Origin of the sequence: Mycobacterium alsense (genome assembly GCF_002086635.1) — a bacterium.
GTDB classification, from domain to species: domain Bacteria; phylum Actinomycetota; class Actinomycetes; order Mycobacteriales; family Mycobacteriaceae; genus Mycobacterium; species Mycobacterium alsense.
The window spans coordinates 1-44,206 of record NZ_MVHD01000048.1; the positions used below are offsets into that span (position 1 = coordinate 1).

Genomic DNA, 44,206 nt, shown 5'->3' on the forward strand with positions numbered 1-44,206 from the left:
CGAACCACTGATGGACGCGCCCAACCCGTTCAGGGCCGCCGACAGCTCCACGCCCAGCGCACCCAGGTTAGGAATCGTGATCGCCGGCAGGCCCGGCAGCGACGCGAGGAAGGTGGCCGCCAGCGTCTCACCCGTCTGGATCGCCCCGTTGAGGCCCGCCTGCAGCCCGCCGGCCAGGTTGCCCAGGTTCGCGGCGAAGTTGCCGGCCAGCTGCTCACCGGCCTGGATCAGGCCGTTGAGGTTGGCCCCCAGGTTCAGGCTGCCATTCAGCGCCGCATTGAGCGAACCACTGATGGACGCGCCCAACCCATTGAGCGCGGCCGACAGCTCCACGCCCAGTGCACCCAGGTTCGGGATCGTGATCGCCGGCAGGCCCGGCAGCGACGCCAAGAAAGTGGCCGCGAGGTTGGCCCCGGTCTGGATCGCGCCATTGAGGCCGGCCTGGAACGCGCCGGCCAGGTTGCCCAGGTTCGCCGCGAAGCTCGCCGCCAGGGTCTCACCGGTCTGGATCAGCCCGGCCAGGTTGGCGCCCAGATTGAGGCTGCCGTTCAGCGCCGCGTTCAGCGACGCACTCAACGAGGCACCCAACCCATTGAGCGCCGCGGAGAGCTCCACACCCAACGCGCCCAGGTTAGGAATCGTGATCGCCGGCAGGCCCGGCAGCGACGCCAAGAAATTGGCCGCCAGCGTGGCACCGGTCTGCAACGCCCCATTCAACCCCGCCTGGAAGCCACCCGCCAAATTACCAAGGGTCGCAGCGAAATTCGCCGCCAACGCCTCACCCGTCTGGATCAGACCATTGAGGTTGGCACCAAGGTTCAAGCTGCCATTCAGCGCCGCGTTCAGCGACGCACTCAACGAGGCACCCAACCCATTGAGCGCCGCGGAGAGCTCCACGCCCAGCGCGCCCAGGTTCGGGATCGCGATCGCCGGCAGACCCGGCAGCGACGCCAAGAAATTGGCCGCCAGCGTGGCACCGGTCTGCAACGCCCCATTCAACCCCGCCTGGAAGCCACCCGCCAAATTACCCAGGGTCGCAGCGAAATTCGCCGCCAGGGTCTCGCCCGTCTGGATCAGACCATTGAGGTTGGCACCAAGGTTCAAGCTGCCATTCAGCGCCGCGTTCAGCGACGCACTCAACGAGGCACCCAACCCATTGAGCGCCGCGGAGAGCTCCACGCCCAGCGCGCCCAGGTTCGGGATCGCGATCGCCGGCAGACCCGGCAGCGACGCCAAGAAGTTGCCCGCCAGCGTGGCACCGGTCTGCAACGCCCCGTTCAGGCCGGCCCCGATGCTGCCGGCCAAGCCACCAAGGTTGGCCAAGCCGGCCGCCAATCCGTTGAGGCTGCCGTTGAGGCTGGCCGACAGTGCGGCGCCGAGGTTGACGGCGAAGTTAGCGTTCAGCAGTGCGTTGAGGGCGCCGTTGGCCTGGGCCAGCAACTGGGCGCCCGTCGCGGAGAAGGCGGCACCGGCATTTTCCAGAGCCAGCCCGGCCTGAACGATCGCGTTGCCCGTCTGGACCATCCCGCTGCCTATGCCGGACAGGATGAAACCACCGGTCTGGTAGGCGAGCCCGCCGAGCCCGGCGCCGAGGAGCGTCTCCAAGGTCCCGCCGAGCCCCGCGCCGAGACTGCTGCTCAAGCCGCCGGACAGGGATCCGCCGATCGCGGCACCCAACCCGGAGATCGCGCCACCGAGGTCGGCCGCAAGGTTCCCCCCGCCGGAGAGTAGCGCGGCGCCATTGGCGATTTCGGCGCCGGCGTAGGCGGCCGCGCCGCCGCTCATTGCGCTGACAAAGGCGTTGTGGAACGCCGCGACTTCCGCGTTGAGCGCTTGATATTGCTGGCCGAAGGAGCCGAAGAGCGCTGCGATGGCGCCCGATACCTCGTCCGCCGCGGCCGGCGCCAGGCTGGTCGTCGGTGCGACGATCGCCCGGGTGACCTCGTCCAGCGCGGAGCGAATACCTGCAAGATCTTGGGCTGCAACCTCCACGAGGTCGGGTACAGCGACCACAAAAGACATGTTCATCTCCCCACGCAAATGAACTACATATGCAAATGTCAGCCCGAATCATCGAGGCAAGGTGAGCGTAATGGCGTGTCACGCAAGCACATTCGAAAACGATGATTTTCAGCCGGGTTGGGCGCGTCTGCGCAACCATTCGGACGGCCGAGCGGCTCGTCGAGGGGTAGGGCCGTGAGCGCTCAGCATACCGGGAAGACGGGGAACACGATACCAAAAGTACAAAGCAGTTGCTATTGAACAATTTTCAGTTCGCTGCAACGCGGTAGGGCGCCGCCTCGGGCGCGGTCCGTCGGGCCCACGCGTCAGCCGGTTTCGACCGCCGGCGATGCGAAACGACAGCCAACAACCGAAACCCCGCGTAAGCCAGGCGTTTCCGAGACAACCGTCCAGGATTTTGGCTGGTGACGATTCGGTGACGTCGCCGCTCCGATCGAGCGCCGCCATTCCGCACGACCCAGACGAAACGACGGCCAACGGTCGAAACCCCGCGTAAGCCAGGCATTTCCGAGACAAGCGTCCAGGAATGGCGGGCAGGTGCGGGAGCCACGCTGCCGCTTCCGGTGAATTGCGTTTCCCCGTCGGACTGGCCGACCCCGGCATCCCCGCGACACGAAACGACGGTCGCCAATCGAAACGCCGTGTAAGGCAGTGGTTTCCGAGACAACCGTCCAGGATTAGAAGGTGAAGAGCGGGAGCGAGACCACCGGCGGCGGTGACGCGGCCGCGCCGATCGCCTGCGCCAGCTGTTGGGGCGCGTAGTTCACCAGGAGGGGCAGCAGACCGCTGAAGGGGGTGCTGCCCGCTCCCAGGCTCACGCCGATCGGGGGCAGGACGGTGTTGTCCAGCAGCGTGATCGTTGCCGTCACCGGGTAGTAGCCGGGCGGATGCAACAGCCCGTCCAACGGGAAGTTGCCGACCACGGTGACGTTCGCGACGCTCCCCGCCGCGGGGCCCGTCAGGCTCGACAGGTTCAGCGCGTACGGGAAGGTCGCCTGGCCGTTGAGGAAGCCGTCGGCGATGACGGCAGGCGCATCGATGAGGGCTGCGAACGCCGCGGAGCCGTTGCCGGCCTGGACGGCCGAGGCGAACGCCGCCGCGCTGGAGCCGGCCGCCTCGAGCGCGGCCGCCGGTGGGCCCATCAGGGCGGCGCCGAAGAGCAGCGGCAGCCCGACGGCATTGTCCAGCGTCAGATCGGGGGTGGGCGTCAATTCCTGCACAACCAACGATGAGGTGACGCCGGTATTGGTCAGCGTGCCAACAACATTGGCCAGATTGTGCGAGATGGCGCCCGGTATGGCCGTCACCGGCTGGAAGTTCCCGGTCTGCAGGGCCGTCGCGATGATCTGGCCATGGCCGATCTGGTTGGCGACAAACTGCCGCACGAACGGGAACGGGTCGGCCAGCCAGCCGCCGGTGAGGCTGTTCAGGTTGTTCCACGTGTTGTAGACGAGTGCCTGATACGGGCCGGCGATGCCGGTGAAGAAGGTGCCGGCGCCGGTTTGTACGTTGACCAGCCCGGGCAGCAGCGAATTCACCACGCCGCCGAGCGGACCCAGACCGCCCACGCCGGTGACACCGGTCAGCCCGTCGAGAAGACCGGCGGCACTGACGCTCTGGCCGGCGGCCGCTCCTGCCCCGGGTGCCGCCAACGCGGAGCCCAGCATGGCCTCGGCGTTGGCGGACTCGGCGCCGAGGTAGGCGCTCGCGCCGGCGTTCATCGCGGCGACAAACTCGGCATGGAACGCCTGGGCCTGGGTGCTGAGCGATTGGAACTCTTCCCCGAAGGTGCCGAACATCGCCGAGATCGCGGCCGATACCTGGTCGGCGGCGGCCGGCACGATCGCTGTCGTGGGGCCAGCGGCGCCGGCCGCCGACTCGGCCAGCAGCGACCGGATGCCCGCCAGCTGTCGGGCCGCCGCCTGCACCTGCTCCGCCGCGGTGACTACATACGACATCGCCCGACCCGTCGAATCATCGACGGGAACTACCCGGAAAAACTCAACCTAAACGCGCCCGCGCCGGGCGAGAACCATTGCGTGCGCACGCGCCGGAAAACGCGACCACTGGCCGGGGTCGGCTAGCTCCCGAACGCCGCGGCGAGCAGTCGCGGCGTGTAGTCGAACACTGCGGAGACGAACCCGCCCACCGGAGGCCCGGTGACGGTGACCGTTTGGAACATCGGGTTACCGGGCAGCGTCGTCGTCGTCGAAAAGGGTTGCAGCGGAACAAGAAGCCCGCTGAAGGGAACGTTGGCCGTCAGTCCCGGCACCGGCAGCGGCACGGGCAAGGTCTGCTGGCCGTTGAGGAAGGCGTCGGCGATGTTGGCCGGAGCGTCGACGAACGCCGTCATCATGCCCACCGGGTCTCCGGTTCGCACGGCCCCCAGAATCGCTGCCCCACTCGACGAAGCCGCCAGGGCGGCGTTGACCGGCGCCCCCAGTGCGTCGAAGGCGAGCAGCTCCGGCAGCCCCACCCCGATGGCGATCGATGCGTTCGGCGGGTTCAGCGAGGTGATGGTTACCGAGACCGGGACGGTCAGGTTCTGGACCAGGTTGGCGTATCCCTGCAGGAGCTGTACGGGCGAGGTCAGCGGGTTGGCGTGGGTGGTGATCGCTCCCAGCAGCGCGGGTGCCGTGACGTCGGTCCAGGTGGCGCCCAGGGTTTGCAGGTTGGCGGCGGTGTTGGTCAGAAGCCTTTCGTAGGGGCCGACGATCGAGCTCCCGGCGGCTGCCGCGCCCAGCGCCTGCGCCGCGTTGGCGGTGTCGGTGGCGAGGTAGGCGCCCGCGCCCGCGTTGAGCAGGTTGACGAACTCGCCGTGAAACGCCTGCGCCTGGGCGTTGAGGACCTGGTACTCCTCGCCGAAGGCCCCGAACAGCGCCGCGACGCTGGTCGACACCTGATCCTCGGCCGCGGCGACCACCGCGGTCGTGGGTCCGGCCGCGGCCGCGGTCGCGTCGCCAAGCGTCGAACGGATTCCCGCGAGGTTCTGGGCCGCCGCCTGAACGAGTTCCGGCTCCGCGACGACAAACGACATTCGTCCACCTCCCATCGATCCATGGGATCGGTCACCGCGCGGTGACCGTGATGGCCCTGAGGTTAGTGGGAGGCGTTCGTGACCAGCGGAAATTGCGGGTTTTCACGCGCCCGCGTGTCGGGCCGCGCGCTACCCGGCGGGCGTGATCGCCAGCGCGAGTTGTTGGGGCAGGTAGGACAGCAGGCCGGGCAGCAGGCCGCTGATCGGCGCGCCCCCGACGGGCACGGTGATCGCTCCGATAAAGGGAACGCCGGCGACGGTCGCGGTGTACGCGGTTTGCGGAAAGAGCAGCCCGTTCATGGGGAAGTTCACGACAGCCGGCATGCCGCTGATGTCGAAACCTATTGGCAGCGTGGACTGTCCGTTGAGGAAGGCGTCGGTGACGACCGCCGGTGCGTCGGCGAGCGTGCCGAGCGCCCCGCCGAGGTTCCCGGTTTGCACCTGGCCGACGAACGTTGCGGCGCTGGGCGCGATGGCGCTCGCGGCGTCGTAAGGCGCCCCCAGCGCCTCGATGGTCCGCGCCACCGGCAGGCCGGCCGCGAGGCTCACCGAGAGGTCGGCGATGGGAGGAGGTGGAGGAGGGGTGACGGTCGGCAAGGCGTGCCCCGTGAGCGACGTGTCGAACACGGTGTCGATCACGTTGGTGATGTTCTGGGACACCTGTGCCGGGATCGAACCGGGCGGCAGCAGGTTGGTGAAGTTCTGAGCCATCATCCCCGGAATGGTGAGGATCGGCAGCAGGTCCCCCGTGCCCGCCGGGGTGATAGTGGCGGTGATCCCGGACGTGATCGTCCCGGTGTCCGAGACGCCCACCCCGGTGACGAACAGGTGCACGAACCCCCGGGCGACGTCGGTGACCGCGCCGGTGATGTCGCCCATCTGCAGGGCCTGCACGGCGGATTGGAAGGCCGACGGCAACGCCTGCAACGCGGCGCCAAAGTCGTTGGCCGCGTTCTGCAACGACGTGACGACGATCTGGGCGTAGGCCAGCTGATGGGCGATGAACTCCTGCACGTACGGCACCGGATTGAACGCCAGCAGGGCCTGGACGAACGCCCGGACGTTCGCCGGCAGGCCGGCCACCACGGCAGGGAAGTTCTGGATGATGTACTGCGCCCCCGCCGCGATCGTCTGCGCGTAGCCGAATTGATTGGCGACGAACTGGTGCAGGAACGGCGCCGGGTTCGCCGCCAGGGCGGTGCCGAGGGCCTGCAGGTTGCCGGCAGCGTTGGTGAACAGCGTCTGATACGGGCCGGCGACGGAGCCGACGCCGCTCCCGGCGGCGGGCACCAGCAGGCCCGGCCCCAGGGCGCGCTCCAGACCGGTCAGCCCGACGGGCAGGCCGACGATGCCCCCGGATAGGGACTGCAGGCCCCAGCCGAGCTGGCCGGACAGCAGCGGCACGACGCCGCCGTTTTGCAGGGCGGTCACAAAGCCGCCGATGCCCTGGCCCACGAGCCCGCCGGCCCTGAGGATGGCGCCCACGCCGCCAAGCAGCGGGAACGTGGCCGCCGGCGCCGCGGCCATGCCCGAAGCGGCCGCACCCACGGCGGCTCCCGCCCCGGCCGACTGCGCCAGCAACCCCTGGACGGGCGCGTTGACCGCGTTCAGCACGTTCTGCTGAGCGTTGGCCAACTCGGTGCCGAGGTAGGCGCCGGCGCCCGCGCCCACCAGGTTCGCGAACTGCTCGTGAAACGCCTGCGCCCCGGCGCTGATGGCCTGATACTCCTGCCCGAAGCCGCCGAAAAAGGCGGCGACCTGGACCGACACCTGGTCCTGGGCCGCGGCAACCACGCTGACGGTGGGCGCCGCGACCGACGCGCTGGACTGGGCCAGCATCGAGCGAATGCCCGCCAGATTCCGGGCGGCCGCCTGCATCTCTTCGGGCGTCGTGCTGACGTACGACATACCCATCCCCCATCGCTGCATACGACGGTCGCCACGGCCATCAGACGAAAGTGAGCCTAATCACACGTGGGTCATCCGCGCGGGGAAATCGCAGGTTCGGGCGGCCCGCGCCGAGCGGCAGGGACGCCCACCCCCCGTCCGGGCGTCCCTCCCCTCAACGCCTGCGGTCAGGGCGTAATCGCCGCGGCGAGCTGCTGCCCGAAGCTCAGCAAGCCGGGAATGAGGCCGCCGAGGGGCGTGCCCGGAAGCGGACCTCCACCGGGGCCGCCGAGGATGACCGGGCTCAGCGGAGTGAGCAGCCCGCCCAGCGGCAGCCCGGCAACCGAGCTGAGTGTGGTGAGCGGGACGCCGCCGGCGGTGACGGTCACGTCGAACTCGGGCAGGTCGATCAGCGTTTGGCCGTTCAGGAAGCCGTTTGCGATGTTGGCCGGCGCATCGAGGAGCGCGAGGGCCGCCGCCGACGCGTTGCCCGTTTGCGCCGCGGTGACAAACGCCACCGCGCTGGAATTCAGCGCGCTGAGCGCGTTGGCCGGCGCACCGATCCCGTCGACAAGGAGCTGCAGGGGCAGGCCGAAGTCGATCGCGAGGTTGCCCGGGTTGAATGTCGCGCCGAAGTTCGTGACGGCGTTGATCACGTTGGTGAGGTTCTGCGCCATCTGCGCCGGGATGGACCCGGCGGGCAACAGGTTGGTGAAGCCCTGCGCCATCTGCCCGGGGATGGCAAGGATGGGCGCCAGGTCTCCCAGCGCGCCGAGCGGGGTGATGGGCAGCGGCGTCGCCGTCGGGGACCCCAGCTGGCCGATGTCGACGCTGGCCGGGTGGAATCCTGGCAGGACGACGTTTTCCAGGCCATGGGCAATGGCGTTCACCGCGCCCGGGACGTTGCCGGTCGCGAGGGCTGCGCCGGCCGCCTGGAAGCTCGCCGGCAGACCGGCCAGCCCGGTCACCAGGTCGTTGCCCGCGTTCTGCAGCCCCGTGAAGATCGTCTGCGCGGTCCCGATCTGGCCGTTGACGAACTGCTGCAGCAGGGCACCCGGGTTGAACGTGGCCAGGCCCTGAACGCCGGTTTGGATGGTCGCCGGCAGATTGGCCAGCTCCACCGGCAGGTTCTGAATGCCGGCCGCGATCGACGAACCGATCGTCTGCGCATAGCCGATCTGGTTGTTGACGATCTGGTGCAGGAACGGGAACGGGTTGGCGGTGAAGGTGCCTCCGATCGCCTGCAGGTTGGTGACCGTGTTGGACACCAGCGCTTGGTAGGGCGCGGCCGCCGCGGCACCGAAGGCGTTGAGGCCGCTGACCAGCGAGGCCGCCCCGCCCGTCTGGAGCGTGCCGAGCGCGATCGGGGAGCCGGCGATCGCGTTCGAAATCGCTTGCGCGCCAGTCTGAATCTGGCCGCCGAGCAGCGCGCCGACGCCGCCGTTGAGGCTCAGGCCGGCGCTGCCGGCGAGCTGGCCGACGGCCGTCTCCGCGCCGGACACGGCTCCGCCGAGGCTCTGGCCGAGGCCGCCGAGCGCCCCACCGCCCAGCGCGGCCTGCGCGGCGTTGGCGGCCTCGGCGCTGGCGTAGGCCCCGGCACCGGCGTTCATCATGGACACGAATTGCTGATGGAAAGCCTGCGCCTGGGCGTTGAGCGCCTGGAATTGCTGGCCGACGTCGCCGAACATCGCGGCGATCGCGACCGACACCTCGTCCTGAGCCGCCGTCGCGATCCCGGTCGTGGGACTCGCCGCCATCGCCGCGGCGTCGGCGAGCGACGAGCGAATGCCCGCCAGATTCGCGGCCGCGCTCTCGAGCAGGTCCGGGCTTGCGGTCACAAACGACATCTGAGTCTCTCCTTGGCTCAGTAAGAGGTGACCGGTGGTCACCTTCCATCCAAAACGAGCCTGCTGGACCTTAGATGCGTCGTTGCGGGGTCCCCCGGGCTCAATTCATATGCGCGCGGTTACCCCCCAGTAACCAAAGCAAAGTCAGCCTAACCAGCGGCGATGCCGTAAGAAAAAGACAACACGTGCTTTCACAGGATTCGTTAGGTTTTCAATGTGTTGCCATGACGATCGACGGCCGTCACGACAAAAAGAGACAAAAAGAAGGGAAGGACGCCGGCTCGCCGACGCCCTTCCCCTTGACCAGATACGAGTGCCTACGTGGCGGCGATGTCCGCGGCCAACTGGGCGGGGAAGCTGAGCAGTCCGGGAATGAGGCCACCGATCGGAGTGCCACCCGAGAGCTGGAGCTGCGCCACCATCCCGTCACCCACGTCGACCAGGACCGTGGGGATGCTCAGCGGGGTGAGCAACCCGCCGAGCGGCAGGTAGGTCGTCGACGGAAGGACGACGCCCGGGAACAGCGAGACGGCCGCGGGGGGCAACGCCACCATGGTGGTGCCGTTGAGGAACGCGTCGGTCACCACCGCGGGAGCATCCAGGAGCGCGAGGGCGGCCGCCGACGCGTTTCCGGTTTGCGCGGCCCCCATGAACGCCACCGCGCTGGAGTTGAGCGCGCTGAGCGCGTTCGCCGGCGCACCGATGCCGTCCAGGATGAGCTGCAGCGGGATCCCGAAGTTCAGGTGGGCGACATTGCTGATGAACAGCGTCGTGCCAAGGTCGGTGAACGCGTTCACCAGGTTGGTCGCGTGCTGCGCCATCTGGGCGGGGATGGAACCGGCGGGCAACAGGTTGGTGAGGCTCTGCGCCATCTGTCCCGGGATGGCGAGGATGGGCGCGAGGTCCCCCAGCGGACCCATCGGCACGATGCCGAACAGCACCGAAGCGCCCAGCGGCGTGAGCTCCACCGCGTTGAAGCCGGGAAGGAAGGCATCGATCAGCGTCTGGTTGATGGCGGCGTACGCGCCGACGTTGTTGCCCACCAACAGATCCTGGAAGGCCGCCTGGAAGCCGGCGGGCAGTTGCTGCGCACCGGTGATGAGATCCTGACCCGCGGTTTGCAGGCTGGTGACGACCGTCTGCGCGTAGCCGATCTGGTTGTTGACGAACTGCTGCAGCAACGCACTCGGGTTGAAAGTCGACAGGCCCTGGATGCCCGCCTGAAGGGTTGCCGGCAGGTTGGCCAGCTCGGTGGGAAGGTTGGTAATGCCAGTCGCGATCGACGACGCGATCGTCTGCCCGTAGAAAATCTGATTGCTCACCAGCTGTCGCAGGAACGGGAACGGGTTGTTCACCACGGTGTTCCCGATGGCCTGCAGGTTGGTGACGGTGTGGGAGACCAGCGCCTGGTACGGGGCGGCGAACGCGGCACCGAACGAGGTGATCCCACTGAGCAACGGGGACGACGCCGCGCCCGTCTGGAGGGTTCCGAGCGCGATGGGAGAACCCGCGATCGCGTTCGAAATCGCTTGCGCGCCAGCGTTGATCTCGGCTCCGAGGCTCTGGCTGATGCCGCCGCCGAGGCCGCCGATGATGCCGGCGTCCGCACCCACCGCGGCCTGCGCGGCGTTGGCTGCCTCGGCCGCGCTGTAGGCGCCCGCGCCGGCGTTCATCAAGGAGACGAACTGTTGGTGAAACGTCTGGGCCTGGGCGCTGAGCGCCTGAAACTGCTGGCCGAAGTTTCCGAACAGGGACGCCACCGCGATCGAGACTTCGTCTTGCGCGGCGCTCACGATCCCGGTGGTGGGCGCCGCCGCGGCGGCGGCGGCCTCACCTAGCGATGAATGGATGCCCGCTAATTCCTGGGCGGCACCCTCTAGCAGATCTGGCATTGCAACGAGAAATGACATAGCAAACTCTCCTCGGCACACTGGGGGGACAATGACCGGCGGTCGCCTACAGTTAGCCGAACTTACGACGTTCTTACTGACGAGTAAATAATTTTCAGGAAACTCACAGGTAACTTCTGCGCCCAACGGTGGGCGACTCGCCTCCGGCCCGGGCCGCAGCGGCGGATCTCAGCTGCGTAATTCCGCGCCGACGGCCTCGCCGGCTCGTCGCACCGCGGCGTCGCGGGCCGCGCTGGCGTCATCCTCGGTGAGCGTGCGGTCGGCTGCACGGAAGCGCAGCGCGAACGTCAGCGACTTGCGATGCTCGCCGATCTGCGGCCCGGTGAACGCGTCGAACAACTGGATGTCCTCGAGCAGTTCGCCCGCGCCCTCGCGGACGGCGTCCGCCACCTCCTGCGCCGGCACGTGCGCGGGCACCACCAGGCTGAGGTCCTGGAACACGGCGGGGAACGGCGACACCCGCGGCGCCGGCAGCGCCTCGACGATGGGGATCGCGTCGAGGTTCAGCTCCATCGCGCAGGTGCCCTTGGGCAGGCCGGAACGCTCGATCACGGCCGGATGCAGCTGCCCGGCGTGGCCGACGGGCGTCTCCCCGACGAGCACCTCGGCGCACCGGCCGGGGTGCCAGGGCAGGTATTGGGCCGCCCGCAGGCGAACGTCGATCCCGCAGGCGCGCCCCACGATTCGCACCGCCTCGAACGCGTCGGCGGCCTCGGCGCGGCGGCCGGGCCCCCAGGGACCGCGGGGTTCACGCAGGCCGGTCAGCACGGCGGCGATGTGCTGCGGCTGCCGGGGCAACGACGCGTCCAGCAGCGCGATCTCGGCGTCGGTGGGTCGGCGGTCGGCGGGGATGAGCTCGACCCCGCGGGTCTCCTCGGTCGGCTGAACCACCTGCGCCAGGGCAAACAGCGCGACGTCGACGAGGCCTCGGGATACGTTGCGCCCCAACGCTTCCAACAGCGCGGGCAGCAGCGTGGTGGCCAGCGCCGGGCGGTCGGCTTCCAGCGGGTTGAGCACATGGGTCGCCGCGCGACGCGGGTCGTCGGGCCCCAGGCCCCACAGGTCGAAGACCCCGGCGGGCAGGAACGGGGTGGGCAGGATCTCGACGTAACCCGACTGGGCGAGCGACTTGCCGACGGCGCGGCGACGCCTTTGCACCGCCGTGAGTCCGCGGCCCGCGGGTGCGGCCGGCAGCACCGACGGGATGACCTCCAGCCCCTCCAGCCGCATGACCTCCTCGACGAGGTCCGCGGGCTGCAGCAGGTCGGGGCGCCAGCTCGGCGGGGTCACGGTCAGCGCGTCGCCCGCCTCGCCTTCCGGCACCACCTCCGCGCCGATCTGGGCGAGGCGCCGGGCCGTCGTGCCCGGGGCGTAGGCCACCCCGGCGACGCGGTCGGGCAGGTCGGCGGCGATCCGGATCGGCGACCCGGCCCAGTCGTCGCGGGGTGGATCGCCCCGCCAGTCGGTCAGCGTGGGCAACACCGCTCCCCCGGCGATCTCGGCGAGCAGCGCCGCGCAGCGGTCCAGCGCGGCCACCGAGATGGCCGGGTCCACCCCGCGCTCGTAGCGCCGGGCCGCCTCGCTGGGCAGGTGCAGCCTGCGCTGCGTGCGCGACACGGCGGCCGGGTCCCACACCGCCGCCTCGAGCAGCACGTCCGTGGAGTCGTCGCGCACCTCGGTGGCGGCCGCGCCCATGACGCCGCCGATCGCCGCGGTCGCCTTCTCGTCGACGATGAGGACGTCGGCCGGATCGAGCCGCCGCTCGATGTCGTCGAGGGTGACCACGGTTTCGCCGGGCCGGGCGAACCGCACGGCGAAACCGCCGGTGACGCGGGCACGGTCGTGGGCGTGCATGGGGTGGCCGAGCTCGAGCATCACGTAGTTGGTGGCGTCCACCGCCGGGGACGTCGCGCGGATGCCGGCGAGCAGCAGCCGGCGCTGCAGCCACCACGGCGACACGGCGGCGGGGTCGATCCCGGTGACCGGGCGCAGCGCGAACCGCCGCACCCCGGTTTGCGCGTCCACCGTAAGCGGCCACGCCTCGCCTTCGACGGGCAGCGGCTTGATGTCGGCGGGGTCGGCGAAGCTCAGGTCGTAGGCGCACGCGATTTCCCGCGCCAGGCCGCGCACCGACATGCCGTAGCCGCGGTCGGGGGTGATCGCCAGGTGGAAGACCACGTCGTCCAGCCCCAGGACCCCGGCCCCGTCGACGCCGGGTTCGGCGGTGCCGGGCGGCAGCACCAGGATCCCGGAATGGTCTGCGCCCAAACCGAGTTCGGCGGTCGAGCAGATCATGCCGTCGGAGGTGCGGCCGTAGGTCTTGCGGGACGTGATGGCAAAGCCGCCTGGCAGCGTGGTGCCCGGCAGCGCCACGACGACCAGGTCGCTGACCGCGAAATTCGTTGCCCCGCAGACAATTTCACGAGGCTCGCCCTCGCCGACGTCGACCAGACAGGCCCGGATCGGCTTCTTGAACTCGGTCAGTTCCTCGATGGAGGTGACGCGCCCTACCGTCAGCGGCCCGTCGACGGGCCCGAGGGTGATGACCTCTTCGATCTCGTGGCCGATGCGCACCAGCGTCTCCGCCACCTCGGCCGGGGCCGCGTCCCAGCCCGGCGCGCCGACGCTTACGACCTCGCGCAGCCAGCTATACGGGACGCGCATCAGGCACCCACCCCGAACGGCAGCGAGAACCGCACGTCGCCCTCGACCATGTCGCGCATGTCCGGGATTCCGTTACGGAACTGCAGCGTGCGTTCCAGTCCCATGCCGAACGCGAAGCCGGAGTAGGTGCCGGCGTCGATTCCCGCGGCGCGCAACACGTTTGGGTGCACCATGCCGCAGCCGCCCCATTCCACCCAGTCGGCGCCGCCCTTCTTGTCGGGAAACCACACGTCGACCTCGGCGGACGGCTCGGTGAACGGGAAGAAGTGTGGCCGGATCCGGGTGCGCGCGGTAGGCCCGAACTCGGCGCGCGCGAACGCGTCGAGCGTTCCGCGCAGGTGCGCCATGGTCAGGCCGCGGTCCACCGCCAGACCCTCGACCTGGTGGAAGACCGGGGTGTGGGTGGCGTCGAGCTCGTCGGTGCGGAACGTGCGCCCGATCGAGATGATGTAGACCGGCAGGTCCCGTTCCAGCAGCGTGCGCACCTGCACCGGCGAGGTGTGGGTGCGCAGCAGCTGCCGCGAGCCCTCGGGCGCGACGTAGAACGTGTCCTGCTCGCTGCGGGCGGGATGGTCCGCGGGAAAGTTCAGGGCGTCGAAGTTGAACTGCTCGGTTTCGACTTCGGGCCCCTCGGCCAGCTCCCACCCCATCGCGACGAAGGTGTCCGCGATGTGCTCGGCCAGGATCGTGATCGGGTGCCGGGCGCCGGGCGGCTGGCGGGTCGACGGCAGCGTGACGTCGATGCCCTCGGCGATCAGGACCGCGGCGTCGCGCTCGGCGCGCAGCGCGGCCAGGCGTTCGTCGTAGCAGCGCTGGGCCTCCGCCCGCGCGGTGTTGACCCGCTTGCCGGCGTCGGCGCGCTCGTCCTTGGGGAGCCCGCCCAGCGCCTGGCGCGCCAGCGCCAGCGGCGAGCGGTCACCGAGGTGATCGGTCTTGACCCGTGCCAGCGCGTCGAGGTCACCGGCGCCCGCGATGGCCGCCCGGGCGGCGGTGACCGCCGCGGCCAAGCCTTCCGGCGACAGGTCGACGGGTTGATCGCCCACGCGGCGGCACTCTCCTTGCTGACGAGCCTTGCTGACGAGCCTTGCTGACGAGCCTTGCTGACGAGATTTGGTGGAGGGCTGATTGCCCAGCGCAAATGCAGATCATAGGGGATCCGCTCGGCGGCGCCGGGCGCGCGCTTCGCGGCGGCCCGCGGGTGGCTAGGCGGCCAGGGCGGGCCGCACGGCGCGCGCGCTGGCGAGCTGGACGATCTTGTGGGCCGCCAGCGCGCCCAGGATGCCGAACACCGGCGCGGCGGCCATCGTCCCCCAGTGGTGCGCCAACACCAGGAACCCGAAGCCCGACGAGGCCACCAGCATCAGGCGGCGCAGCGGCGTCCAATGGATCGGCTGCCGGAACCGCGCCGACACCAGCACGCCGAGGACCACGGCCACGGTGTGACCGGCATCGGTGAAGTCGCCGCCGATGATCGCCGACGCCACGCCGGCCGCTACCCACCAGCCGACCCACGCCGCGCGCCAGCGCGGGGGAATCACCGCCGTCATCGCCCCGAGCACCGCCAGGGCGCCGTAGCTCATCCCGACGTCGCTGGCCCGGGTGATCGACAGCGGCAGCCAGCCGAACTCGACCGCTGCGGCCAGCGCGGCGGCCACCACCAGCGTGGCCCCGATGTGGCCGACGACGAAGGCCACCACCAACCGGATGGTCCGCAGGTGCAGCTCGGCCAGCGCGAGCAGGCAGGTCAGGAAGGGCAGCCAGAAGTAGAGCGGTCCGGCGTCGACGACCAGCGCGCTGCCCAGCAGGGTGCCCACGTGGCCATGAGCCAGGTTGTGCACGTTGGTGCTGGCGCGCTCGACGAGCAGGTCATGCGCCTGCGGGCCCAGCGCCAGGATGGCGCAGCTGATGGCGAGCAGAATCGCCACGTACCCCACGGTGAACTGAACCCGGGCGAGCCGGGAGAAGATGCCCCCAATCATCGCGATCCATTATGCGGGCTAATTTGTTTCGGCGGTGCCATCAAGGGCTGTTAACTCCTTAAGAGTCTTCAGGCGATAAATCCCCAGGTCGGCGGGGACGCCCGCGGTTTTACCCGCGAAGACGGGTTTGCGTGCACGCTTGGCGACGATGCCCAACGCATCCAGCTCGGTTTGCGGTATGAGGTCCAACGTCGAGCTCGACACCATGATTCCACCTTTGGTGCCCCGTTCCATAACCCGCGCGGCGATGTTGACGTCGACGCCCAGCCAGTCCGCCGCCATCCGCTGCGGGCGGCCGGTGTGGATCCCGACCCGCATGCGCGGCGTGTAGCCGCCCACCTCAACCGATTTCAGCGCCTCGTCGGCGGCCAGCACCGCCCGCAGGGCGACCGTCGGATCGCGGAACACCGCCATGATGCCGTCGCCCATCCGTTTGACGATGTGCCCGCCGGCGTCGAGCAGCGGCGGCTCGACGGCGCGCGCCACGTGCCGCAGCAGGAGCAGCGCCGCCTCGTCCCCCGCCTCCAGCGACCACGTCGAGAAGCCGACCAGGTCGGTGAACACCAGCGTCACCTCGGGGTTCGCCGGCCGCCGGGACACCGCCTCGGTCAGCGCCTGCCACAGCTGCAGCACGCCGAGGCTGACCTCGCGCGACACCGCGCCGCGGTCCCCCAGCAGGCGGTCGGCCGCCCGCGCAGCGGCGCGCGGGCCCCCCTCGCCCGCGGTGGACAGCGGGTCGCCGAACTCGGGGTCTCCGGGCAACAACCGCCGTGCCCGCCGGACCAATCCCACCACGCCGGGGCTGTGATTCGTGCCGCGCAGCCATTGGGCCGGCGACAGTTTCCGTCCGTTGGGGGTGTTCGCCAGCGCAGTAGCCGCCTGTTCGGATTCGCCGGACCCCGAATCGCGATGCCCAACGTCCACGTGGCCAGGGTATGCGGTGCGAACCGGCGCGCGCAGCCCGGTCGCGGCAGAGCCGCAGATCAGGGGTTGGGGTTCCAGGTCACATTCGGGACGAAGGGGCCAAGGACGCCGGTCCCGGGAACGGAGAACTCCAAGCCGTTGAAGTTGTACGCCAGGCTGGTGATCCCGAGGGGGAAGAAGGTTCCGGTCCCGTCGACGGCGACAAACGAACCCAGCGGCCAGGTTTCGAGGATGTGGCCAAACCACCCGCCGGAGGGGCTGAAGCCCTCGCTGACGGTCGCCGAGACCAGCACCCCGGAACCCAACGGGGTGCTGTAGGTCAGGGCGCCGGTCCCGGTAAGCCCGGTGAGAATGAACCCGCCCATGCCGTCGCTGACGAATGTCGGGCCCGCGTTGAACGCGACGCCGAAGGGACCGAGCGCGTAGTTGATGTTCATGCCGCCGAATCCGTCGGTGACCGTGTCGGCCGCGTTGGCGGCGGCGACGGCGGACCCGGGCGCGCCCGCGATGATTTGCTGGGCGTTGGCCACCTCGGCGCTGACGTACTGTGCGGCGCCGCCGCTCAGCAGGCTCACGAATTGATCGTGAAACGCCGCCGCCTGGGCGTTGACGGCCTGAAACTGCTCGGCGTGCGTGCCGAGCGCCGCCGTGATCGCCGCCGAGACCTCGTCGGCGGCCGGCGCGACCACCCCGGTCGTCTGACCCGCCGCCGCCGCGCAGGCGCTGCGCAGCCCCGAGCCCAAATTCGCCAAGTTCCCGCTCGCCGCCGACACGATCTCCGGCGCCACATTCAGCAACGACATCGGCTTGCCTTTCTTTGCTCCGAGCCACCTACGACACACACGTCAAATAGGTCCGGAGGAGCCGAGCGTAACAGCGACAACCGGGCCCTGGCAGGGCATTCTCAAATGTTCTCCACAAGGTTTCCCGGCCCGCGCGGCGCCCTCCCAAACCGGAGTTTGGGACGGCCCGGCGGTTTGCCCGTAAAGCGTTGGGGTCGCTGAAGTTGCGACTCGGCAACGGCGCGCGGCGCGTCCGACCAAATCGTAGACAACGCGCGTTGTCAGAGTTTATCGTGGGCGCAGTCAGGCGCAGGAGGCGCAGGAGGCCGAAATGACTGCCATCGCAACGACATCCGCCGATCCCCTCGGGCCCGACTCGCTCACGTGGAAGTACTTCGGTGACCTCCGCACCGGCATGATGGGCGTCTGGATCGGCGCGATCCAGAACATGTATCCGGAGCTGGGCGCGGGCGTCGAGGAGCATTCCATCCTGTTGCGCGAGCCGTTACAGCGGGTGGCCCGGTCGGTGTACCCGATCATGGGCGTCGTCTACGACGGTGACCGCGCGGCGCAGACCGGCGAGCAGATCAAGAGCTACCACCGCACCATCAAGGGCGTCGACGCCGCGGGACGCCGCTACCACGCCCTGAACCCGGAAACCTTCTACTGGGCGCACGCCACCTTCTTCATGCTGATCATCAAGGTGGCGGAGTACTTCTGCGGCGGCCTGACCGAGGCCGAGAAGCGCCAGCTCTTCGACGAGCACGTGCAGTGGTACCGGATGTACGGCATGAGCATGCGCCCGGTGCCGAACTCGTGGGAGGAATTCCAGGAGTACTGGGACCGGGTCTGCCGCGAGGAGCTGGAGATCAACCAGGCGACGCTGGACATCTTCCGCATCCGGATTCCCAAGCCCAAGTTCGTGCTGATGCCGACGCCGCTGTGGGACCAGTTGTTCAGACCGCTGGTGGCCGGGCAGCGCTGGATCGCGGCGGGGCTGTTCGACCCCGCGGTGCGGGAGAAGGCCGGCATGCACTGGACGCCGGGCGACGAGGTGCTGCTGCGGGCGTTCGGCAAGCTCGTGGAGCTGGCCTTCCTGGCCGTTCCCGACGAGATCCGGCTGCACCCGCGCGCGCTGGCCGCCTACCGGCGCGCCGAGGGGCGGGCGCCCAGCGACGCACCACTGGTCGAGGCGCCCCCGTTCATGGCGCCGCCGCGGGACCGTCGCGGGTTGCCGATGCACTACTTCCCCCCGCGCCCCCGCTCCCCGCTGGAACCGGCCCTGCAGCCGGCCCGGGCGCTCATGGAGCGGGCCGGCTCGCTGGTGCACGGCACGCTGTCGCTGGCCGGGCTGCGGCCCGCGCGGGGCCGCAGCCCGCGGGCCGCCTAGCCGGTGAATCGAACGTTGGGGAGGAGACCGCCGAGGTAGTTGCCCGGGAACGAGATCAACAGATTGTTGACGCCCAGCGTCAGGCCGCTGATCTGGATCACGGGCGCGAGCGTTCCGGTCATCGTCGACGAGTACGAAACGTACGGGATGGTTTGCCCCAGGGACAGCAGGAACTGGCCGTTCGGATAGATGGCCTCGATCCCGTTGGCCGACAGCAACGGGGTGGAACCGAACGGGGTGTTCAGGGAGACGCCCGCGCTCGAGACTCCCAGGAACCCGCCGGTGCCAAGGGAAGCGCCCGTCGTGCTCAGCGATATCCCGAACGGACCGAGGTTGAAGTTCTGGCTGATGCTCGGAAAGCCGCCCAGGGAAACGTCGGCGGGGTTGGCGGCCGCGCCGACGATGCTCCCCGCGCCGGACCCGAGGATCTGCTGCGCGTTGGCGAGCTCGGCGTTGGCATACTGCGCGGCCCCGGCGCTCAGATTGCTGACGAACTCGTCGTGAAAAGCCGCCGCCTGGGCGTTGATGGTCTGAAATTCCTGACCGTGCGCGCCGAGCAGCGCGGCGACCGCCGCCGAAACCTGGTCGGCGGCCGGTGCTACCACCGCGGTCGTCTGGGTCGCCGCCGCGGCGGTCGCGCTCCGCAGCGCGGACCCCAGGTTCGCCAGGTCCCCGCTTGCCGCCGCCACGATCTCCGGCGCCACACTCAGCAACGACATCGCCTTTGCCTCTCTGTGTTCGAAGCCGCGTATGGCACACGCGCAAAATAGGTCAGAGACCCAGAGCGTAGCAGGCAGTACTGCGCGGGAACAGCGCCATTGCACATTCTTGGGGCGAAGTTTGCTGGGACATGTTCGGCAAAAGCCACCCCCCGAGCGCCGAGCTCAGCCGAAGCGACCCAACGCCTCCGCGCTCCGATAGAGACAGATCGACGCCGCCGACGCCACGTTGAGGCTTTCCGCCCCGCCGGCCATCGGGATGCGCACGCGGTGGTCGGCCTGCTGGGCCAGCCCGGCCGGCAAGCCCCGGGATTCCCGCCCGAACAGCCACGCCGTCGGCCGGGCCAGCAGCGGATCGGCCTCGTCCAGGCGGGTCTCGCCGTCCAGCGTGGTGGCCAGGATCTGCAGCCCGGCGCCGCGCAACGCGGTGACGGCGGCGTGGGCGTCGGCCGCGGCGACGACGGGGATCGAGAGGATGCTGCCGGCCGAGGCGCGCAGGCACTTGCCGTTGTAGGGGTCGACGCTGTTCCCGCCGAGGATCACCGCCCCCGCGCCCATGGCGTCGGCGATGCGGATCAGCGTCCCCGCGTTGCCGGGCTCACCGATCTCGACGGGGACCGCGACCAAGTCGGGCGGCGCGGCCAGCACGTCCTCGAGTCGGGTCGCCGACACGTCGCAGACCGCCACCAGCCCGGCCGGGGTGACGGTGTCGGACAGCGCCTTTGCGGCTCGCTCGGTGACCAGGTGGACCGGGCATCGCAGCGCAGCCAGCAGCGAGGCGTGCCGCTGCGCGGCGGGCTCGGTGGCGAACACGTCGCGGACCAACCCGCGCGCCGAGGCCGCCTCGACCAGGTTCGGGCCCTCGGCGAGGAATCGCCCGGTGCGCCGACGGCCGACGTGCCGGTGCAACTTGACCGCCGCGGCCACCCGGGCCGAGCGTTCGGTGAGCACCGCCGCTCCGGCGCCCGTGGCGCCCGTTAGGCGGCCTCTCCGGAATCCGAGGGGGCGTTGACGTCGTCGGGCAGCGCCGCGCGCGCGACGTCGACGAGCGCCGCGAACGCGGCCGGGTCGGTGATCGCGATGTCGGCGAGGTTCTTGCGGTCCACCTCGACGCCGGCGGCCTTCAGACCCTGGATCAACCGGTTGTAGGTGATGTCGTTGGCGCGGGCGGCGGCGTTGATCCGCGAGATCCACAACTTGCGGAACTCACCCTTGCGCGCCCGGCGGTCGCGGTATGCGTAGTTCAGCGAATGCAGTTGCTGCTCTTTGGCTTTGCGGTAGAGCCGGGATCGCTGGCCGCGATAGCCTTTCGAGGCCTTGAGGACGCTGCGCCTCTTCTTGTGGGCGTTGACCGCCCGCTTCACGCGTGCCATGGATGTTCCTACTCTCGTTCGGGCAGTGAATCTTCGTGATGGGGTCTGGTGCCGCGGGGCGGCGGCGCGCTCAGCCGTTGAGCAGCTTGTTGACGCGCTTGGTGTCGTTGGCGGCCACCACGGTGCGGCCGTCCAGGCGGCGGGTGCGCTTGGTGGGCTTGTGCTCGAGCAGGTGGCGCCGATTGGCCTTCTGCCGCACGATCTTTCCGGTTCCGGTGCGCCGGAACCGTTTCGAAGCCCCGCTGTGAGTCTTGGCCTTGGGCATGTTTCCTCTACTTCTGTACTTCTCGTACTTCTCGTACTTCTCGCGTGTGGTGGTCGTTCTCGGTGTCAGGTCAGTGGGGTGACGGGTTCGCCTCGGAGCCCGCCGCCGCGCCGTGTTCCTCGGGGTGGCGCGCCCTGGCGCGGGTCTTCGCGCCGCGGTGCGGTGCCAGCACCATCGTCATGTTGCGGCCGTCCTGCTTGGCCGAGGTTTCGACGAAGCCGTACTCGGCGACGTCGGCACCCAGCCGCTGCAGCAGTCGGTAGCCCAGTTCGGGCCGCGACTGCTCGCGTCCACGGAACATGATGGTGACCTTGACCTTGGATCCCGCCTCCAGGAAGCGGATTACGTGGCCCTTCTTCGTCTCGTAATCGTGATCGTCGATCTTTGGTCGCAGCTTCTGTTCCTTGACGACGGTCTGCTGCTGGTTCCGGCGGGATTCGCGCGCCTTTTGCGCCGCCTCGTACTTGAACTTGCCGTAGTCCATGATTTTGCAGACCGGCGGCCTGGCGTTGGGGGCAACTTCGACGAGATCGAGATCGGCGTCCGCGGCGACGCGCAGTGCGTCTTCGATGCGCACTATGCCTACCTGCTCCCCTCCCGGGCCGATCAAACGGACTTCAGGTACGCGGATGCGCTCGTTGACGCGGGTCTCAGTGCTGATGGGGCCTCCTTGTTGGGCTTCTGTTTCCTTCGCGCGCCGCAGCGGCGGAATCCACCCCACCAGCAAAAAGGCCCTGCACAAGCAGGGCCCAATGCCGACCGATCGCGGCGAAGAACTACACACGCCGCCCGCGCTGCCCGCGGAACAGGCATTCACGATGCCTGTGACCGGACCGCTGGACCTTGAAAAACCTGAGCAAGCGTTCTCGTGGCCAGCGGTGGGAGTGGGACTCCACTTAACTGTCCCCGGCCTGAGCCGGGATGGTCGCAGTCGATAGTTTAGCAGCCACGGGGCGCCTTCCCGCACGTCCGCGGCCGGACGGCCGTCCGACGGACGACCGCCCGCGGCGACTCTGGCGCTTCGCCAGGATTTTCCCGGCGTTTGGGCATATCCTCGCGGTCTGTGACTCTCGCTCCTCGTCATCCGGGCACCCGCTCGGGGCCCCGCTCGGGAAGCCAGCCAAACCCCCGGTATCGCTGGGTACCGGCGGCGGCGGGCTGGACGGTCGGCGTCGTCGCCACGCTGTCACTGGTCGCCAGCGTGTCCCCCGTCGTTCGCTGGCTCATCCATCGCCCGCGCGAGTTCATCAACGACTACCTGTTCAACTTCCCCGACACCAGCTTCGCGTGGTCGTTCGTGCTGGCGCTGCTGGCCGCGGCGCTGACCGCGCGCAAACGCATCGCCTGGGCGCTGCTGCTCGGCAACATGGTCCTCGCGGCGGGGCTCAACGCCGCCGACATCGCCGGGGGCGACAACACCGCGGCCGAGTCGTTCGGCGAGAACCTCGGCTTCGCCTTCCACATCGTCGCGATCGTGCTGCTGGTCCTGTCCTATCGGCAGTTCTGGGCCAAGGTCCGCAGGGGCGCGCTGTTCAAGGCGGCCGCGGTGCTGGTCGCCGGGGACGTGATCGGCATCCTGGCCTCCTGGGGCCTGGTCGAGATGTGGCCGGGCACCCTGGCGCCGGACTCCCGCTTCTGGTACGTGGTCAACCGGGTGGTCGGGTTCTCGGTCGTGGCCCCGAACGCCTTCACCGGCCTCCCGCACGTCCTGCTCAACGCCGTCTTCGGGCTGTTCGGCGCGCTCGCGCTGATCGCGGCCACGATCGTGCTGTTCCAGTCCCAGCGCGCCGACAACGCGCTCACCGGCGAGGACGAGTCCGCCATCCGCGGGCTGCTCGAGCTGTACGGCAAGCACGACTCGCTGGGCTACTTCGCCACCCGCCGCGACAAGTCGGTGGTGTTCGCGCACAGCGGCCGCGCCGCGATCACCTACCGCGTCGAGGTCGGCGTGTGCCTGGCCAGCGGCGACCCGGTGGGCGACCCGAGGGCGTGGCCGCAGGCCGTCGACGCGTGGCTGGAGCTGTGCCAGACCTACGGCTGGGCGCCCGGCGTGATGGGCGCGAGTTCCCAAGGGGCCCAAGCGTTTCGTGAGGCCGGCCTCAACGCCCTCGAACTGGGCGACGAGGCGATCCTTCGGACCTCCGACTTCAAGCTGTCCGGCCCCGACATGCGGGGGGTGCGCCAGGCGGTGACGCGGGCCCGCCGCGCCGGGCTGACGGTGCGCATCCGGCGGCACCGCGACATCTCCGCCGACGAGATGGCCGACACCATCGCGCGGGCCGACGCGTGGCGCGACACCCAGACCGAGCGTGGCTTCTCGATGGCGCTGGGCCGGCTGGGCGACCCGGCCGACGGGGACTGCCTTCTGGTCGAGGCCCTGGGCCGCGACGGCGAGGTCGTGGCGATGCTGTCGCTGGTCCCGTGGGGAAGCACCGGCGTCTCCCTGGACCTCATGCGCCGCTCGCCGCAGTCCCCCAACGGCACCATCGAACTGATGGTCAGCGAGCTCGCGCTGAACGCCGAAACCCTCGGCATCGTTCGCATTTCCCTGAACTTCGCGATGTTCCGGTCCGCCTTCGAGCAGGGCGCGCAGCTCGGCGCGGGCCCGGTCGCCCGGCTGTGGCGCGGGTTTCTGCTGTTCTTCTCGCGGTGGTGGCAGCTGGAGACGTTGTACCGCTCGAACATGAAGTACCAACCGGAGTGGGTTCCCCGCTTCGCCTGCTACGAGGACGCCCGGCTGGTTCCCCGGGTCGGCGTCGCCTCGGCCCTGGCCGAGGGGTTCCTCGTGTTCCCGTTCAGCCGGCGCAAGACGCACACCGGCCATCACCCGGCCGTCCCGGCCAGGCTGGCGGAGTCCGGGTTGTTGCACCACGACGGGTCGGCGCCCGACGTGAGCGGGCTGCAGCGCCGCGACAGCGTCGTCGAGGCCGAGGAGACCCGGGCCCGCCTCCCCGAACAGGTGCGGGTGCGCCTGGCCAAGCTGAAAACCCTGCAGCACCAGGGCGTCGACGCCTACCCGGTGGGATCCCCGCCCAGCCACACGATCGCCGGCGCGCTCGACGCCGACGACCAGGAAAGCGTCTCGGTGGCCGGCCGCATCCTGCGGATCCGCGACTACGGCGGGGTGCTGTTCGCCCAGGTGCGCGACTGGTCGGGCGAAATGCAAGTGCTGCTGGATAATTCGCGCCTCGAGCACGGCCGCACCGCCGATTTCACCGCGGCCATCGACCTGGGCGACCTGGTCGAAATGGCCGGGCACATGGGCTTTTCCAAGAACGGGACCCGTTCGTTGATCGTGCGCGACTGGCGGATGATCGGGAAGTGCCTGCGCCCGTTGCCGAACAAGTGGAAGGGCCTGACCGACCCCGAGGCGCGGGTGCGGACCCGCTACGTCGATTTGGCGATCAATCCCGAGTCGCGCGAACTGATCCGGGCGCGCAGCTGCGTGCTGCGCGCGATTCGCGAGACGCTGTTCGCGAAGGGGTTCATCGAGGTCGAGACGCCGATTTTGCAGCAGGTGCACGGCGGGGCCACCGCCCGGCCGTTCGTCACCCACATCAACACCTACGACATGGACCTGTTCCTGCGCATCGCCCCGGAGCTGTACCTGAAGCGGTTGTGCGTCGGCGGCGTGGAGAGGGTGTTCGAGCTGGGCCGCGCCTTCCGCAACGAGGGCGTCGACTTCAGCCACAACCCGGAGTTCACCCTGCTCGAGGCCTACCAGGCGCACGCCGACTACACGGTGTGGATCGACGGCTGCCGCGAGCTCATCCAGAACGCCGCGCGGGCCGCCAACGGCGAGCAGACCGTGCTGCGCCCCGGCCCCGGCGGCCGCCTCGAACCGGTCGACATCTCCGGCGCGTGGGCCGTCAAGACCGTGCACGACGCCGTCTCGGAGGCGCTGGGCGAACGCATCGACCCCGACACCCCGCTGTCCGTGCTGCGCAAGCTCTCCGACGCCGCGCGCGTTCCGTATCGGGCGCACTGGGATCCCGGCGCGGTGGTGCTGGAGCTCTACGAGCACCTGGTCGAGGACAAGACCGAGCGACCGACGTTCTATATCGACTTCCCCACCTCCGTGTCGCCGCTGACCCGACCGCACCGCGACCGGCGCGGCGTCGCCGAGCGGTGGGACCTGGTGGCGTGGGGCGTCGAGCTGGGCACCGCCTACAGCGAGCTGACCGATCCGGTGGAGCAGCGGCGCCGCCTGCAGGAGCAGTCGCTGTTGGCCGCCGGGGGCGACCCCGAGGCGATGGAGCTCGACGAGGACTTCCTGCAGGCCATGGAGTACGCGATGCCGCCCACCGGCGGGCTGGGCATGGGCGTCGATCGGCTCGTCATGCTCATAACCGGCCGCAGCATCCGCGAGACCCTGCCATTCCCCCTGGCCAAGCCGCACTAGCGGGCCGCGGCCGGCCGGCTGCCGAGCACCGCGGTTTCGACCGATAACGTTCCGGGGCGGTAAACAATCGGTCACACTGACTGACGTGACAGCCAGCGCCCCCCTCGCGACCGCGCAGGTGCTGGCGAGCGCCCACACCTCCCTGATGCACGGCTGGGTGCCCACGACGATCCAGGTGCTGGCCGCGGCGGTGCTGACCCTGGCCGTCGGCTGGCGCTCGCGTCGCTGGCGCGCGGTCTGCCTTCCGCTGGCGGCCGCGGCCGGCGGCGGCGCGGCCTATGCGACGCACTGGTACATCGTCGATCGGGGCCTGTCCGACGAGCCGGCGCCGGCGACCCTGTGGCTGTGGATCGCGCTGGCCGGCGCCGCCGCGGCCGTGCTGATCCTGGGGTGGCGCAGCGCGCCGCCCTGGCGCCGCGGCGCGACGCTGCTCGCCGTGCCGTTGTGCTTGCTCAGCGCGGCGCTGGCGCTCAACCTGTGGGTGGGCTACTTCCCGACCGTGCAGGCGGCGTGGGGCCAGCTGACCTCCGGCCCGCTACCCGACCAGACCGACCCGGCGACCGTCAGCGCGATGGCCGCCCAACGTACCCGCCCACCGCACGGCAGCGTGGTGCCGGTGGTGATCCCTTCGGACGCATCGCATTTCAAGCACCGCGGCGAGCTGGTGTACCTTCCGCCGGAATGGTTCACCAGCAACCCGCCACCGGCACTGCCGACGGTCATGATGATCGGCGGGCAGTTCAACACGCCCGCGGACTGGACCCGGGCGGGCAACGCGGTCAAGACGATCGACGACTTCGCGGCCGCCCACGACGGCAGGGCGCCGGTCTTGGTGTTCGTCGACTCCGGGGGCGCGTTCAACAACGACACCGAATGCGTCAACGGGATCCGCGGCAACGCGGCCGACCATCTCACCAAAGACGTTGTGCCGTTCATGGTTTCGAAGTTCGGGGTTAGCCCCGACCGGTCCACCTGGGGAGTCGCCGGCTGGTCGATGGGCGGGACGTGCTCGGTGGACCTGACCGTCATGCACCCGGAGCTGTTCAGCGCGTTCGTCGACGTCGCCGGCGACTTCTTCCCCAACGCCGGCACCAAGGCGCAGACCATCGCCCGGCTGTTCGGTGGAAACGCCGACGCCTGGGCGGCATTCGACCCGTCCACCGTGATCGCCCGGCACGGCCCGTACCGCGACGTGGCGGGCTGGTTTGCGATCTCGTCGGAGGGCCCGGCCGCGTCGCGCCACTACCTCGCGATCGGTGACTCCGCCGCGATGCGCCTCGCGAGTCGCGACGCCGCCGCCAACCCGACCAACCAGACCGCGGCCGCCTATTCGCTGTGCGCGCTGGGCCGCGCCCAAGGCATCGACTGCGCCGTCGTGCCCCAACCGGGCAGGCACGACTGGCCGTTCGCGGACCGGGCTTTCGCGACCGCCCTGCCGTGGCTGGCCGGCCGGCTGGGCACCCCGGGGGTCCCCCGCACCGCGCTGCCCAGCGATCCGTCGGCACCGGTGGCGCTCCCGGCGAACGCGGTGGCCCCGGCGGCGCACCCCGGTAACTAGCCGGCGCCGCGCCGGTCGGCCTCGGGTTGCGTCGCCGTCGGTTTGAGGCGGACGGGAACGGAGCCCCTGGCCAGCAGCATTGCTGTCGCCTCGGCGGGGATGGGCTGGCAGAACAGGAACCCCTGTGCTTGCGAGCACCCTTCGTCGACCAGGACTTGCGCCGCCGCTTCGGTCTCCACGCCTTCGGCGACGACGTCGAGGTCCAGCGCCTGGGCCAGGCCGATGACCGCCCGCACGATCGCCAGATCGTCGACGGAGGTGGCGAGGTCCAACACGAAGCCGCGATCGATCTTCAAAGTGCCCACCGGCAGCGTCCGCAGCAGGCCCATCGCGCTGTAGCCGGTGCCGAAGTCGTCGATGGCGATGTCCACGCCGAGCTCGGTGAGCCCGACCAGGGTGGCCCGCGTGTTCACCAGGTCGCGAATCAGCATGCTCTCGGTGATTTCCAGGCCGATCGACGACCCGTCGAGGCCGAACTTCTTGAGGGTGCGCTCGACGGTGTTGACCAGGTCGTGGGCGACGAGCTGCGCGGGCGACACGTTGATGCGCAGCATCGTGTCGAGCCCCACGCCCTGGGCCCGCCACTCGGCCAGGTGGGCGCACGCGGCGTTCAGGATCCAGTTGCCGAGTTCCCCGGCCAGGTTGATGGACTCGGCCACCGGGACGAACTCGTCGGGCAGCAGCAGCCCACGGGTGGGATGGTGCCACCGCACCAGCGCCTCGACGGCCAGCACCTTTCCGGTCAGCATGTCGACCTCGGGGAGGTAAAGGACGGTCAGCGCGTCCGTTTCGATGCCGGCCTGCAGATGCAGCTCGATGTCGTTGCGCAGCTCGCGGCGGGTGAGCATCTCGTCGGAGAACACCCCGATGCTGTCCCCGCCCGTCCCCTTGGCCGAAAGCAGCGCCTCTTCGGAGCGGCGCAGCAGGTCCAGGCTCGAGTCCTGGCCGGGGACGCCGACGGCGACGCCGACGCTCACCGTGCGGTTGAGGACCTCGCCGCCGATGGTCACGTGATCCGTCACCTGCCTGCTCAGGCTCTCGGCGAGCTCCGTGGCGGTGTCGAGATCCATCGCCGGGGCCGGGACGACGACGAACTTGTCGCCACCGAGCCGGGCGATCAGCCCCTGCCCCGCCATCGCTTCGGTTGTCCGCGTGGCGAAGTCGCGGATGAACTGGTCGCCGGCGCCGTGACCCAGGTAATCGTTGATCGCCTTGAGCCGGTCGAGGTTGAACAGCAGGACGGCGACCGGGCCCGGCCGCTCACCGATGAGGCGATAATCCAGGTGCGACACCAGGGTTCGGCGGTTGGGCAAGGCGGTGAGGTCGTCGTGCTCGGCCTGGTAGCGCAGCTGGTCCTCGACGCTCAGGCGGGCCTGCACTTGCGCGAACATGCTGGCGACGACCGTGAGGGCGTTGAACTCCTCCTCGGTCCATTCGCGGTCGCCGATCTTGATGAAGCCGAGCGCCCCGGTGGTCACGTCACCGGAGATCAGGGGGACCGACGCCATGGACACGCCGGGCACGCCGCTCGCCTCCGAAATGGTGCGCTGATAATCCTCGTTTTCTGCTTGCGGGCGCAAAACGACTGGCTCTTTGGCGTTTTCACACAGGGCGAAGATCGGGTCCGCGTCGGCGAAATAGACCGTCTGCAGCGGATCGGGATCCGGTTTGTCCGGGCGCTCCGGGTACTCGGCGACGAGGACCGTGGCGTGGATGCTGTGGTCGTTGTAGCGCAGGAAGCTGACGTCGACGCCGAGGATCTCCACCAGTTCGGCCAGGATCTCGGTGCTGATCTGCGTGGCGGTACTGGCCGTCGCACCCATGAGCTTGGTCGCCACATCGGTGACGATGGCGGTCAAAGCCTTTGGGCCTGTGGTCTTTTCCATGTCCTCGCTACCTCGACGCGCGCCGCCCGGCGCGGACCGCGCGGCGCCGTGCCGGCACTGTCTTCAGCTGCTCAGCGTAGCCCCGGGGTGGCGGTCGCCGCCGCCCGGAGCCCATCACCGGTTCGCATCGACGCCGCGCCGGGCTGACTCAAGCCGAAATGCGACTGAGGATTTCGGAGCTCTCGGCGCACATCAGCTTGAATTGTTCGGGCTCGGCGTGCGTCGCAATGGTGCGGCGGTCCCACCACATCACTTTGGTCCGGTAGTTCTCGTTGGGATAGGCCGCCGCCGGCACCCGCCCGGCCACGACGCCCCCCGAGGATTGCCATTGTTCCAACACGTGGGCCGCCGCGGTGGCCATGACGAACTGGACACCCAGCAGCGTCATCATGGGCAGCGCCGTGCGCGCCAGGACGCGGGACAGCGCCCTGCTGCCGTAGTCGCTGGTGTTGGTCCAGGCGCTCTTGACTTCCACGACGCCGAAGGGGATCCGGTTGGCGATCATGTGCCGCAGCACGGGGCGGCCCGGGCTGCCGTCCCACTCCTCGAGCGCGTGGGAATCCTCGGGCGCGCGCAACGGGCCCACGACGCGGGTGCCCCCGACGACACGGCCCCGGGGGTCCACCGCGGCGAAGAACATCGTGGTGTCGGCGCCATCCCGGATCGCGTCGAGGTCGAGCACCCACTCCAGCCCGTGCCGGCTGTAGCTGTGCAGCGCCCCGTCGAGGTATTGCTCCCACAATTCGGGCTCCGCCTCCGGGGTGGATGCGGCGATCCAACATCCGGTCGCCTCGTCCCGCCAGCCCGACCCGTCCGCCAACCACGGGCCGTCGATCGCGCTGCCGCTGAGCTGAGCCGCTACCATGGGTATCCCTTCGCTGCTTAACCGTGAATCCTGGGCTAATTGATCCGGACGCGCCTTGAATTATTTCCTAAAATTGGCGCGTGACAAATAACTGGCGGTATTTCTTTTGTTGATCTTCGATTCCCGTGGCCAAACCGTTAGTGTTACCGGTCGGTATACGGCAACTGACCGAAAGTTTGCGCTCGCGCGCGTGGGGTTCGGCCGCGGTGGGCGGCCCGGTGAACGCGGCGGTGGCCCCTTCGGCGTCGGCGACGGGCGCACGCGCGCTCCGTGGATGGTCCGCAAGCTGCGCTGACCCCTGCTCCCCACGCCCCGGGCCCTACTCATCGAGATGATTCAACCGGACGGCCCTCAGCGCCTCTACCACTGGATTCTCGAGGCGCCGGGCGGTGGGGGCGGTGGGATTAGCTGCCGTTCATCCGAGGAAATCGAACACGTTTTCCGTCGGCGCGGTTGCGCGTTGAACCGCGAATTGCGGCGCGCGATATGGGGCCGGCCTTTTGGGTGCCCGGCCCGTGGGGGCGGCGTTGCACACTGGAAGCCGTGGGGCCATCCGGGGCGCGCGTCCGGCGCGCGATATTTGCACGGCATTGCAATCCATGGAGTGCCTGGACGCGCTGGGCGAGCACGCCGCTGACGCTGGTGCCCGTGTGGACGCGGCGCTGGAGCCACGCGGCGCCGATCGCGCTGTGGTTCGCCGTCAATCCGTTCGTGTTCGGCAAGCCGGCGCATCAACGCTCCTGGTCGACCCGGGCGATGCTGGGCGAGGAACTGTGGGTCAGCCGCCGCCCGCGGGACGCGGCGATGCTGGTCAGCACGGTGACGTCGGCGGCCGCGCTGTGTGCGATCGTCGCCGCCCGCCGCCGCCGACCGATCCCGGCGGCGATCGCGACCGCTGCGCAGATGGCCCTGACCCTGGTGTATTGGCGGCAAATGGCACGCTATTTCGATCGCCATCAGTAGTTTTGACGCTATGCCCGACGAAAAGCCCGTAGCACCGGCCCAGCCCGATCCCGGCTACGACAGCTCCGGCGTGCCGACCTTCGAGTCCGTCCGGGACAAGATCGAGTCCCGGTACGCGACGGCCGAGGGGGCGGCGGAGCTCGACGCCGACACCTCCGGAGGCCGCTCGATCGAACAGCAGTACGACGAGCGGCAGCGCGCGGCCGCCGAGCGCCTGGCCCAGATCCGGGAGTCGATGCGCGAGCGCGAAGGGTGACTTTGCGTACCTTCAGCGTCGCCGAGCGGCGTAACCGCCTGGCGCGCAGGCATTTCCTCGCGGCGGACGACGCGCCGCCGGTGGCGCCGGTCATCGCCGGGCTGGTCGGGTTGCACGCGACCGATCCGGCCACCCCCTTCCTGTCGCTGTGGGCGCGGGTCCCCGGCTTCGCGGCGGCCGACTTGGAGGCCGAGCTGTACGAGAAGCGGTCCGCGGTCAGGCATCTCGCGATGCGCCGGACGCTGTGGGTGGTAGCCGGCGACGACCTGCCGCTGGTCCAGCCGGCGGGTAGCGACCGGGTCGCCGACAACGAACGCCGCCGGCTGGTCGCCGACGTGCGCAAGGCCGGCGTGGCCGCCGACGGCGAACGCTGGCTCGAGGAGGCCCGCGCCGCGGTGCTGCGCCACCTGGCCGCCAACGGCCCGACCGGTAGCGCCGAGCTGCGGGCCGCGCTGCCCGAGCTGGCCGGCACCTACGATCCGGCGCCCGGGAAGCGTTGGGGCGGAACGGTTCCGCTCGCCCCGCGGGTGCTGACCGTGCTCTCGGCGCGCGGCGAGATCGTGCGCGGGCCCAACGACGGGCGCTGGACCACCTCACGGCCCCGGTGGGCCGCCACCGCCGACTGGCTTGGCGACCCGCCCGATCCGCTGCCCGAGCGGCCGGCGCGGGCCGGCCTGACTCGTCGGTGGCTGGCGGCGTTCGGGCCCGCCACCGCCGCCGACATCACGTGGTGGTTCGGCACGACGGTGACGAACGTCCGCCACGCGCTGGCCGACATCGGGGCGGTGGAGGTCAATTTGCACGGCACCGGCACCGGCTGGGCTCTGCCCGACGACCTCGACCCCGAGCCCGACGCGCCGCCGTGGTGCGCGCTGCTGCCGGGCCTGGACGCCACGACGATGGGCTGGTCCCGGCGCGACTGGTATCTCGGCGAGCATCGCGCCCAGGTCTTCGACCGGAACGGCAACGCCGGCCCGACGGCCTGGTGGAACGGGCGGGTGATCGGCGGCTGGTACGCCGACGACAGCGCCCGCGTGCAGTTGCAGCTGCTCGAGGACCCCGGCCGCGACGGGCGTCGCGCCCTGCAGCGGCGGGCCGACGCGCTCACCGCGTGGCTGGACGGCGTGCGGATCAGTCCGCGGTTCCCATCCCCGCTGTCGAAATCGCGCGCGTCGTGACCCTCGCGAGCCGACACAGAATCGCGCTATCGCGGCCCGTCTGATGCGATTCTGCGTCTGCTCGCGCAGGAAAAAATTCAGGCGCTGGCTTTGCGCCGGCGCCGCGGCGGGGCGGCGGGCGCGGCGGCGGCACCGATGCCCGGCACCTCGGCGAGGAATTTGCCGGTGTAGCTCTCCGGCACCGCGGCGACGTCCTCCGGAGTGCCTTCGGCGACAACGGTTCCGCCCTCGGCGCCGCCCTCCGGGCCCATGTCGACGATCCAGTCCGACATCTTGATCACGTCCAGGTTGTGCTCGATGACGATGACCGTATTGCCTTTGTCGACAAGGCCGTTGATGACGCTCAGCAGCTTGCGAATGTCGTCGAAATGCAGACCGGTGGTGGGCTCGTCGAGGATGTAGATGGTCCGCCCGGTCGAACGTTTCTGCAGCTCGGCGGCCAGCTTGACGCGCTGCGCCTCGCCACCCGACAGCGTCGGCGCGGGCTGGCCCAGCCGCACGTAGCCCAGCCCGACGTCGACGAGCGTGCGCAAATAGCGGTGGATGCCGGTGATCGGCTCGAAGAACTCCGCCGCCTCCTCGATCGACATGTCCAGCACCTCGGAGATGGTCTTGCCCTTGTAGTGCACCTCGAGGGTTTCCCGGTTGTAGCGGGCGCCGTGGCAGACCTCGCACGGCACGTACACGTCGGGCAGGAAGTTCATCTCGATCTTGATGGTGCCGTCGCCCGTGCACGCCTCGCAGCGCCCGCCCTTGACGTTGAACGAGAACCGGCCCGGTTGGTAGCCACGGACTTTGGCCTCGGTCGTGGCCGCGAACAGGGTCCGGATCTTGTCGAACACCCCGGTGTAGGTGGCCGGGTTGGACCGCGGCGTGCGGCCGATCGGCGACTGGTCGACCCGCACCAGCTTGTCCAGGTGGTCCAGCCCGGTGACCCGGGTGTGGCGGCCGGGAACCTGCCGGGCGCCGTTGAGCCGGTTGGCCAGCACCGCGGCCAGGATGTCGTTGACCAGCGTCGACTTGCCCGAGCCCGACACGCCGGTCACCGACGTCAGCACGCCCAGCGGGAACGACACGTCGATCCCGCGCAGGTTGTGCTCGCGCGCGCCGACGACGGTGAGCCGGCGCCGCCGGTCGACGGGCCGGCGGATCGCGGGAATCTCGATGCGCTCCTTGCCCGACAGGTAGGCCCCGGTGATCGATTCCTTGTTGGCCAGCAGCTCGGCGTAGGTGCCGCTGTGCACGATCTGGCCGCCGTGCTCACCGGCCCTCGGCCCGATGTCGACGATCCAGTCGGCGTGCGCGATGGTGTCCTCGTCGTGCTCGACGACGATCAGGGTGTTGCCCAAATCCCTTAGGCGGGTGAGGGTTTCGATGAGGCGGCGGTTGTCGCGCTGGTGCAGCCCGATGGACGGCTCGTCGAGCACGTAGAGCACGCCCACCAACCCGGAGCCGATCTGGGTGGCCAGCCGGATGCGTTGGGCCTCACCGCCGGACAGCGTGGCCGCGGCCCGAGACAGCGACAGGTAGTCCAGCCCGACGTCGAGCAAAAAGCCGAGCCGCGACTGGATCTCCTTCAGCACCTGCCCGGCGATCGCCTGCTCGCGCGGGCCGAGGGTGAGCCGCTGCAGGAAGTCCGAGCAGTCCGCGATGGACAGCTCGCACACCTCGGCGATGGACTTCTTGGCCGGCTTCCGCCCCAAATCCCCCGAGAGCGTCACCGCCAGGATCTCCGGCTTGAGACGGGTGCCCTCGCACACCGGGCAGGGCACGTCGCGCATGAACCCCTCGTAGCGCTCCTTCATCTGCTCGGATTCCGTCTGGGCCATCTTGCGCTGCAGGAACGCCAGCACGCCCTCGAAATCCGCGTAGTACGAACGGGTTCGGCCGTACCGGTTGCGGTAGCGCACGTGCACCTGGTGGTCGGATCCCTCGAGGATCGCCTTGCGCGCCCTGGCCGGCAGCTTGCGCCACGGCGTGTCGACGTCGAATCCCAGCTCGTCGCCCAGCCCGGCCATCATGCGGGTGAAGTACTCCGCGGTGTGGCCGTTCGCCCACGGCGCCACGGCGCCCTCGGCCAGCGTGCGCTCCGGGTCGGGCACCACCAGGTCGGGGTCGACCTCCTTGCGGATGCCCAGGCCGGTGCACTCGGGGCAGGCGCCGTACGGCGAGTTGAACGAGAACGACCGCGGCTCCAGGTCGTCGACGGCCAGCGAGTGCCCGTTGGGGCAGGCCAGCTTCTCGGAGAACCGCTGCTCGCGGTTGTGCGCGTCGTGGTCGTGATCCCCATGGTCCGGGAACTCGAGCACCACGATGCCGTCGGCCAGGTTCAGCGCGGTCTCCACCGAGTCGGTGAGCCGCTGCTTGGCGGTGGCCTTCACGGTGAGGCGGTCCACCACCACCTCGATGTCGTGCTTTTCCTGCTTCTTCAGCTTGGGCGGATCGGTCAGCGAATGCACGACCCCGTCGACGCGCACCCGGCTGTAGCCCTGGGCGTTGAGCTTCTCGAACAGGTCGGCGAACTCGCCCTTGCGGGTGCGCACCACCGGCGCCAGCACCTGGAACCGGGTGCCCTCCGGCATCGCCAGCACCTGGTCGACGATTTGCTGGGGGGTCTGGCGGGCGATCCGCTCGCCGCAGACCGGGCAGTGCGGGGTGCCGGCGCGCGCGTAGAGCAGCCGCAGGTAGTCGTAGACCTCGGTGATCGTCCCGACGGTCGACCGCGGGTTGCGGTTCGTGGACTTCTGGTCGATCGACACGGCCGGCGACAGGCCCTCGATGAAGTCGACGTCGGGCTTGTCCATCTGCCCCAGGAACTGGCGGGCGTAGGCCGACAGCGACTCCACGTAGCGGCGCTGGCCCTCGGCGAAGATGGTGTCGAACGCCAGCGAGGACTTGCCCGACCCGGACAGCCCCGTGAACACGATCAACGAGTCGCGGGGCAGCTCGAGATCGACGCCGCGCAGATTGTGCTCGCGGGCGCCCTTGACGATCAGGCGGTCAGCCACTCGATTCCCTCACCGGGGACCCCTCTCACGACTTGCGATAGCGGATAGTGCACACCGCATCCCATGCTATGTGCCCATACCGACAAGACATCTTGGGCCAGTAACGTGGCCACCATGACCGTGCTGAACGACGACTACACCGGACACGTCGACCCCGGCACCGCGGCCCGCCGGACCCTACCCGGCGCCACGATTCTAAAGGCGTCGGTGGGCCCGATGGACAACAACGCCTATCTGGTCACGTGTTCGGCCACGGGCGAAACGCTGCTCATCGACGCCGCCAACGACGCCGATGTCCTCCTCGACCTGATCGGCCGCTACGCCCCGAAGCTGTCGCTGATCGTGACCAGCCACCAGCACTTCGACCACTGGCAGGCGCTGGAGGCCGTGGCCCGGGCGACCGGGGCGCCGACCGCCGCCAACGAGATCGACGCCGGAGCGTTGCCGGTCCCACCGGATCGTTTGCTGGCGGGCGGCGACACCGTGCGCATCGGCGAGCTGAGCTTCGACGTCATCCACCTGCGTGGGCACACCCCCGGGTCGATCGCGCTTGCCCTCGACGGCGCGGCGACCGGCGGGGTCACGCAGCTGTTCACCGGCGACTGCCTGTTCCCCGGTGGTGTGGGCAAGACATGGCAGCCCGGAGATTTCGACCAGCTGCTGCGGGACGTCACGACCAGGGTGTTCGACGTCTACGACGACTCCACGGTCATCTACCCCGGCCACGGCGACGACACGGTGCTGGGGGCCGAACGCCCCCACCTGGGCGAATGGCGCGAGCGCGGCTGGTAGGCGCCGGCTGAGCCGGCCCTAGCTCGTGGTGTGCACGATCAACACGTCGACCTTGGCCCGGCGTGAGACGTTGGCCGGCACCGACCCCAGCAGCCGGCCCGCGATCGTGCTCAGGCCGACGTTACCGACGACCAACAGGTCGGCCTTTTCGTCCTCGGCCAGCTTGACCAGCGCGTCGACGGGCGCGCCGACGATCGGCCGCTCCTCGATGTTCTTGGCCCCTGCGGCGTGGGCGCGCTCCTTGGCGTCCTGCAGGATCGCGTAGATCGGCGCGGTGCCCGACACCTTGTAGCTTTCCTCGCGCAGCGCGTCGGCCGCCCGGGTGTCCTCGTGCTGGGGCAGGTACGCCGAGGCGATGATCAACTTCGCATCGGCCCCTGCGATTTGGGCCGCCCGATCCACCGCACGCATCGATGAATCCGAGCCGTCGGTCCCGACCACCACGGTCCGATAGGCGCTCATTTACCCTCCCAGTTTCGGTTGGTCAGCCAACCCAAGACAGTATCGCGTTTGCCGGATAAATGAGCGGATCAGATCGGCCGCTCGGCGCGCCCTACAGTGTCAAGCATCATGGCCACGTCCACCGCCGAGCCGCGCGCCCCCGACGGAGCCGGCGCCGGCCCCGGCTCGGATGTCGGGGCCGCCCGCCCGCGCGGCGCGTTGCTCGATCCGTGGGCGATCGCGGTGTTCGCCGCCGTCGTCAGCGCGGCCTGGGCGGGCCGACCGTCGCTGTGGTTCGACGAGGGCGCCACCATCTCGGCCGCGGCCAGCCGCACGTTGCCCGAGCTGTGGCGGCTGCTGGGCCACATCGACGCCGTGCACGGGCTGTATTACCTGCTCATGCACGGTTGGTTCGCGATCTTCCCGCCGACCGAATTCTGGTCGCGGCTGCCCAGCGCGCTGGCGATCGGTGTCGCCGCCGCCGGCGTCACCGCGTTCACCGGACGGTTCGTGCCCGGCCGCGCGACCCCGCTGTGCGCCGGCGTGGTGTTCGCCATCCTGCCGCGCACCACGTGGGCGGGCATGGAAGCCCGCTCCTACGCCTTCGCGGCCGCCGCGGCGATCTGGCTGACGGTGCTGTTCGTCGCCGCCGCCCGGCGCAACCGGCCCCGATTGTGGCTGTGCTACGCGCCGGCGCTGATGGCGTCGATCCTGCTGAACCTCAACCTCGTCCTGCTGGTGCCGGTGTACGCCGCGATGCTGCCGCTGCTGGCGCCGAAAAAGTCGCGCAAGTCCCCGCTCGTCTGGTGGGCCGTCAGCTCGGCCGTCGCCGTCGGCGTCATGACGCCGTTTCTGGTGTTCGCCCACAACCAGGTGTGGCAGGTCAACTGGATCTACCCGGTCAGCTGGCATTACGCCTTCGACATCATCCTGCGGCAGTACTTCGACCACAGCGTCCCGTTCGCCATCCTGACCGCCGTGCTGTTGGTGGCGGCTGTCGTGAGCCGGCGGCGCGGCGCCCCGGGCCCGGCGGGCGGCACGCGCGGCCTGCTGCTGAGCTGCGCGGCGTGGATCGCGCTGCCCACCGCGCTCGTCGTCGTCTACTCGGCCGTCAGCGAACCGATTTACTATCCGCGCTACCTGATCTTCACCGCGCCCGCGGCGGCCGTCGTGATCGCCGTCTGCATCGTCACGGTCGCGCGCAAACCGTGGCAGATCGCGGCCGTGGTGCTGCTGTTCGCGGTGGCCGCTCTGCCGAATTACCTGTTCACGCAGCGCTGGCCGTACGCCAAGGAGGGCTGGGACTACAGCCAGGTGGCCGACCTGATCAGCTCCCACGCCGCTCCCGGGGACTGCCTGATGGTGGACAACACCGTGCCCTGGCGGCCCGGGCCGATCCGCGCCCTGCTGGCCACCAGGCCCGCGGCGTACCGCTCGCTGATCGACGTCGAGCGCGGCGCCTACGGTCCGAAGGTCGGCTGGCTGTGGGATGGCCACGTCGCGGTGTGGCTGACGACGGCCAAGATCGACAAGTGCCCGGCCATCTGGACCGTCACCAACCACGACGCGTCGCTGCCCGATCACCAGGCCGGGCGGTCGTTACCGCCGGGGGCGTTCGGCCGCACCCCGGCGTACCGGTTCCCCAGCTACCTGGGCTTTCACATCGTGGAACGCTGGCAGTTCCACTACTCGCAGGTGGTCAAGTCGACGCGCTGACGGGTCGCGAGGTAGGAGGCGACCACCCCGGCCGCGGTCAGCGCCGTGAACACCGCGAACAGCCAGCGGGCCGCCGCCGCGTCGCCGCCGTGGATCGTGTTGACGACGACGCCGGCCACCCCGGCGCCGAACGCCCCCGAGACCAGCTGCACCGTGTTGATGGCCGCGGCCGCCGCGACGCCTTCGGCCGGGTCGTCGACGGAATCCATTGCGCGCACGGACAAGTGGGGCCAGGCCATGCCGATCCCGATGCCGGCCGCGAGCAGCGCGAGCGCCCAGGCCGCGACGTTGCCCACCGACTCGTCGGCGCGCTGCGCGAGCGCGGCCAGCGCCAGCCCCGACGCCACCACCACGGGCGCGACGGCGATCACCCGGCTGATCACGCGCGGGTTTTCCAGTGCGGCGCTGACGATTTCGGAGACCGTCCAGCCGACGGCCAGCGCCGCGCCCAGGAAACCCGCCGCGACCGGCGTCAGATGCGCCAGCCGCTGCCCGAACAACGGCACATAGGTGTCGACCATCGCGCCGATCATCAGCACGCCCATGCTCAGGTAGACCCACTTCAGGGGCCCGCGGCCGAACACGCTGGGCGGCAACACCGCCGCGCGCGCCCGCCGGTCGACGACCACGAACAACCCGAGCAACGCGACCCCGGCGGCGAGCAGCCCGGCGGTCGCGCCGACATTGTGCGGCAGCTGGGCGACGCTGACCGCCAGGGCGGCCGCGCCGATCAGCAGCAGCGACCACACCGGCACCCGCAACGGCGCTGTGCCTTCGGCGCTTTGGCCCTTTCCGGCCCGGCCCGCGGGCAGCGCGACGGGCACCAGCAGGGCCATCAGCGCCGTCAGGACCGCCATCGCGGCGAACGCCCACCGCCACAACCCGAACTGCGCGAACAGCCCGCCCGTCGCCGGCCCGACCACCGTCGCGACGCCCCACATCGCGGACACCAGCGCCGAGGCCCTCGTCCACAGCGAGCGGGGCAGTGCCGCGTTGATGACCGCGTAGCCGAGGCCGGCCAGCAGGCCGCCGGCCACGCCCTGCAACGCGCGCGCGGCGATCAGGATCTCCATGTTGGGGGCCGCCCCGCAGGCCAGGCTCGAGGCGCCGAACAGCGCCAGGCCCATCAGGTACGACGGGCGCGCCCCGGCGCGGACCAGCATCGGGTTGACCATGGTCGCCGCGACCACCGACCCGACCAGGTACAGGGTGGTCACCCAGGCGTAGAGGCGGCTGCCGCCGATCTCGGCGACGGTGTTGGGCAGCAGGCTGATGGTCAGGAACTCGTTGGTCGCGTACAGCGCCACGCCCCCGGCCAGCACGACCGACGTGCCCAGGTGCCGGGCGCCGAGCAGCTCGCGCCAGCTGCCGGTGAGGTTGTCGGTGTGCGTGTGCGTCACTTGAGGCCGGCGGCGTCCATCCCGCGCAGTTCCTTCTTGAGGTCGGCGATCTCGTCGCGGAACCGGGCGGCGAGCTCGAACTGCAGGTCGCGGGCGGCGGCCATCATCTGCGCGGTGAGGTCCTTGATCAGGTCGGCCAGCTCGGCGCGCGGCATGCTGGAGGTGTCGCGACCCTCGAACACGCCGGCGCTGACGAATTGGCCCGCGCGGCCGGGCTCGCCCTGGGCACGCCGGCCGCGGGAAATGCTGCGCCCCGAGCCCATTTCGACGGTTTCGCCGGCCGCGGTATCGGCGGCCTCGCGGTAGACCTGGTCGAGGATGTCGGCGATCTTCTTGCGCAGCGGCTGCGGGTCGATGCCGTGGGCCTCGTTGTAGGCGATCTGCTTGGCGCGGCGCCGTTCGGTCTCGTCGATCGCCTCCTTCATCGAGTCGGTCATGCTGTCGGCGTACATGTGCACCTCGCCGGACACGTTGCGGGCGGCGCGGCCGATGGTCTGGATCAGGCTGCGCGTCGAGCGCAGGAAGCCCTCCTTGTCGGCGTCGAGGATCGCCACCAGCGACACCTCGGGCAGGTCGAGGCCCTCGCGCAGCAGGTTGATGCCGACCAGCACGTCGTAGTCGCCCAGCCGGAGCTGGCGCAGCAGCTCCACCCGGCGCAGGGTGTCGACCTCGGAGTGCAGGTAGCGCACCCGGATGCCCATCTCGAGCAGGTAGTCGGTGAGGTCCTCGGCCATCTTCTTGGTCAGCGTGGTCACCAGCACCCGCTCGTCGGCGTCGGCGCGCTTGCGGATCTCGCCGATCAGGTCGTCGATCTGGCCCTTGGTCGGCTTGACCACCACCTTGGGGTCCACCAGGCCGGTCGGGCGGATCACCTGCTCGACGAACTCCCCGCCGGTCTGGCTCAGCTCGTACGGGCCGGGCGTCGCCGACAGGTACACCGTCTGCCCGATCCGCGAAGCGAACTCCTCCCAGGTCAGCGGCCGGTTGTCGATCGCCGACGGCAGCCGGAACCCGTAGTCGACGAGGTTGCGCTTGCGGGAGATGTCGCCCTCGTACATGCCGCCGATCTGCGGCACGGTGACGTGCGACTCGTCGATGACGAGCAGGAAGTCCTCCGGGAAGTAGTCCAGCAGGGTCGCCGGGGCGGACCCGGCCGGCCTGCCGTCGATGTGCCGCGAGTAGTTCTCGATGCCCGAGCAGAAGCCGACCTGGCGCATCATCTCGATGTCGTAGTTGGTGCGCATCCGCAGCCGCTGGGCCTCCAGCAGCTTGCCCTGGCTTTCGAACTCGGCGAGCCGCTCGGCGAGCTCCTCCTCGATCGTGGAGATCGCGTGGGCCATGCGTTCCGGGCCGGCCACGTAGTGGGTGGCGGGGAAGATCCGCAGCGAGTCGACCTGGCGGATCACCTCGCCGGTCAGCGGGTGCAGGTAGTACAGCGCCTCGACCTCGTCGCCGAAGAACTCGATGCGGACCGCCAGCTCCTCGTAGGACGGGATGATCTCCACGGTGTCGCCGCGCACGCGGAACGAGCCGCGGGTGAAGGACAGGTCGTTGCGGGTGTACTGGACGTCGACCAGCAGCCGCAGCAGCCCGTCCCGGGGCACCTCGGCGCCGACCCGCAGCTCGACGGAGCGGTCCAGGTAGGACTGCGGGGTGCCCAGGCCGTAGATGCACGACACCGACGCCACCACCACCACGTCGCGGCGGGACAGCAGCGCCGACGTCGCGGAGTGCCGCAGGCGCTCCACGTCGTCGTTGATCGAGCTGTCCTTCTCGATGTAGGTGTCGGTCTGCGCGATGTAGGCCTCCGGCTGGTAGTAGTCGTAGTACGACACGAAGTACTCGACGGCGTTGTGCGGCAACATCTCTCGCAGCTCGTTGGCGAGCTGGGCGGCCAGCGTCTTGTTCGGCGCCATCACCAGGGTGGGGCGCTGCAGGCGTTCGATCAGCCAGGCGGTGGTGGCCGACTTGCCGGTGCCGGTGGCGCCGAGCAGCACCACGTCGCGCTCGCCCGCCTTGATGCGCCGCTCCAGCTCGTCGATGGCCGCGGGCTGGTCGCCGGCCGGGGCGTGCGGGCTGACCACCTCGAAGCGGCCGCCGGTGCGCACCAGCCCTTCCACCTCTTCTGCGGCGGGGCGGTATTCCGAATGCGCGACTACCGGATGCTCAGTGGCGAAGGCCATGCCAACAGGGTAGAACGCGGTACCGACAAGCCGTCCGCCGCGAGCGTCCGCAAAATGTCACGCGGCGCGACGTGTCGCCGTACAGACATGCGCGCTCGCCACACATGGGCCACACACATAGGTCCGCGCTAGTGGGAGGGGCGGGTCCATGCCCGGGTCACCGGGTCGCACTGCAGCAGGTACCCGTCGTTGGAGGTGGTCATGGCGAACACCGAGGTGTTCGGCCGGTCGCAGGAGCTGCCCGCGGCGTGCATGCCCATCGTGATGGGGGCCCGGGCCCAGGTGTTGCCCTCGCAGACGACCTGCTCGTTGTTGGTCGGGTCGTAGGCGAGCTTGTCGACGTCGCCGCACGGCCCGCCCAGCACGGGCGGCACCGGGCGCGACGGCGTGGCGGACGCGCCGATCACCTGGGCGGGGTCGCCCAGGGGGATGTTCGGGGCGTCGCCCATGCGGGCGGCGACCACCGGCACCCGCACCACCGCGCCCTGGGCGCCGCACTCGTCGCTGAGCACCGTCTCGGTCACCGTCCCGCGCAGCGTCCCGTCGGCCTGCGGCGCCAGCGACCACGCGACGGTTTCCTGCTGTGTCGCCCTGACCTGCCCGTTCGGCTGGGTGCAGCCCAGCCGGACCTGCTGGGGCGTGCCCTGCCAATAGCCGGCGACGAAGCGCAGCGCGTCCGTGTGGCCGCCGTCGACGGTGCTGGCCATCTGGTGGTTGGCGTGGTCCAGCTGGGTGCCGGTGGCCGCGCACCCGGCCGCGGTGCACGCCGAGCGGAACGCCCACCAGCTGGTGGCGGCCCCGTCGTGGCGGATCGGCACGCCGTTGGTCGTCAGCTTGCCGCGGTCATAGGTCAGCCGGTAGGTGCCGTTGAGCACCGGTCCCCCGGGCCTCGCCGGCGCGGCGCTGGGCGCCGGCACCGACGGCTTCGAGGCCAGCGCCGGCACGTTGGCCGGCTGGGGCTCCGGCTGGAAGGAGTACAGGGTCGACCACGTCGCCGCGATCGCGATCAGCACCGCGCACACCAGCGCGGCCGCCCACCGGCTGCGCGACGAGAACCGGTGGTTCAGCATCGCGATCCCGCCGCGCCGCCGCTGCGGCGGGGCGGTGTCGGCGTCGGCGGCGCTGTCGGCCCGCTCGGTGACGGCGGCCTCGAAAGCGGACGCGAACGCGCGGCACCGCTCGAAGCGGTCCTGGGGTTGCTTGGCGAGGGCCTTGGCGAACACGTCGTCGAGGCGGGCCAGCTCCGGGCGGTGATCGCTGAGCAGGGGCGGCTCCTCGTGCAGGTGCTGGCTGATCACCGCGATGGGGTTGGAGTGCTGGAACGGCGGCGCGCCGGTGAGCAGATGAAAAGCCGTGGCCGCCAACGCGTATTGGTCCGCCCGGCCGTCGATGTTGGAGCCCGTCAGCTGTTCGGGCGCGGCGTAGGCCACGGTCCCCACCGCGACGTTGGTCTCGGTGATCCCGCTGATGTTGCCGAGGTGGCGCGCAACACCGAAGTCCGCCAACAGGATTCGGCGTTCGCCGTGTTCCCCGTCTTCGGGGTGGGTGAGCAGGATGTTGGCGGGCTTGACGTCGCGGTGCAGCAGCCCGCGGTCGTGGGCATAGTCCAGCGCGCCGGCGACCGCCCGCACGATCGCGCACACCTCCTCGATCGGCAGTCCGTTCAGACCGTCCCGGTGGCGCTCCTTGACCAGGCGGGCCGCGTCGGTGCCCTCGACGTAGTCCATGGAAATCCACAGCTGCCCGTTGAACTCGCCGCGATCGTGCACGCCGACGATGTGCGGGTGCCACAGCGTGGCCGCGAGGTCGGCCTCGCGGTTGAACCTCTCACGGAACTCGCTGTCCGCGGTGACCGCGTCGGCGAGGACCTTGATCACGTCGCGGCGCGGCAGCCGGGGGTGCAGCGCCAGGTAGACCTCGGCCATGCCGCCCGCGCCGAGTTGCCGCAGGATCGTGTAGCCGGCGAAGGGTGCGCCGCCGCTCAGGGCCAGGCGCGGCCCGCCGGCCTCGACGTCCGCGGCCGAGTTGACGGGCGGGATGCGGTGAAACAGGTGCGCCACGGTCGCCGAGGGCAGCGAGTGAAAGCCGGCGCGCAGGGCCTCGCGGGCCAACCGCGGGTTGCTCAGCAGCCGGCGCCCGGCGCCGAGTCGCCGGGCGCTCCCCCTGCGTTCGTCCATCGCTGGTTTGCCCCTCCTGGTTCGCGTTCGAAGATGCCGGATCCCGGTGGGCGGTTGTTCGCAGCGGGCTGTGAATCAGCTATGAGTGGCCCCGACAGAAAGAAGGGCGAGAACAAAGGCAAATCACAGGCGAGTCCAATGGAGCGCACCGAAGCCGCGGACCGATACTTGGGTAGTGACTCGACCCGCCCCGCCCGTCCTGACCATCCGGCACGAGGCTGCTGGCGGGTCCCAACGCTCGTTCGCGGCGGGCCACGAGGTCGTCGTCGGCCGGGACGTCAACGCCGACTTGCGGATTGCCGACCCGCGGATCTCCCGCGCCCACCTGATCGTGCGGTTCGATCAGGGCCGCTGGCTGGCGATCGACAACGGCTCGCTGAACGGAACCTACGTCAACGGCTACCGGATGCCGGTCATCGACATCCACGACGGCCAGAGCATCAACATCGGCAATCCGCAGGGGCCCCGGCTGACGTTCGCGGTCGGCCCGCAACAGGGCCAGACCAGCCGGCCGCCCCAGGCCCGCCCGACGCGGGACTCCGGCCCGCCCACCCTGGCGTGGTCCGCGCCGCTGGAGCGGAC

General features: G+C 70.1%; 32 protein-coding genes. 9 read left to right on the top strand and 23 right to left on the bottom strand.

Annotated features, from left to right (window positions below; all coding sequences use genetic code 11):
* From BST11_RS21245 to BST11_RS21295, 11 genes are all read right to left on the bottom strand, one after another.
* Positions 1 to 2,022, bottom strand: a 2,022-nt coding sequence (locus BST11_RS21245) for a PE family protein (protein ID WP_158086813.1), incomplete at its 3' end; no start/stop codon positions are given.
* Between the two features lie 677 nt (positions 2,023 to 2,699).
* Positions 2,700 to 3,980 carry a PE family protein gene (locus BST11_RS21250; protein WP_083139988.1) on the bottom strand — a complete coding sequence of 427 codons (1,281 nt, stop codon included), beginning with the start codon at positions 3,978 to 3,980 and terminating at the stop codon, positions 2,700 to 2,702.
* A gap of 122 nt (positions 3,981 to 4,102) precedes the next feature.
* Positions 4,103 to 5,059 carry a PE family protein gene (locus tag BST11_RS28985; RefSeq protein WP_083139989.1) on the bottom strand — a complete coding sequence of 319 codons (957 nt, stop codon included), beginning with the start codon at positions 5,057 to 5,059 and terminating at the stop codon, positions 4,103 to 4,105.
* A 129-nt stretch (positions 5,060 to 5,188) separates the two neighbouring features.
* Positions 5,189 to 6,967, bottom strand: coding sequence for a PE family protein (locus BST11_RS21260; protein WP_158086814.1), 1,779 nt, complete (start codon positions 6,965 to 6,967; stop codon positions 5,189 to 5,191).
* Between the two features lie 167 nt (positions 6,968 to 7,134).
* Complete coding sequence (locus BST11_RS28990) at positions 7,135 to 8,793, bottom strand: PE family protein (RefSeq protein ID WP_083139991.1); 1,659 nt, start codon at positions 8,791 to 8,793, stop codon at positions 7,135 to 7,137.
* Between the two features lie 317 nt (positions 8,794 to 9,110).
* The gene (locus BST11_RS21270) at positions 9,111 to 10,703 is read right to left on the bottom strand and encodes a PE family protein (protein WP_083139992.1); all 1,593 of its coding nucleotides are present in this window, start codon (positions 10,701 to 10,703) and stop codon (positions 9,111 to 9,113) included.
* 168 nt (positions 10,704 to 10,871) lie between these two features.
* Positions 10,872 to 13,367 (bottom strand): phenylalanine--tRNA ligase subunit beta, encoded by a 2,496-nt coding sequence (gene pheT / locus BST11_RS21275; protein ID WP_083139993.1) that lies wholly within the window; start codon positions 13,365 to 13,367, stop codon positions 10,872 to 10,874.
* The gene (gene pheS, locus BST11_RS21280) at positions 13,367 to 14,410 is read right to left on the bottom strand and encodes a phenylalanine--tRNA ligase subunit alpha (protein WP_083139994.1); all 1,044 of its coding nucleotides are present in this window, start codon (positions 14,408 to 14,410) and stop codon (positions 13,367 to 13,369) included. Before pheS ends, pheT begins: the two co-directional genes overlap by 1 nt.
* A 159-nt stretch (positions 14,411 to 14,569) precedes the next feature.
* Entirely contained in the window at positions 14,570 to 15,346 is a 777-nt protein-coding gene (locus tag BST11_RS21285) for a rhomboid-like protein (protein WP_083139995.1), read from the bottom strand.
* An 18-nt stretch (positions 15,347 to 15,364) separates the two neighbouring features.
* Complete coding sequence (locus tag BST11_RS21290) at positions 15,365 to 16,213, bottom strand: adenylate/guanylate cyclase domain-containing protein (protein ID WP_276034135.1); 849 nt, start codon at positions 16,211 to 16,213, stop codon at positions 15,365 to 15,367.
* Between the two features lie 116 nt (positions 16,214 to 16,329).
* Positions 16,330 to 17,073, bottom strand: a complete 744-nt coding sequence (locus BST11_RS21295) for a PE family protein (protein ID WP_083139997.1) — start codon at positions 17,071 to 17,073, stop codon at positions 16,330 to 16,332.
* A gap of 310 nt (positions 17,074 to 17,383) precedes the next feature.
* Here BST11_RS21295 and BST11_RS21300 point away from each other — a divergent pair, with 310 nt between their 5' ends.
* Positions 17,384 to 18,442, top strand: a complete 1,059-nt coding sequence (locus BST11_RS21300; protein ID WP_067323557.1) for an oxygenase MpaB family protein — start codon at positions 17,384 to 17,386, stop codon at positions 18,440 to 18,442.
* Here BST11_RS21300 and BST11_RS28995 read toward each other — a convergent pair.
* The 5 genes from BST11_RS28995 to infC all read right to left on the bottom strand — a co-directional run bounded on the left by BST11_RS28995 (position 18,439) and on the right by infC (position 21,460).
* The gene (locus tag BST11_RS28995; protein ID WP_067323555.1) at positions 18,439 to 19,161 is read right to left on the bottom strand and encodes a PE family protein; all 723 of its coding nucleotides are present in this window, start codon (positions 19,159 to 19,161) and stop codon (positions 18,439 to 18,441) included. The two genes, BST11_RS21300 and BST11_RS28995, sit on opposite strands and share 4 nt — an antisense overlap.
* A gap of 165 nt (positions 19,162 to 19,326) precedes the next feature.
* Positions 19,327 to 20,112: a TrmH family RNA methyltransferase gene (locus BST11_RS21310; RefSeq protein ID WP_083139998.1), complete on the bottom strand. Its 786-nt coding sequence runs from the start codon at positions 20,110 to 20,112 to the stop codon at positions 19,327 to 19,329.
* Positions 20,113 to 20,138: 26 nt separating this feature from the next.
* Positions 20,139 to 20,534, bottom strand: a complete 396-nt coding sequence (gene rplT / locus BST11_RS21315; protein ID WP_067323551.1) for a 50S ribosomal protein L20 — start codon at positions 20,532 to 20,534, stop codon at positions 20,139 to 20,141.
* A 70-nt stretch (positions 20,535 to 20,604) separates the two neighbouring features.
* On the bottom strand, positions 20,605 to 20,799 hold the full coding sequence (rpmI, locus tag BST11_RS21320; RefSeq protein ID WP_083139999.1) for a 50S ribosomal protein L35: 195 nt from the start codon (positions 20,797 to 20,799) through the stop codon (positions 20,605 to 20,607).
* A gap of 70 nt (positions 20,800 to 20,869) precedes the next feature.
* Positions 20,870 to 21,460 (bottom strand): translation initiation factor IF-3, encoded by a 591-nt coding sequence (gene infC, locus BST11_RS21325; protein WP_082958045.1) that lies wholly within the window; start codon positions 21,458 to 21,460, stop codon positions 20,870 to 20,872.
* A gap of 381 nt (positions 21,461 to 21,841) precedes the next feature.
* Between infC and lysX the strand changes: the two genes are divergently transcribed.
* Both lysX and BST11_RS21335 read left to right on the top strand, forming a co-directional pair.
* Positions 21,842 to 25,201, top strand: a complete 3,360-nt coding sequence (lysX, locus tag BST11_RS21330; protein WP_372509749.1) for a bifunctional lysylphosphatidylglycerol synthetase/lysine--tRNA ligase LysX — start codon at positions 21,842 to 21,844, stop codon at positions 25,199 to 25,201.
* Positions 25,202 to 25,346: 145 nt separating this feature from the next.
* Entirely contained in the window at positions 25,347 to 26,759 is a 1,413-nt protein-coding gene (locus tag BST11_RS21335; protein WP_083140009.1) for an alpha/beta hydrolase, read from the top strand.
* Here BST11_RS21335 and BST11_RS21340 read toward each other — a convergent pair.
* Positions 26,756 to 28,645 carry a bifunctional diguanylate cyclase/phosphodiesterase gene (locus BST11_RS21340; protein WP_211284749.1) on the bottom strand — a complete coding sequence of 630 codons (1,890 nt, stop codon included), beginning with the start codon at positions 28,643 to 28,645 and terminating at the stop codon, positions 26,756 to 26,758. The genes BST11_RS21335 and BST11_RS21340 overlap by 4 nt on opposite strands.
* A gap of 148 nt (positions 28,646 to 28,793) precedes the next feature.
* Entirely contained in the window at positions 28,794 to 29,510 is a 717-nt protein-coding gene (locus BST11_RS21345) for a hypothetical protein (protein ID WP_083140001.1), read from the bottom strand.
* 486 nt (positions 29,511 to 29,996) lie between these two features.
* Here BST11_RS21345 and BST11_RS21350 point away from each other — a divergent pair, with 486 nt between their 5' ends.
* The 3 genes from BST11_RS21350 to BST11_RS21360 are packed head-to-tail and all read left to right on the top strand — an operon-like array spanning position 29,997 to position 31,907.
* Positions 29,997 to 30,473, top strand: coding sequence for a DUF6653 family protein (locus BST11_RS21350; protein ID WP_372509750.1), 477 nt, complete (start codon positions 29,997 to 29,999; stop codon positions 30,471 to 30,473).
* A gap of 10 nt (positions 30,474 to 30,483) precedes the next feature.
* The gene (locus BST11_RS21355) at positions 30,484 to 30,729 is read left to right on the top strand and encodes a PspA/IM30 family protein (RefSeq protein ID WP_083140002.1); all 246 of its coding nucleotides are present in this window, start codon (positions 30,484 to 30,486) and stop codon (positions 30,727 to 30,729) included.
* 2 nt (positions 30,730 to 30,731) lie between these two features.
* Positions 30,732 to 31,907 (top strand): winged helix DNA-binding domain-containing protein, encoded by a 1,176-nt coding sequence (locus BST11_RS21360; protein WP_083140003.1) that lies wholly within the window; start codon positions 30,732 to 30,734, stop codon positions 31,905 to 31,907.
* A gap of 77 nt (positions 31,908 to 31,984) precedes the next feature.
* Here BST11_RS21360 and uvrA read toward each other — a convergent pair whose 3' ends face one another.
* Complete coding sequence (uvrA, locus tag BST11_RS21365) at positions 31,985 to 34,915, bottom strand: excinuclease ABC subunit UvrA (protein WP_083140004.1); 2,931 nt, start codon at positions 34,913 to 34,915, stop codon at positions 31,985 to 31,987.
* A 114-nt stretch (positions 34,916 to 35,029) separates the two neighbouring features.
* On the opposite strand from uvrA, the gene BST11_RS21370 reads away from it, so the two are divergent.
* On the top strand, positions 35,030 to 35,707 hold the full coding sequence (locus BST11_RS21370; RefSeq protein WP_083140012.1) for an MBL fold metallo-hydrolase: 678 nt from the start codon (positions 35,030 to 35,032) through the stop codon (positions 35,705 to 35,707).
* An 18-nt stretch (positions 35,708 to 35,725) separates the two neighbouring features.
* On the opposite strand, the gene BST11_RS21375 is transcribed toward BST11_RS21370, so the two are convergent.
* A complete protein-coding gene (locus BST11_RS21375) occupies positions 35,726 to 36,169 on the bottom strand; it encodes a universal stress protein (protein WP_083140005.1) in 444 nt (147 codons plus the stop codon).
* Positions 36,170 to 36,277: 108 nt separating this feature from the next.
* Between BST11_RS21375 and BST11_RS21380 the strand changes: the two genes are divergently transcribed.
* Positions 36,278 to 37,864 (top strand): mannosyltransferase, encoded by a 1,587-nt coding sequence (locus BST11_RS21380; protein WP_083140006.1) that lies wholly within the window; start codon positions 36,278 to 36,280, stop codon positions 37,862 to 37,864.
* Here BST11_RS21380 and BST11_RS21385 read toward each other — a convergent pair.
* From BST11_RS21385 to BST11_RS21395, 3 genes are all read right to left on the bottom strand, one after another.
* Positions 37,834 to 39,264 carry an MFS transporter gene (locus BST11_RS21385; RefSeq protein WP_211284750.1) on the bottom strand — a complete coding sequence of 477 codons (1,431 nt, stop codon included), beginning with the start codon at positions 39,262 to 39,264 and terminating at the stop codon, positions 37,834 to 37,836. The genes BST11_RS21380 and BST11_RS21385 overlap by 31 nt on opposite strands.
* Positions 39,261 to 41,447 (bottom strand): excinuclease ABC subunit UvrB, encoded by a 2,187-nt coding sequence (gene uvrB, locus BST11_RS21390; protein WP_083140007.1) that lies wholly within the window; start codon positions 41,445 to 41,447, stop codon positions 39,261 to 39,263. Before uvrB ends, BST11_RS21385 begins: the two co-directional genes overlap by 4 nt.
* A gap of 128 nt (positions 41,448 to 41,575) precedes the next feature.
* Positions 41,576 to 43,624, bottom strand: a complete 2,049-nt coding sequence (locus BST11_RS21395; protein WP_083140008.1) for a serine/threonine-protein kinase — start codon at positions 43,622 to 43,624, stop codon at positions 41,576 to 41,578.
* A 175-nt stretch (positions 43,625 to 43,799) separates the two neighbouring features.
* On the opposite strand from BST11_RS21395, the gene BST11_RS21400 reads away from it, so the two are divergent.
* On the top strand, positions 43,800 to 44,206 hold a 407-nt coding region (locus BST11_RS21400; RefSeq protein ID WP_142276480.1), incomplete at its 3' end, for an FHA domain-containing protein.

Excerpts from the sequence above, each read along its gene's own strand:
- BST11_RS21370 (WP_083140012.1), top strand. The coding sequence starts at position 35,030 with ATGACCGTGCTGAACGACGACTACACCGGACACGTCGACCCCGGCACC.
- BST11_RS21300 (WP_067323557.1), top strand. The coding sequence starts at position 17,384 with ATGACTGCCATCGCAACGACATCCGCCGATCCCCTCGGGCCCGACTCG.
- BST11_RS21270 (WP_083139992.1), bottom strand. The coding sequence starts at position 10,703 with ATGTCATTTCTCGTTGCAATGCCAGATCTGCTAGAGGGTGCCGCCCAG.
- BST11_RS28990 (WP_083139991.1), bottom strand. The coding sequence starts at position 8,793 with ATGTCGTTTGTGACCGCAAGCCCGGACCTGCTCGAGAGCGCGGCCGCG.
- BST11_RS21345 (WP_083140001.1), bottom strand. The coding sequence starts at position 29,510 with ATGGTAGCGGCTCAGCTCAGCGGCAGCGCGATCGACGGCCCGTGGTTG.
- pheT (WP_083139993.1), bottom strand. The coding sequence starts at position 13,367 with ATGCGCGTCCCGTATAGCTGGCTGCGCGAGGTCGTAAGCGTCGGCGCG.
- BST11_RS21350 (WP_372509750.1), top strand. The coding sequence starts at position 29,997 with ATGGGGCCGGCCTTTTGGGTGCCCGGCCCGTGGGGGCGGCGTTGCACA.
- BST11_RS21285 (WP_083139995.1), bottom strand. The coding sequence starts at position 15,346 with ATGATTGGGGGCATCTTCTCCCGGCTCGCCCGGGTTCAGTTCACCGTG.
- BST11_RS21260 (WP_158086814.1), bottom strand. The coding sequence starts at position 6,967 with ATGTCGTACGTCAGCACGACGCCCGAAGAGATGCAGGCGGCCGCCCGG.
- BST11_RS21295 (WP_083139997.1), bottom strand. The coding sequence starts at position 17,073 with ATGTCGTTGCTGAATGTGGCGCCGGAGATCGTGTCGGCGGCGAGCGGG.
- BST11_RS21395 (WP_083140008.1), bottom strand. The coding sequence starts at position 43,624 with ATGGACGAACGCAGGGGGAGCGCCCGGCGACTCGGCGCCGGGCGCCGG.
- BST11_RS28995 (WP_067323555.1), bottom strand. The coding sequence starts at position 19,161 with ATGTCGTTGCTGAGTGTGGCGCCGGAGATCGTGGCGGCGGCAAGCGGG.
- BST11_RS21375 (WP_083140005.1), bottom strand. The coding sequence starts at position 36,169 with ATGAGCGCCTATCGGACCGTGGTGGTCGGGACCGACGGCTCGGATTCA.
- rpmI (WP_083139999.1), bottom strand. The coding sequence starts at position 20,799 with ATGCCCAAGGCCAAGACTCACAGCGGGGCTTCGAAACGGTTCCGGCGC.
- BST11_RS21340 (WP_211284749.1), bottom strand. The coding sequence starts at position 28,645 with ATGGAAAAGACCACAGGCCCAAAGGCTTTGACCGCCATCGTCACCGAT.
- BST11_RS21355 (WP_083140002.1), top strand. The coding sequence starts at position 30,484 with ATGCCCGACGAAAAGCCCGTAGCACCGGCCCAGCCCGATCCCGGCTAC.
- rplT (WP_067323551.1), bottom strand. The coding sequence starts at position 20,534 with ATGGCACGCGTGAAGCGGGCGGTCAACGCCCACAAGAAGAGGCGCAGC.
- BST11_RS21250 (WP_083139988.1), bottom strand. The coding sequence starts at position 3,980 with ATGTCGTATGTAGTCACCGCGGCGGAGCAGGTGCAGGCGGCGGCCCGA.
- BST11_RS28985 (WP_083139989.1), bottom strand. The coding sequence starts at position 5,059 with ATGTCGTTTGTCGTCGCGGAGCCGGAACTCGTTCAGGCGGCGGCCCAG.
- uvrB (WP_083140007.1), bottom strand. The coding sequence starts at position 41,447 with ATGGCCTTCGCCACTGAGCATCCGGTAGTCGCGCATTCGGAATACCGC.
- BST11_RS21380 (WP_083140006.1), top strand. The coding sequence starts at position 36,278 with ATGGCCACGTCCACCGCCGAGCCGCGCGCCCCCGACGGAGCCGGCGCC.
- BST11_RS21335 (WP_083140009.1), top strand. The coding sequence starts at position 25,347 with ATGCACGGCTGGGTGCCCACGACGATCCAGGTGCTGGCCGCGGCGGTG.